54 protein-coding genes, 2 pseudogenes and 2 riboswitches (1 of these 58 only partly in view) are annotated in these 56,757 nt (G+C 66.7%); of the genes and pseudogenes, 35 read left to right on the forward strand and 21 right to left on the reverse strand.

Annotated elements, in window-relative coordinates:
- Positions 1–137 precede the first annotated feature (137 nt).
- Positions 138–251: riboswitch (SAM riboswitch) on the forward strand.
- A 47-nt stretch (positions 252–298) separates the two neighbouring features.
- Positions 299–1,615, forward strand: coding sequence for an aminotransferase class V-fold PLP-dependent enzyme (locus ABEA50_RS07735; protein WP_345494360.1), 1,317 nt, complete (start codon positions 299–301; stop codon positions 1,613–1,615).
- A gap of 257 nt (positions 1,616–1,872) precedes the next feature.
- Here ABEA50_RS07735 and ABEA50_RS07740 read toward each other — a convergent pair whose 3' ends face one another.
- On the reverse strand, positions 1,873–2,424 hold the full coding sequence (locus ABEA50_RS07740) for a flavin reductase family protein (RefSeq protein WP_425577547.1): 552 nt from the start codon (positions 2,422–2,424) through the stop codon (positions 1,873–1,875).
- Positions 2,425–2,474: 50 nt separating this feature from the next.
- Positions 2,475–2,951, reverse strand: coding sequence for a YbaK/EbsC family protein (locus ABEA50_RS07745; RefSeq protein ID WP_345494361.1), 477 nt, complete (start codon positions 2,949–2,951; stop codon positions 2,475–2,477).
- 290 nt (positions 2,952–3,241) lie between these two features.
- Between ABEA50_RS07745 and ABEA50_RS07750 the strand changes: the two genes are divergently transcribed.
- Positions 3,242–4,063: a crotonase/enoyl-CoA hydratase family protein gene (locus tag ABEA50_RS07750; RefSeq protein WP_345494362.1), complete on the forward strand. Its 822-nt coding sequence runs from the start codon at positions 3,242–3,244 to the stop codon at positions 4,061–4,063.
- Positions 4,064–4,148: 85 nt separating this feature from the next.
- Here the strand turns inward: ABEA50_RS07750 and ABEA50_RS07755 are convergent, their stop codons facing one another.
- Positions 4,149–4,637, reverse strand: coding sequence for an inorganic diphosphatase (locus tag ABEA50_RS07755; protein WP_345494363.1), 489 nt, complete (start codon positions 4,635–4,637; stop codon positions 4,149–4,151).
- Positions 4,638–4,819: 182 nt separating this feature from the next.
- On the opposite strand from ABEA50_RS07755, the gene ABEA50_RS07760 reads away from it, so the two are divergent.
- The 5 genes from ABEA50_RS07760 to ABEA50_RS07780 all read left to right on the forward strand — a co-directional run bounded on the left by ABEA50_RS07760 (position 4,820) and on the right by ABEA50_RS07780 (position 11,459).
- Complete coding sequence (locus tag ABEA50_RS07760; RefSeq protein WP_345494709.1) at positions 4,820–6,259, forward strand: D-alanyl-D-alanine carboxypeptidase/D-alanyl-D-alanine-endopeptidase; 1,440 nt, start codon at positions 4,820–4,822, stop codon at positions 6,257–6,259.
- 13 nt (positions 6,260–6,272) lie between these two features.
- Positions 6,273–7,418, forward strand: a complete 1,146-nt coding sequence (locus ABEA50_RS07765) for a zinc-dependent metalloprotease (RefSeq protein WP_345494364.1) — start codon at positions 6,273–6,275, stop codon at positions 7,416–7,418.
- A 755-nt stretch (positions 7,419–8,173) separates the two neighbouring features.
- Positions 8,174–9,343, forward strand: a complete 1,170-nt coding sequence (tilS, locus tag ABEA50_RS07770; protein WP_345494365.1) for a tRNA lysidine(34) synthetase TilS — start codon at positions 8,174–8,176, stop codon at positions 9,341–9,343.
- Positions 9,344–9,402: 59 nt separating this feature from the next.
- Positions 9,403–9,957 (forward strand): hypoxanthine phosphoribosyltransferase, encoded by a 555-nt coding sequence (hpt, locus tag ABEA50_RS07775; protein WP_345494366.1) that lies wholly within the window; start codon positions 9,403–9,405, stop codon positions 9,955–9,957.
- Positions 9,958–10,094: 137 nt separating this feature from the next.
- Positions 10,095–11,459, forward strand: coding sequence for an amidase family protein (locus ABEA50_RS07780; RefSeq protein WP_345494367.1), 1,365 nt, complete (start codon positions 10,095–10,097; stop codon positions 11,457–11,459).
- A 9-nt stretch (positions 11,460–11,468) separates the two neighbouring features.
- Here the strand turns inward: ABEA50_RS07780 and ABEA50_RS07785 are convergent, their stop codons facing one another.
- From ABEA50_RS07785 to ABEA50_RS07800, 4 genes are all read right to left on the reverse strand, one after another.
- Positions 11,469–12,356 (reverse strand): LysR substrate-binding domain-containing protein, encoded by an 888-nt coding sequence (locus ABEA50_RS07785; protein ID WP_345494368.1) that lies wholly within the window; start codon positions 12,354–12,356, stop codon positions 11,469–11,471.
- A 412-nt stretch (positions 12,357–12,768) separates the two neighbouring features.
- Positions 12,769–13,611, reverse strand: a complete 843-nt coding sequence (locus tag ABEA50_RS07790; RefSeq protein WP_345494369.1) for an SDR family oxidoreductase — start codon at positions 13,609–13,611, stop codon at positions 12,769–12,771.
- Entirely contained in the window at positions 13,608–15,185 is a 1,578-nt protein-coding gene (locus tag ABEA50_RS07795) for an aldehyde dehydrogenase family protein (protein ID WP_345494710.1), read from the reverse strand. The genes ABEA50_RS07790 and ABEA50_RS07795 overlap by 4 nt, the downstream gene beginning before the upstream one ends.
- A 187-nt stretch (positions 15,186–15,372) precedes the next feature.
- Positions 15,373–15,651 carry a DUF2277 domain-containing protein gene (locus tag ABEA50_RS07800; RefSeq protein ID WP_345494370.1) on the reverse strand — a complete coding sequence of 93 codons (279 nt, stop codon included), beginning with the start codon at positions 15,649–15,651 and terminating at the stop codon, positions 15,373–15,375.
- Positions 15,652–15,777: 126 nt separating this feature from the next.
- Here ABEA50_RS07800 and ABEA50_RS07805 point away from each other — a divergent pair, with 126 nt between their 5' ends.
- The gene (locus ABEA50_RS07805) at positions 15,778–16,596 is read left to right on the forward strand and encodes a DUF1266 domain-containing protein (protein ID WP_345494371.1); all 819 of its coding nucleotides are present in this window, start codon (positions 15,778–15,780) and stop codon (positions 16,594–16,596) included.
- A gap of 72 nt (positions 16,597–16,668) precedes the next feature.
- Here ABEA50_RS07805 and ABEA50_RS07810 read toward each other — a convergent pair whose 3' ends face one another.
- On the reverse strand, positions 16,669–17,616 hold the full coding sequence (locus ABEA50_RS07810; protein ID WP_345494372.1) for a hypothetical protein: 948 nt from the start codon (positions 17,614–17,616) through the stop codon (positions 16,669–16,671).
- 457 nt (positions 17,617–18,073) lie between these two features.
- On the opposite strand from ABEA50_RS07810, the gene ftsH reads away from it, so the two are divergent.
- The 18 genes from ftsH (at position 18,074) to ABEA50_RS07900 (ending at position 38,516) form a co-directional block, all read left to right on the forward strand.
- Positions 18,074–20,467, forward strand: a complete 2,394-nt coding sequence (gene ftsH, locus ABEA50_RS07815; RefSeq protein WP_345494373.1) for an ATP-dependent zinc metalloprotease FtsH — start codon at positions 18,074–18,076, stop codon at positions 20,465–20,467.
- 171 nt (positions 20,468–20,638) lie between these two features.
- On the forward strand, positions 20,639–21,220 hold the full coding sequence (folE, locus tag ABEA50_RS07820; RefSeq protein ID WP_345494711.1) for a GTP cyclohydrolase I FolE: 582 nt from the start codon (positions 20,639–20,641) through the stop codon (positions 21,218–21,220).
- Positions 21,221–21,242: 22 nt separating this feature from the next.
- Positions 21,243–22,118 carry a dihydropteroate synthase gene (gene folP, locus ABEA50_RS07825; protein ID WP_345494374.1) on the forward strand — a complete coding sequence of 292 codons (876 nt, stop codon included), beginning with the start codon at positions 21,243–21,245 and terminating at the stop codon, positions 22,116–22,118.
- The gene (gene folB, locus ABEA50_RS07830) at positions 22,118–22,555 is read left to right on the forward strand and encodes a dihydroneopterin aldolase (protein ID WP_345494375.1); all 438 of its coding nucleotides are present in this window, start codon (positions 22,118–22,120) and stop codon (positions 22,553–22,555) included. Before folP ends, folB begins: the two co-directional genes overlap by 1 nt.
- Before the next feature lie 13 nt (positions 22,556–22,568).
- Positions 22,569–23,138 (forward strand): 2-amino-4-hydroxy-6-hydroxymethyldihydropteridine diphosphokinase, encoded by a 570-nt coding sequence (gene folK, locus ABEA50_RS07835; RefSeq protein ID WP_345494376.1) that lies wholly within the window; start codon positions 22,569–22,571, stop codon positions 23,136–23,138.
- 2 nt (positions 23,139–23,140) lie between these two features.
- A complete protein-coding gene (locus tag ABEA50_RS07840; protein WP_345494712.1) occupies positions 23,141–23,620 on the forward strand; it encodes a DUF3180 domain-containing protein in 480 nt (159 codons plus the stop codon).
- A gap of 70 nt (positions 23,621–23,690) precedes the next feature.
- Complete coding sequence (locus ABEA50_RS07845) at positions 23,691–26,492, forward strand: DUF6779 domain-containing protein (protein ID WP_345494377.1); 2,802 nt, start codon at positions 23,691–23,693, stop codon at positions 26,490–26,492.
- A 785-nt stretch (positions 26,493–27,277) separates the two neighbouring features.
- Positions 27,278–28,210, forward strand: a complete 933-nt coding sequence (locus ABEA50_RS07850; RefSeq protein WP_345494378.1) for a Rossmann-like and DUF2520 domain-containing protein — start codon at positions 27,278–27,280, stop codon at positions 28,208–28,210.
- Complete coding sequence (gene panC / locus ABEA50_RS07855; RefSeq protein WP_345494379.1) at positions 28,210–29,142, forward strand: pantoate--beta-alanine ligase; 933 nt, start codon at positions 28,210–28,212, stop codon at positions 29,140–29,142. The genes ABEA50_RS07850 and panC overlap by 1 nt, the downstream gene beginning before the upstream one ends.
- Positions 29,143–29,155: 13 nt before the next feature.
- Positions 29,156–29,575, forward strand: a complete 420-nt coding sequence (panD, locus tag ABEA50_RS07860; protein WP_345494381.1) for an aspartate 1-decarboxylase — start codon at positions 29,156–29,158, stop codon at positions 29,573–29,575.
- Between the two features lie 16 nt (positions 29,576–29,591).
- On the forward strand, positions 29,592–30,386 hold the full coding sequence (locus ABEA50_RS07865; protein ID WP_345494382.1) for a type III pantothenate kinase: 795 nt from the start codon (positions 29,592–29,594) through the stop codon (positions 30,384–30,386).
- Between the two features lie 155 nt (positions 30,387–30,541).
- The gene (locus ABEA50_RS07870) at positions 30,542–31,198 is read left to right on the forward strand and encodes a cysteine dioxygenase (RefSeq protein ID WP_345494383.1); all 657 of its coding nucleotides are present in this window, start codon (positions 30,542–30,544) and stop codon (positions 31,196–31,198) included.
- A gap of 8 nt (positions 31,199–31,206) precedes the next feature.
- Complete coding sequence (locus ABEA50_RS07875) at positions 31,207–31,629, forward strand: rhodanese-like domain-containing protein (RefSeq protein ID WP_345494713.1); 423 nt, start codon at positions 31,207–31,209, stop codon at positions 31,627–31,629.
- A gap of 408 nt (positions 31,630–32,037) precedes the next feature.
- Complete coding sequence (gene lysS / locus ABEA50_RS07880) at positions 32,038–33,588, forward strand: lysine--tRNA ligase (protein WP_425577548.1); 1,551 nt, start codon at positions 32,038–32,040, stop codon at positions 33,586–33,588.
- A gap of 115 nt (positions 33,589–33,703) precedes the next feature.
- Positions 33,704–34,063: a histone-like nucleoid-structuring protein Lsr2 gene (locus tag ABEA50_RS07885; RefSeq protein WP_345494385.1), complete on the forward strand. Its 360-nt coding sequence runs from the start codon at positions 33,704–33,706 to the stop codon at positions 34,061–34,063.
- 275 nt (positions 34,064–34,338) lie between these two features.
- Positions 34,339–34,962, forward strand: a complete 624-nt coding sequence (locus ABEA50_RS07890) for an FHA domain-containing protein (protein ID WP_425577549.1) — start codon at positions 34,339–34,341, stop codon at positions 34,960–34,962.
- A gap of 119 nt (positions 34,963–35,081) precedes the next feature.
- Positions 35,082–35,591, forward strand: coding sequence for an anthrone oxygenase family protein (locus tag ABEA50_RS07895; protein ID WP_345494386.1), 510 nt, complete (start codon positions 35,082–35,084; stop codon positions 35,589–35,591).
- A 366-nt stretch (positions 35,592–35,957) separates the two neighbouring features.
- The gene (locus ABEA50_RS07900) at positions 35,958–38,516 is read left to right on the forward strand and encodes an ATP-dependent Clp protease ATP-binding subunit (RefSeq protein ID WP_345494387.1); all 2,559 of its coding nucleotides are present in this window, start codon (positions 35,958–35,960) and stop codon (positions 38,514–38,516) included.
- A 62-nt stretch (positions 38,517–38,578) separates the two neighbouring features.
- Here the strand turns inward: ABEA50_RS07900 and ABEA50_RS07905 are convergent, their stop codons facing one another.
- The 3 genes from ABEA50_RS07905 to ABEA50_RS07915 form a co-directional block, all read right to left on the reverse strand.
- A complete protein-coding gene (locus ABEA50_RS07905) occupies positions 38,579–38,848 on the reverse strand; it encodes an SHOCT domain-containing protein (RefSeq protein ID WP_345494388.1) in 270 nt (89 codons plus the stop codon).
- A gap of 226 nt (positions 38,849–39,074) precedes the next feature.
- On the reverse strand, positions 39,075–39,737 hold the full coding sequence (locus tag ABEA50_RS07910) for a response regulator transcription factor (RefSeq protein ID WP_345494389.1): 663 nt from the start codon (positions 39,735–39,737) through the stop codon (positions 39,075–39,077).
- Complete coding sequence (locus ABEA50_RS07915; RefSeq protein WP_345494391.1) at positions 39,734–41,179, reverse strand: histidine kinase; 1,446 nt, start codon at positions 41,177–41,179, stop codon at positions 39,734–39,736. The genes ABEA50_RS07910 and ABEA50_RS07915 overlap by 4 nt, the downstream gene beginning before the upstream one ends.
- A gap of 275 nt (positions 41,180–41,454) precedes the next feature.
- Between ABEA50_RS07915 and ABEA50_RS07920 the strand changes: the two genes are divergently transcribed.
- Both ABEA50_RS07920 and ABEA50_RS07925 read left to right on the forward strand, forming a co-directional pair.
- On the forward strand, positions 41,455–42,354 hold the full coding sequence (locus tag ABEA50_RS07920; RefSeq protein ID WP_345494392.1) for an ABC transporter ATP-binding protein: 900 nt from the start codon (positions 41,455–41,457) through the stop codon (positions 42,352–42,354).
- Positions 42,351–43,274: an ABC transporter permease gene (locus tag ABEA50_RS07925; protein ID WP_345494394.1), complete on the forward strand. Its 924-nt coding sequence runs from the start codon at positions 42,351–42,353 to the stop codon at positions 43,272–43,274. Before ABEA50_RS07920 ends, ABEA50_RS07925 begins: the two co-directional genes overlap by 4 nt.
- A gap of 30 nt (positions 43,275–43,304) precedes the next feature.
- On the opposite strand, the gene ABEA50_RS07930 is transcribed toward ABEA50_RS07925, so the two are convergent.
- From ABEA50_RS07930 to mhuD, 5 genes are all read right to left on the reverse strand, one after another.
- Positions 43,305–43,742 (reverse strand): OsmC family peroxiredoxin, encoded by a 438-nt coding sequence (locus ABEA50_RS07930; RefSeq protein ID WP_345494395.1) that lies wholly within the window; start codon positions 43,740–43,742, stop codon positions 43,305–43,307.
- A 622-nt stretch (positions 43,743–44,364) separates the two neighbouring features.
- On the reverse strand, positions 44,365–44,814 hold the full coding sequence (locus ABEA50_RS07935; protein ID WP_345494396.1) for a hypothetical protein: 450 nt from the start codon (positions 44,812–44,814) through the stop codon (positions 44,365–44,367).
- 236 nt (positions 44,815–45,050) lie between these two features.
- Entirely contained in the window at positions 45,051–45,857 is an 807-nt protein-coding gene (locus ABEA50_RS07940; protein WP_345494397.1) for a CbtA family protein, read from the reverse strand.
- A complete protein-coding gene (locus ABEA50_RS07945) occupies positions 45,848–46,042 on the reverse strand; it encodes a CbtB domain-containing protein (protein ID WP_345494399.1) in 195 nt (64 codons plus the stop codon). Before ABEA50_RS07945 ends, ABEA50_RS07940 begins: the two co-directional genes overlap by 10 nt.
- Positions 46,043–46,072: 30 nt before the next feature.
- Positions 46,073–46,260, reverse strand: a riboswitch (cobalamin riboswitch).
- Between the two features lie 91 nt (positions 46,261–46,351).
- A complete protein-coding gene (gene mhuD / locus ABEA50_RS07950; protein ID WP_345494400.1) occupies positions 46,352–46,669 on the reverse strand; it encodes a mycobilin-forming heme oxygenase MhuD in 318 nt (105 codons plus the stop codon).
- A 60-nt stretch (positions 46,670–46,729) separates the two neighbouring features.
- Here mhuD and ABEA50_RS07955 point away from each other — a divergent pair, with 60 nt between their 5' ends.
- Positions 46,730–47,509, forward strand: a complete 780-nt coding sequence (locus ABEA50_RS07955; protein ID WP_345494402.1) for an alpha/beta fold hydrolase — start codon at positions 46,730–46,732, stop codon at positions 47,507–47,509.
- A 162-nt stretch (positions 47,510–47,671) separates the two neighbouring features.
- On the opposite strand, the pseudogene ABEA50_RS30915 reads toward ABEA50_RS07955, so the two are convergent.
- From ABEA50_RS30915 to ABEA50_RS07970, 3 genes and pseudogenes are all read right to left on the reverse strand, one after another.
- A pseudogene (locus ABEA50_RS30915) lies at positions 47,672–47,896 on the reverse strand (cupin domain-containing protein); the annotation flags it as partial.
- A pseudogene (locus tag ABEA50_RS07965) lies at positions 47,887–48,074 on the reverse strand (zinc-dependent metalloprotease); the annotation flags it as partial. The pseudogenes ABEA50_RS07965 and ABEA50_RS30915, both read right to left, overlap by 10 nt.
- 366 nt (positions 48,075–48,440) lie before the next feature.
- A complete protein-coding gene (locus ABEA50_RS07970; RefSeq protein ID WP_345494716.1) occupies positions 48,441–49,328 on the reverse strand; it encodes an A/G-specific adenine glycosylase in 888 nt (295 codons plus the stop codon).
- A gap of 220 nt (positions 49,329–49,548) precedes the next feature.
- On the opposite strand from ABEA50_RS07970, the gene ABEA50_RS07975 reads away from it, so the two are divergent.
- Positions 49,549–50,172 carry a carbonic anhydrase gene (locus ABEA50_RS07975; RefSeq protein WP_345494403.1) on the forward strand — a complete coding sequence of 208 codons (624 nt, stop codon included), beginning with the start codon at positions 49,549–49,551 and terminating at the stop codon, positions 50,170–50,172.
- Between the two features lie 122 nt (positions 50,173–50,294).
- Positions 50,295–51,032 carry a hypothetical protein gene (locus ABEA50_RS07980; RefSeq protein ID WP_345494404.1) on the forward strand — a complete coding sequence of 246 codons (738 nt, stop codon included), beginning with the start codon at positions 50,295–50,297 and terminating at the stop codon, positions 51,030–51,032.
- 1,036 nt (positions 51,033–52,068) lie between these two features.
- On the opposite strand, the gene radA is transcribed toward ABEA50_RS07980, so the two are convergent.
- Positions 52,069–53,487: a DNA repair protein RadA gene (gene radA, locus ABEA50_RS07985; protein WP_345494405.1), complete on the reverse strand. Its 1,419-nt coding sequence runs from the start codon at positions 53,485–53,487 to the stop codon at positions 52,069–52,071.
- A 107-nt stretch (positions 53,488–53,594) separates the two neighbouring features.
- Entirely contained in the window at positions 53,595–54,212 is a 618-nt protein-coding gene (locus ABEA50_RS07990) for a hypothetical protein (protein WP_345494406.1), read from the reverse strand.
- 473 nt (positions 54,213–54,685) lie between these two features.
- Here ABEA50_RS07990 and carD point away from each other — a divergent pair, with 473 nt between their 5' ends.
- The 4 genes from carD to cysS all read left to right on the forward strand — a co-directional run.
- The gene (gene carD, locus ABEA50_RS07995) at positions 54,686–55,174 is read left to right on the forward strand and encodes an RNA polymerase-binding transcription factor CarD (protein WP_058853337.1); all 489 of its coding nucleotides are present in this window, start codon (positions 54,686–54,688) and stop codon (positions 55,172–55,174) included.
- Between the two features lie 2 nt (positions 55,175–55,176).
- Positions 55,177–55,902, forward strand: coding sequence for a 2-C-methyl-D-erythritol 4-phosphate cytidylyltransferase (gene ispD, locus ABEA50_RS08000; protein ID WP_345494407.1), 726 nt, complete (start codon positions 55,177–55,179; stop codon positions 55,900–55,902).
- Positions 55,903–55,916: 14 nt separating this feature from the next.
- A complete protein-coding gene (gene ispF / locus ABEA50_RS08005) occupies positions 55,917–56,384 on the forward strand; it encodes a 2-C-methyl-D-erythritol 2,4-cyclodiphosphate synthase (protein ID WP_345494722.1) in 468 nt (155 codons plus the stop codon).
- Between the two features lie 87 nt (positions 56,385–56,471).
- Positions 56,472–56,757, forward strand: partial view of a cysteine--tRNA ligase gene (cysS, locus tag ABEA50_RS08010; protein ID WP_345494408.1) — the start only. 1,130 nt of this gene lie beyond the right edge of the window; only the first 286 of its 1,416 coding nucleotides appear in the window; it begins with the start codon at positions 56,472–56,474; its stop codon lies off the right edge, out of view.

Here is a 56,757-nt window from a genome sequence, read left to right on the forward strand (position 1 = left end):
ATCGCTGCGACGCTCGGGAGGCGCCGGTGTGATTCGGCTCATCGTCCGGCGTCGGTGCGGCTCAGTGGAATCGGGCGCGGTGGGCGGGCGCGCGAAGGTGTTGACACCGTGGGGGGGCTTCTGTCAATCTCGGATGAGGTCATGAGTACCAGCGTTCAGCCCCGGCTTGCTGGTCGGCAACCCTCCTCCGCGGTGGGGTGCTCCGGGTGACGACCAGGCCGCCGTTCACCCGAACGCGGCAAGCGCGGACTCGCACGATCCCCTGATCACGGGTCCCCGGAGCCGATGGGATTACCTGATGACCACCGCTGTAGACCAGTCCTGTGCCGCCCTCGCCGAAGTGTCCGGCCGTGACCTCGAGGTGCCGCTCGTGCAAGGCGGAACCACGCGATACGCCAACTTCGACTACGCCGCGAGCGCACCCGCGTTGACGCAGGTGACCGACCGGATCCAACAGCTGCTCCCGTATTACGCCAGCGTGCATCGCGGCGCCGGTTACGCCTCGCGGATCTCCACCGAGTGTTACGAGGCGGCCCGAGGGTCGGTGCGTGAGTTCCTCGACGCCGACACCGATCAGGTCGTGGTGTTCACCCGCAACACCACCGATTCGCTGAACCTGCTCGCCGCCTGCGTTCCCGGTGACACCGTCGTGCTCGACGTGGAACATCACGCCAATTTCCTGCCGTGGGCCCAGCACGGCCGCCGCGTGGTCCGTGCCGCCGACACCGTCGAAGAAACCATCGAACGCCTGGTCGCCGAACTGTGCGCCAAGCCGGCCGCGTTGCTCGCGGTGACCGGTGCCTCGAACGTGACCGGTGAGGTGCTGCCGCTGCGCCGGTTGGCGACCATCGCACACGAATGCGGCGCGCGGATTCTGGTCGATGCCGCCCAGCTCGTGGCACATCGGCGAATCAGCCTGCGCGACAACGACATCGATTACCTGGCTTTTTCCGGTCACAAGCTGTACGCGCCGTTCGGTGCCGGTGTGCTCGTCGGCCGCCGCGACTGGTTGGAAGACGCCGAGCCGTACCTGGCCGGTGGCGGCGCCGTGCGTGAGGTCACCACCACCGAGGCCAAGTGGGCGGCGGCACCGCAGCGGCACGAGGCGGGTTCACCGAATGTGCTCGGTGCCGCGGCATTGGCCGCCGCCTGCGAGGCGATCGCCGCGATCGACACCGAAACCCTTGTCGCGCAGGAACGACGACTCACCGACCAGTTGCGCGCCGGACTGTCGGCGATCCCCGGCGTGCGGCTGTTGCGCATCTGGGACGACAGCGCCGACGCCGTCGGTATCGTCGCGTTCACCCTGGACGGTTTCGTCCCCGGCCACGTCGCCGCCTACCTTTCGGCCGAGCACGGCATCGGTGTGCGCGACGGTCGCTTCTGCGCGCACCCGCTGCTGGCTCGCCTCGGCATCGACGGCGCGCTGCGCGCGAGCGTCGGGCTCGGCACCACCGACACCGATGTGGATCGTTTGGTCACCGCCGTCCGCATGCTCGTCGAGCAGGGCGCGACGTGGGATTATGCGGCTACCGACGGCCTGTGGAGCCCCACTCCCGAAACCCGTCCCCTCGGACCGGGCGCCCCCGATGCGGCCCCTTGCCTCGTGGACTAGGAGTGTTTCGCGAATTGCGAGGTGGGGTGACACCGCGGAGTGGTCCCACCCCACCGCTGTTTAACGAAATTAGTTGGCCGTGTTGGCATTTGAGCGATATCTCCGGTAGATCGGTCTAGTGAACAAGCAACCGGAGACCTCGTGACCCGCGTAGCGGTGGCGGGGCGGACGGATCTGACCGACGCTCAATGGGCGCGGTGAGGTCGGTGTCCTTTTGTTCGTCGGAGCCGGACAACGATGGCAGCGACGGCCGATGTTCATTGCTCCAGCGCGGTCGGCCGGTGGTAGCGGCCGTTGTAATAGAGCAGTGGCGCCGGGGCGGGTTGATGGCCCGTTTCGTCGTTCACCTCGATGACCAGCCCGATGACGAGGGTGTGGTCGCCGATCGGGATCAGGCGATGGATTCTGGTGTGTAACCAGAGCGGGGTGCCGTGCAGTACCGGTTCGCCGGTGTCGAGCGTCGCCCAGAGCGCGCGGTCGCTGAATCGATGCTGCGCCGGGCGAGAGAAGCGTTGCGCCAACTCGTGCTGGTGCGCACCGAGAAAGTGGATTACCACCGAATCCGCGTCCAGCAGCGCCGACAAGCTGGAAGACGTGTCGGAGATATTGAACGACACCAACGGTGGGGTCATCGAGAGCGAGGCGAAGGAGGTCGCGGTGAAACCCACCGGGCCGTCGCCCGAACGCAGGGTGACGATGGTGACGCCAGCAGGGTAGTGGCGCATCGACGTACGGAACCGCGCTGCGCCGATCCCGCCGGAAATGTCGAGCGACCCCTCGGCGCCCTGCGGATGTTCTGCTTCGCTCACCCCTCGAAGCTACTGGCTTTTCCGCGCGCGACGCGGGGGTTGGCGCAGGTTCAGTCCACCTCCAGTGGAAGTCCTGCGGTGATGCGAAGCAGTTCCTGGTAGGTGCTGCGGAACAGGGTCGTCGGGTGGCCACCCGCTGCCCAGAGCTCGCTGTGCTGGGATAACGCGGTGTCGACCCAGGTGGGCAGATTCGTCGGATGGCCGAGTGGGGCGATGCCACCGATCGGTTGTCCTGTCGCCTGCGTCACGGTGTCGGCGGGCGCGATGGTGAGTTTTCCCTCCAGTCGCGCGCCCGTGCGCTTGCGGTGGACCTGATGCGCGCCGGAGACCAGCAGCAGGATCGGATCGTCATCGAGCAGAAACACCAGCGATTTGACGATGGCGCCCACCTCGATCCCCAGTGCTCGCGCCGCTTCGTCGGCGGTATGCGTCGTCGCTTGTTGGGTGAGGATGACTCCGTGGTGGCCACGTGCGATCAGCGTCTCGGAGACGCGGCTCGCGACCGGCGGTAAAGCTGGCTTGGGCATACCTCAGGGTAGAGGGGTTCGTGGCGCCGGACGATCGGATCGAGGTACCAGTGCGGGACTGTTTCGGCACCGAGTAGTGCGGAAGGCGGTGTGGCGCACAGTTTCACGCACCGCATCGACGCTGGTGCGGGAAGTATGTCCGCTACCTTTCGGTCTACTTCGTACTGGCGCAGCCAACTGACCTCGTTCGATACGGTGACTCCCCGGATCCCGACGACCGGCGCCGCGGGTCTCGTGGCACTCGCCGGTCCGCAAGATTCCGGCGAGGCGCCACCACTTACGCTGTACGAATGACTGAATGGCAGGCTTTCACCGTAGAGACGAAGGACCATGTCGCCCAGGTGACATTGACCGGTCCAGGCAAGGGCAATGCGATGGGCCCGGATTTCTGGCGGGAACTGCCCGAAGTCTTCGGCCAACTCGACGCCGACCCGCAGGTGCGTGCGATCGTGCTCACCGGCTCGGGCCATCACTTCTCCTACGGGCTCGACCTGCCCGCGATGAGCTCGACCTTCGGGCCGCTCATGGCAGACCGCGCCCTCGCCGCACCGCGTACCGACTTCCTGCACGACGTACGCGGCATGCAGGCGGCGGTCACCGCCGTGGCCGACAGCCGCAAGCCGGTGATCGCCGCGATCTCCGGCTGGTGCATCGGTGGCGGGCTCGATCTCATCGCCGCCGTCGGTATCCGTTATGCCAGTGCCGACGCCAAGTTCAGCCTGCGTGAGGCGAAGGTCGCCATCGTCGCCGACATCGGCTCGCTGCACCGACTGCCCGCCATCATCGGCGACGGCCATTTGCGTGAACTCGCTTACACCGCAAAGGATATCGACGCCGCCCGCGCGGAGAAGATCGGCCTTGTCAACGATGTGTTCGACGACAAGGAAGCCGCACTCGCCGCCGCGCACGCCACCGCCCGCGAGATCGCGGCCAACCCACCGCTGGTGGTGCAGGGCGTGAAAGACGTGCTCGACCAACGCAATAAGGACGAGGTCGCGGCGGGCCTGCGCTATGTGTCCGCGTGGAACGCCGCGTTCCTGCCGTCGGAGGACCTGACGGAGGCGATCAAGGCCGTGTTCGAGAAGCGGGCGCCGGAGTTCGACGGGCGCTGAATTCGTCGCGGCAGGAAACGAAAACGGGAAGCCCGGCCGACGGACTTCCCGTTTCTCGTTGTGCGGTAGCGATTTTCGCCGAGGGTCAGTGGCCCTGGTCGGCGAGCCGCTTGATCGAGGCGGTCACCTCGGCCTCGGCCTCGGCGCGCCCGACCCATTCCGAGCCCTTCACGAACTTGCCCGGCTCGAGATCCTTGTAGTGCTCGAAGAAGTGCTTGATCTCGGCCAACTCGGCCTCCGGCACATCCTTCAGGTCCTGAATGTGCTCCCACCGCGGGTCGCCCGCGGGCACGCACAGCACCTTGTCGTCGCCGCCGGCCTCATCGGTCATCCGGTACATCGCGACCGGGCGGACCTCGATGAGCACGCCGGGGAACACCGACGCCGGCAGCAGGACCAGCGCGTCGAGCGGGTCGCCGTCTTCGCCGAGGGTGTTCTCGATGTAGCCGTAATCGGCCGGGTAGGCCATCGGCGTGAAGAGGAATCGGTCGAGCCGGACGCGGCCGGTCTCGTGGTCGACCTCGTACTTGTTGCGGGAACCCTTGGGGATCTCGATGGTGACGTCGAACTCCACGCCATCTCCTTACAGTGTTGCGGCTTTCGGTAGGGATTCTCCGAGTCAGCCGACTCGCCAGGTTGTTCCGGGGAACGGTTTGCGCACCGAGGATAGTGTGGTCCGAGGGGACATGGGTGCGGCAGGCTGCCGCGAACTTCTGGCAGGAGAACGGCAGGCACGTGTTTGGTCGCAACAAGAACATCGGTGACTTGGCTGCGCGGCGGCGGCGCAGGGTCTGGATCGGGTGCGGTGGCGCCCTGGTCGTCCTGCTGGTCGGTGCCACGGCGGCCGCCCTCGTGGTGAAGCCGTGGACTCCGGAATTTCGGCACGGCGGACTCACCGTCGCCGCGCCTCCGCCGCCGGTCACCGCGGTGCCCGAGGTGGTGCCCGCGCGTTCGAACGCGATGGCGCCCACCGAGGACGGCGTCACCGACGCGTTGTCGAAGGTGATCGGGAATCCCGACCTGGGGGCGTTCGCGGGACAGGTGACCGATGCGGGCAGCTCGACGGTGCTGTGGAGCGGCGACGAGGACAAGCCCATGATCCCGTCGTCGACCGCGAAGATCATGGTGACTGCCGCGGCACTGCTCACGCTGCCCGCCGACGAGCGGGTGAGTACGAAGGTCGTTGCGGGGCAAGCACCGAACGAACTGGTGCTGGTCGGTAGCGGTGACCCGACGCTCACCGCGCAGCCCGACGGCAAGGGGTACTACACCGATGCCGGTCGGCTGTCGGATCTGGTGGATCAGATCAAGAAATCGGGCAGGCCCATCGACACGATTCTGGTCGACAACTCCGCGTACGCGGGCCCGACCATGGCGCAGGGCTGGGACCCGATCGACATCGAGGGTGGTTCGATCCTGCCGATGGAGTCGGTGATGGTCGACGGCGGACGGCTCGAACCATTGGTCGAATACTCGCCGCGCACGACGACGCCCGCGCTCGATGCCGGTCGACGCCTCGCCAGCGACCTCGGCCTCGACCCCGGTGCGGTGCGTGAGGCGCAGGCACAACCCGGTGCCGCGGAGGTCGCGAGCGTGCGTTCGGCGACGCTGCGCGACCGGATGCACGACATGATGGTGCACTCCGACAATGTGCTCGCCGAGGCCATCGGCAGGGAGGTCGCCACCGCGACCGGTGGTGAGGCGTCGTTCACCGGCGCGGTCGATGCGGTGCACGCGGTGTTGAGTAATGCCGGATTCGACATGTCCGGGGTGCAGATGCACGATTGCAGCGGTCTGTCGGTCGACGACCGTGTTCCGGCGGTCGTGCTGAACAAGATCATCGCGACTGCGGCGGAGCCGAACGGAACGACCGCGGTACAGCCGGCCGGAACCAAAGCCAAGCCGGAAACCGACACTTTGGCGGTAACCCTTTCACCGATTCTGGACGACCTGCCCATCGCGGGTGCGACCGGCTCGCTGACCGAGCGCTACGTCACCGACAACCATCAGGGCGCGGGATGGGTGCGCGCCAAGACCGGAACTCTGTCGGTGTCGAGCGCGTTGGTCGGATATGTACTCGACGCCGATGGACGGGTGCTGACCTTCGCGTTGATGTCGAACGATCGGCCGCCGGAGGTGAGCAGGCCGGCATTGGACGCGATCGCCGGCACGCTGCGTAACTGTGGATGCTCATGACGGGTGGATGACTATGGGCCGAAATGAATCCGATCGGGTCGGTGGCGAAACCGGTTCCGTGACCGCCGAGGTCGACACGTCGTCGGGCGCCGAGGTGGCCGAGCATGGCAAGGAGCGATCGGTCTTCACCGGTGTCGTCGACTGGCGTTTGGCGGCGAAGACCGGTGCCGCGCTCGTGCCGTCGGGTCCGCGTACCTCCCGGTACACGGCCGAACAAGCCGTCGCCGAGCTCGCGGATGCCTCCGTGCGCGCCGAGGGACCGGTCAGGGAAGTCAGCGGGCTCCTCGACGACCAGCCCATCCCCACCGCGCGCATCGTCGACCGTCGCGGCTGGATCGATGCCGCCGCCGGTTCGATGGCCCAACTCACCGGCACCGACGGCGATCGTGGCGAAGGCAAGTTGCTCGCCGGCAAACCGGCGGGCATGCAGGCGGGCGCGATGCTCGCGTTCCTTTCCACCGCGATCCTCGGTCAGTACGACCCGTTCACCGGCGACGACGGCGAATTGCTTTTGGTCGCGCCGAATATCGTGGCGGTCGAGCGCGCGCTCGGCGTTTCGCCCAGCGATTTCCGATTGTGGGTGTGCCTGCACGAGGTCACCCACCGCGTGCAGTTCTCCTCGGCGCCGTGGTTGGCCGATTACATGCGCGGCAATGTCGAGGTTCTCGGCGAGGTGGGTGAAGAGCCGATGCACGAGATGCTCACCCGGTTGGTCGAGGAGGTCCGCGACCGCCGCCGAGGCACCGGCGCCGACGACCCGTCCACGCGCGGCATCGTCGGATTGTTGCGTGCCAGTCAGCCACCGCAGCAGCGCGAGGCCCTCGATCGCCTCCTGATGCTCGGCACACTGCTGGAGGGCCACGCCGACCACGTCATGGACGCCGTCGGCCCCGCGGTAGTCCCCACCGTCGAGCAGATCCGCGCCGCCTTCGATCAACGCCGCAAACGCCCCACCAACCCTGTCCAACGCATCCTGCGCGCGCTGCTGGGCGTCGACGCGAAGATGGCCCAGTACGTCCGAGGCAAAGCCTTCGTAGACGAGGTGGTCACCCAGGTGGGAATCGCCAACTTCAACACCGTCTGGCGCGACCCGGAAACCCTCCCGCGCACAGACGAAATCGAAACCCCCTCCCGCTGGATATCCCGAGTCCTGGGCTGACCCACCACCTTCACCACGACACACCCCGAACCCCACCACCCGGCTAGTCGGCTACCCGGTAGACCCTCACCACCCCAAAAACCCAGCCACCCCCACGAGCCGCCCAAACACCTGTTCCGAGCGCAGCGAGACCGCCACAGCACATTCGCGATCACCACAGCACCTTCACATCCCGGCACCTGGTGAAACCCTCACCACCCGAACTCAACTCGGCCCTCCGCACGAGCCGCTGAAACACGTGTTCCGAGCGCAGCGAGACGGCCACAGCACATTCACGATCGCCCGAAGATCACCACAGCACCTTCAATTCCGGGTATCCGGTGAAACCCTCACCACCCGAACTCAACTCAACCCTCCCTACGAGCCGCCCAAACACGTGTTCCGAGCGCAGCGAGACCGGCACGGTAAGTTCGCGGCCGTCTCGCTGTTGAGTGCCCGTTTCGTAGGCGACGCAGGAGCAAGAAACGGGTACTCAACAGCGAGACTCAGGGCCGCGAACCACGCGGCGCCAGCCGCCAAAAAACACAGCGAGGAGATCCTCGCCCCCGCGTATCACCCCGCCTGCCGCCTGCCGCCTGCCGCCTGCCGCCTGCCGCCTGCCGCCTGCCGCCTGCCGCCTGCCCTGCCGCCTGCCCTGCCGCCTGCACCGCCGCCTACCGCGCAGCTCCACACGTTGGGGCCACCCCCGCAAGCCCCCACTCACCCTGGCGTCGCCTCTACGCGAACCCACCTCCACCCCTCGGTACGCTCCCAGCATGGACGGCGCGCCACACACCCCGCCCCAAACCCACTCCCCAGGCGCACTGCCGGAGACCTCAGCCGCATTGCTGATGCGCAGGGCTGTCCGAGACTGGCTGAACCTGCATACTCGCGCCGATACGCGACGAGTAGCAGTGGCCTTGTCCGGCGGCGCCGATTCCCTGGCACTGACCGCCGCCGCGGTGGCCGAGGCCGACACGGTGGACGCGCTCGTCGTGGACCACGGTTTGCAACCTGGTTCGGATGCCGTCGCCGCGACGGCGGCCGCGACGGCGATGCGGCTCGGCTGTCGCTGCGCGCGGGTACTGACCGTACGCGTCGGCACCGACGGTGGACTGGAGGCGGCGGCACGGCAGGCGCGCTACGCGGCACTCGACGTAGCGCGTTCGGGCTTGCCGGTCCTACTCGGCCATACCCTGGATGATCAGGCCGAGACCGTGCTACTCGGCCTCGCACGCGGTTCCGGCGGCCGTTCGATCCACGGGATGGCGGTGTTCGTGCCGCCGTGGGGTCGTCCGTTGCTCGATGTTCGTCGGGACACGACCCGACAGTTCTGCGTCGATCTCGGTATTCGACCGTACGAAGATCCGCACAATGCCTCGCCGGAGTTCACCAGGGTGCGGCTGCGCACCGAAGTGCTGCCGCTGCTGGAGGAAGCGCTGGGCGGTGGTGTGGCCGCAGCGCTCGCACGCACCGCCGAACACCTGCGCGAGGACGCTTCGGTGCTCGACGCATTGGCGCAAGAGCTGCTGGTGGCGGCTGTCGTAGACAGCGCCCGCACGTCGGCAGCCGAGTCGCCGGAATCGAAGGTCACCACCGGCGCGGTGCCGTCGGTCGGGCCGGACGCCGCGGACGCCAACGCGTGCCTGCGGGACCCGGCTTCTCCGCAAGAGCCAGCGCACGGTGCGGCACACACCCATAACGCGACGTTGTCGATCGAGATATTGCGCACCGCACCCACCGCGCTTCGTCGCAGGGCGATCCGGTCGTGGCTGCTGCGTGGTGGTGCGAAAGCGCTGACCGACAAGCATTTACGCGCGGTCGACGCGCTGGTCACCGATTGGCGTGGCCAGGGTGGGGTCGCCGTCGGCGGCGGAACCGCGGAGGCGAGGTTGGTCGCCGCGCGGGAGCATGGCAGGCTGACCCTACGTTTGCGCACCGGCTGATGGCACAAACCGTGTTCGGTCGCTCGGGAGCGAAGCCACGCGAAGGGAAACCAGCTGACGTGTACGGGGACGACATCGCTTCGGTACTGATCACCGCGGAGGAGATCGCGGCCAAGACCAACGAGCTGGCCGAAATCATCGCCAAGCGCTATCCCGCCGGCTCACCCGAGGGCGACCTGCTGCTGGTCGGCGTGCTCAAAGGTGCGATCTTCTTCATGACCGACCTGGCGAAGGCGCTCCCGATTCCGACGCAGATGGAGTTCATGGCCGTCTCGTCCTACGGGTCGTCCACCTCGTCGTCCGGGGTGGTGCGGATCATGAAGGATCTGGACAAGGACATCGCCGGGCGCAATGTGCTGATCGTCGAGGACATCATCGACTCGGGTCTCACCCTCTCGTGGTTGCAGCGCAACCTATCCACCCGCAACCCCGCCTCGTTGGAGGTGGTGACGTTGCTGCGCAAGCCGGACGCGTTGCGCACTCAGGTCGAGGTCTCGCACGTGGGTTTCGACATTCCGAACGAGTTCGTCGTCGGCTACGGCCTCGATTACGCGGAGCGCTACCGCGACCTGCCCTACATCGGCACCCTCGACCCCAAGGTCTATGGCGGCTGAGTCTCGCGGGGTCTCGCGGGTAATTCCGGCGACACCCGTTGTACTCGCCGGTCGGTATCGGTTCGAGTGATAGCTTGCGCCTCAGCAGCTTCGATCACCCGCTTTCGACAACCGACGCGACGGGGGACGACCAGCATATGCCCGACGAGGACACGGCGTTCGTACACGGTTCGGCCGAAACGAGATTCACCGCACACCGGCCGCGCGCCACGACAGCATCAGGATCCGCGCTCGAGTCGAACCCTGGACTGCCAGCGGGTGAGTCCGAAACGCCGACTTGCGATGCGGCAGCCGCCGAGCACACCCGTGGTCCCGTCGCGTCGATCGCCGCGGGGGTACGCGATGGCACCTCCGATCCGGTGCGGGTGTTGGAGCGAACTCTTGCCGCAGTCGCCGAAGACGGTCGTAAACCGCACGGGCTCGGCGTTGTTCGCGTCAACCGGGCTCGGGCGGCAGCGACGGAGACCGCTCTGCGTCCCGATCTCGACGCATTGCCGCTGGCGGGGGTGCCGATAGCGGTCGAACCGAAGGCCGAACCCGGTGGCTCGGTGTTCGATGACGTGGCGTCGCAGGTATTGCGGGCGGCGGGCGCGGTGCTGGTCGAGGTCGCGACTGTTCCCGAAGCGGACGATGGCATCGGCGTACGGACCGCTCGTAGGTCGGTGGCGCGGGGGTTGTTCCCGGTCGCCTACGGCGATCCTGGCCTGGATTCTTATCGAACCGGCATGGTCGGCGGCGTTTTCGCGATGACGCCGGGCGCTGATCTCGTGTCGCGGTACGCGGGAGCGGCCCGTGGCCACAGCGTGCTGTCGGCCACGGTCGGTGATGCCGCGATGGTGCTTTCGGTGCTCGCGGGAAAGGCGAACCTGGCCGAGGTCGATCCGCCCGGCCGACTACGTATCGGTCTCGCCGTCAACCCGCCGTCCCGCTTCTTTCGCGTCGACCGGCGTTGGACGAGCGCGGCTTACGCGGCGGGCGCTGCGTCCGCGGCGGCGGGCCACCGGGTCGAACGAGTCGACCTACCGGCCGATGATGCCCTGCTGCCGGTGCTGGTGCGCTGGACAGGACTATCGAGCTCCGAAGTCGAGGCAGCCGACGAGGACGCGGGGTCCTTCCGAAACTTTGCCGAACGGCTCGAGCTGCGTGTGCGGTGCCGACGCGTGGTCGACGATTTTCTCCGGCACGCGACGGACGCCCCACCGGGCGGGGTCGATCGCGCCGAGGCGCGACTGTTCGAACTCTTCGAGCGCTACGACGTGGTGATAGCCCCCGTGTCGGCGCCGGTACGTGCGGAAATCCCGTTGTCGCACAGTACTTTCCGATTCACACCCGAGGCGCCGATGTGGCGGGCGGCCGGCTGGCCTTCGGCGACGGTCCCGATGCGTGATTCGCGGGGCGCCGCGTTCCCGATCGCGACCCACGCGCAGCTCGCGGGGCCGCCGGGCAGCGAATCCACCGTCCTCCGGTTGGCCGCGCAGTTGGCGGCGCCGGTGCGGTCGTGACCGCCGCCGTCAGGCGCTGATCGCGGGCTCGATGACGGCGAATCCGCCGTCGGTCGCCCGCCCGGCGAATTCGAGGATTGTCGGTCGCGAATCGTCGGCACGCCATGCGACGGCCAGCTCGCAGGGTGCGAGGCCGGTGAGGGGGCGCGCGGTGAGGCCGGGCCACCGGTACATCGGCACGTTGTTCTCCGCGAGCAGGCAGACGCCGAGTCCGAGGCTGACCGCCTCCAGCTTGTCTTCCGGGGTCGCGGCTTCGGCGCCGATCTTCGGGGCGCGTCCGTTGCGTGCGTCGTTGCCGAGCCAGAAGTCGCGTACCGCACCGGCTTCCGCGGGGAGTGCGACGAATTGTTCGTCGAGCAGGTCGCTGAAGTCGATGGTCTCTGCGGCGGCGAGCGGGTGGGTTTCGGGGAGCAGCACCCAGCGCTGTTCGGTGCGCAGGACTTGCCAGCGGTAGCGGTTCTGGTCCGGCAGTGGCAGCCAGACCAGCGCGAGGTCGGCTTGGCGTCCGGCGAGGCCGCTGGAGGCGTCGTTCCATGACGCGGGGTGCAGCGCGAGGCGGTGGCCGCTGGCGCTTTCCAGGTCGTTGAGCAGACCGCGACCGATGGCGGATTGGATGCCGACGCGTAGTACCTCGCCGGCTTCCTGGAGCGAGGAGTTGGTGACGGCCCAGAGGTCGAGGATCCTGCGTGCGCCGTCGAGCAGTTCCTTGCCGGCGACGGTCAGTGCGACGCTGCGTTGGTTGCGATCGAACAGCACGACATCGAGCTGGCGTTCGAGCTGACGGATCTGTCGGGAGAGCGTGGGTTGGGCAATGTGCAGCCGCTGGGCGGCGTTGGTGAAGTGCAGTTCCTCAGCGACGGCGACGAAATACCGCAGGTCGCGCAAATGCGGGTCCATAGCCCCTTGCTATCAGAATCAGTCCGGAATTTCCAGCCATTTCAGACCGGAAGGTTCGGATACGAGCATAAAAACATTCAGCAGGTTTGTTAAGCAACAGCATATTGCCTGTCATGGTGGTGCGCACCATCGATCGGTCAAAGACCCGGCGCGTGTGCTGGATTCTGTGCCGAGGTTTGTTACCCGCTGGTCGGTCGGTGTGTGCCGTGACTTCGCCGTTATCGATGCGCCGATCATGGCCGCGACCTCGCGATTGCCGATCGGGGCGGAATCGGGCCTTGACGGCGGCGATCGATAGCAAAAATCCATGCGGTGAGGTTGGTCACAAAATCGTTTGTCACGACCCATAATTGGGCTCGAACGACACTGTCAAGGGGCACTGCGCGCGGACGGTCTCGATGTCCACACGGTGTCAGTCGGCCCGCTCGCCGCGCGCTCGCCGCTCGTACTTCTTGCGCTCTTCGGCGTCGACGTCGCCGAGGAACGCCTGCCCGGATCCCAGCGCGCGCCCCAGCGCGTCACCCGCCGACTGCGGCAGCAACCCGACCGCCTGCGAGATGAACCCCGCCAGCTTGGTCACCCGCACCTTTGCTCTGGGTTTGGCGATCAACCCGATGACGGCGGCGGCGATGTCCTCGGGCTCGGCCGCCCGCATCACCCCCTTGGACTGCACGCCCGACAGCAGTTCGGTGTTGGTCAGCGTCGGCAGCACCGAGGAGAACCGCACACCGGTGCCTCGATACTCCTCGCCGAGGGTGTCGGTGAAGCCGAGCACGGCGTGCTTGCTGGCGTTGTAGGTGGCCAAGCCGGGCAGATGCGTCTCACCGGCCAGCGACGCGATATTGATGATGTGGCCACTCCCGCGCGGCAGCATCCTGGCCACACCGAGCTTGGTACCGAGGATCACGCCGTAGACATTGATGTCCAGAATGCGGCGGGTCACCTGGTCCGGTTCGTCGACCAGTTTTCCGGTCGGCATGATGCCCGCGTTGTTGATCAGCACGTCGATCGGCCCGATCGTGCGCTCCACCTCGTCGAGGAACTGCTCGAACGAGGCGGCGTCGGTGACGTCGAGGTGCCCGTACACCTCGAAATCGTGTGCGGTGCCGGTCTCTTTCACCGTCGTCTCGTCCACGTCGCCGATCGCGATGCGCGCGCCGAGCGCCGCCAGCGCGGTCGCGGTGGCCAGCCCGATCCCGCGCGCACCGCCGGTGATCACGACGACCTTGCCGTTGACCGCCGTGTGTCCGTTCATTTGGCGACTCCCTGGGTGGTGGCGGTCCCCGATATCCCGACGCGGCGCAGCCCGCGCGCTCCCGCCGCGCGCATCGCGCCGAAGGCCAAGCGCAGCTTCGAAGGGTCGTAGGGGAACCAGATCAGTTCTCGCTGCTGGGTCGGCAGGATCGGCACGGTAATCGCCTGACGGCGACAGTATTTGCGCACCCCGTCCGCACCGCCCCAGCGCGCGCCGACTCCCGATTCGCCCCAACCGCCCATGGGGAGTGCGAAATTGAACAGATTGCTGAACACGTCATTGACGTTGACCGCGCCCGCCTCCAGCGCGCGTGCCACCCGCTCGCCGCGTTTCTTGTCGCCGGTCCACACCGACGCCGACAGTCCGTAGCGCGAATCATTTGCCAGCCGAACGGCTTGCGCCTCGTCGGCGACCTTGATCACCGGCAAGGTGGGGCCGAAGGTCTCCTCGGTGACGCACGACATCGTGTGGTCGACGTCGACGAGCACGGTCGGCTCGAACAGGGTGCCGACGCCGGTGCGTTTGCCGCCGGTGAGCACGGTGGCTCCGGCGGCAACGGCTTCGTCCACGTGGCGTTGCACGATCTCGACCTGGCTCTCGTTGGCCAGCGCGCCCACGTCGTGTGCGCCCTCGGGGCCGTCGAGGCCCTGGCGCAGAGCCTTGACGTTCGCGGTCAATTTCGCCACGAACTCGTCGTAGACCGGCGCCTCGACGTACACGCGTTCCACCGAGATGCACACCTGGCCGGAGTTGAACAGCCCGCCGAAGGTGATGCCGTGTGCGGCCCGGTCGATATCGGCGTCCGCGAGCACGATCGCGGGGTCTTTACCGCCGAGTTCGAGGCTGTAGGGGACCAGTCGCTCGGCGCAGGCGGCGGCGATCTTGCGCCCGGTCGCGGTCGAGCCGGTGAACTGCACATAGTCGCTCACCGCGACGACGGCGGATCCGGTCGCGCCGCCGCCGGTGATCACCTCGAAGATCGGTGGCGCGCCGATTTCGGCCCAGCCCCTTGCCAATTCGAGCGCCGAGAGCGGCGTCACCTCCGAGGGCTTGAGCAGTACCGCTGCGCCAGCGGCGAGCGCGGGGATCACGTCGAGGGCGGGCATGGCCAGCGGGAAGTTCCACGGTGTGATGATGCCGACCACCGGGTAGGGCCGATATACCGTCGTCAGTTTCTTGACCCGGCCGAGTGGGCTGTGTGGTGCGGGGTGGTCGTCGGCGAGGAACTTCTCCGCCCTGCGCGCGTAATAGCCGATCAGGTCGATGGAGAAGCGCGGGTCGATGAGCGCGTCGACGCGAGGCTTGCCGGTCTCGCTCTGCACCACGTCACCGAGGGTCTGGGTGTTGTCGATGAGCCAGTCCTGCAGCTTCAGCAACCATTCCTTGCGGCCCGCAGGGCCGATCGCTTCCCAGTCTCGCTGGTGCTCGCGCAGTCGGCGGGCGGCGGCGGTCACCGCGTCGGCGTCCGAATCCGGTACCGCGCCGACGATTTCGCCGGTGCCGGGGTTGCGCACCTCGATCACGGGGCCGTCCGGTCGCGCGGTCGAGGCTGTGACCGAACCCTTCTGCGTGATGTTGATCGTGGTTTCGGCTTCGGCCACTGCTGTTCTCCCACTGACGTTGTGTGCTGCGACGTCCAAACCCAGCTGGAATGGGCCACGTCGCCATGATCGTGACACAGTCAGATGAGATTTGTCTCGCCGATTCAGTGGTCGTTATGTGAATGCCTATTCCGTCCGGTTGGGCCGGAACGGGCACCCGTCAGTTGAGCTGTTCGGTGGTTTCCCCGGTATCGGTGGCCGCGATCCTGCGTAGTGGCGGCTCGGACTTCGGCGGCACCCTTCGATCGGGTAATTCCGCCAGTAATTCGGTGGTCGCCTCCGCGATGGTGGCGACGGCCTTGTCGACGGCGGCCTTGGTCGTTGAGCTCAGGCCCGACACGCCACCGACCTTGCGCACGTATTGCAGTGCGGCGGCATAGATTTCCTGCTCGGTTGCGGCAGGTTCCAGACCACGCAAGACGGTGATGTTTCTACACATGGACAAACACTAGCCCCACATCCCCGCCCCCGGCAGGGCAAACGAATCCACGATGCGCCGCCCACAGCCTGTGTCCATGCCGGAGAAACACCGGCCATACCGGGGTCTATGAGGAACAATCGTGGCATGGCTGCGCGCGGTGTACCCACGTTGACGACCTTTCCCTACGACGAGCTGGACAAGCGAGAAGAAGATCACTGGTCCGGGGCGGCGGCCACGGACCAAGAGTTACGCGCACTGGGACTCGGTGCGTTCTACTCGGCGCGCTGGGATGCCTTCCACGACGCGCTGCTGCTCGGCCCCGAGCGTGAACATCCGCTCGGCGATCGCCGCGAACTGGCCATCGACACGCTCACCGGCGCGTGGGGAATCACCGACGGCACCGAGGCACGCGCCTCGATGGAACAACTACTCGAAGGCATGCACGCCCCGCTCTACGCCCTGGTCCACCCGTTGGTGATGGCCTCGATCAACGCCAGTGAACGAGACCGCTTCGGTGAGCGCGCCGATCGCCAGCGCGCGTTCCTACGCCAGGTCGGGTCGTTTCGGGGGATGGACAATCCGGAGTCGTTGGTCCGCGATTACGACATCTGGTCGCAGGCGATCAAGATCGGTTTCACCGACCACCTCGCGCGGCCGTTGCCCACCGATATTCACGCGTGGGACCTCGCGCGGGTGGTCGCCGTGGCGCGCATGTCCTTCACCGCGGGGTACGTCGACGCCGAGGTCGCATGGACCTACCTGGCACGGGCGCTGCCGATCGCACAGGCCAAATACCGGAACTGGCGGCAGTTCGGCGACGCCTACCTCACCGGATGGACCTACTGGCAGGCGTGCGAAGACCTCGCGGAACTGAAGAACGGCGGCGTCGACCGTCGGATGGAGCTGCTGCGGCTGTGGATGCGGCCGACCAGCCCGTGGCGAAGGGTCCCGCTCAACCACTGACGCGCCCGACCACCGCGAAAGACCCGAAATCCCGACGGGCGTGTGCCCGTCGGGATCATGGTGGGCTCGAAGTCAGTTGCCGTCGGGCAGGGAGCGAAGGATGCCCCTGCCATAGCGCTGGAACTGCGCGTCGTCGACCATGCCGAGCGAGTGCCGCTCGACCAGCAATTCCCACTCCGAATACAGCTGGGCCACACCGGGATCGGCCGAGCCAGCGGCGCCGTCGGCGGAATCACGGCGCACCGCGAAGTTCACCGCGCAGGTCACGCGCTCGGTGTCGGCACGATCCGTACCGGTGAACCGCAGTGTGGTGTTGCCGTCGTGCACATCCATGCCCGGTTCGCCACGCCCCGTGTCGACCTCGCCGGGCGCACGCCCGCCACCGTTGGTGCTGCGCGCCCACAGGACGGTGGGTATGGGCAGTTCGTGTGCGTAGCGGTCGTCGTCATCGATCGAGATGAACAACAGTCGCCCCGTGGTCGCGGCCAGCAGGCCCGGTCCGCTGCCCGCGGGCGGGCGCGCCCGAGCGACGGCCGTCTCCAGCACGTATTCCTCGGGCGTCACGTACCGATGCAACGCGGTGACGGCGGATTTGGCCGCGCGATTACTCGTCATCCTGCGCACGGCACGGTCGACGTCGGCTCTCGTCGGCCCGTTCTTGCCCCAGGACGGGTCGGGCGGTTCCAGATCGGGCGCCGCGACATCGAGGCGTTGGGTCGCCAAGATCTGGCCGTTGATCCGGTTGACGATTTTCGTCGCCGCGGGAACATCGGTCTCGTCGATCAGCACCGGTAACGGGGTGCGGTCGGCCGGGACGCCGGTGAGTACGGGGGTGGGGTAGCGCAGGTAGATCTCGATCACGACGGCGTCGTCGGCGCGGCGGTGCAGCCGAACCTTGAGTAGATCGGTCACCGGCACGTCCAGTACGCGCTCTCCGTCCGAACCCGGTCGCAGCACGATCAATCGCCCTTGACCGTGTCGCACGATGGCTGTGGGTGTTCGTAGCTCGACTATGTCCATACCCCCTGCGCTCTGAGTGGATGTGCGGTCTATCCGGGGTCCTGCGGGGTCTTGCCGTGGCCACCAAATTACGGGGCTACGGCTACGCAAGCTACCGCGCTGCGGGTTATTGCTCGCACCGCGGTGTTGTGTCGTCGCTCACGATAGGCCGTGCATGCCATGATTGTGCCTACTTGAGGTAAGCCGGGTCGATGAGTTCGCGCAAGGGTTCGGGAACCACCGGGGCTCGTCGGCCGTTTACTTCTTTAACTGCACCAGCAGTTGAACTGCGCGATGTATCGAACAGACCGTAGGCGGTAACGTTGCATATCCGCGTCCGAGCCGCTCGAACCAGGGTGAGACAGTGGTGAGAAAAGACGTCGAACCACGTGGCATCGAGCCTGATCACCGTTGCCCGACGCATCGCTAGGCAAGACCCGGAGACACCGGAAAGGACTGGCCGACCGGCCGACGCTCTATGAACCGCAAGACTGTGTTTCGCACCCTGGCCATAGTCGCGACCATTTTGGTCGTGATCTATGCGTTCAGCTACTTCGGCAATGACACGCGCGGATGGAAAAGCGTTGACACGTCGGTCGCCCTGAGTCAGCTGGACGACAAGGCCAACGTCAAGAACGTCCAGATCGATGATCGCGAGCAGCAGCTGCGCATCGAGCTGAACGCCGGCAACGACGCGACCGGTGGTCAGGACAAGATCATCGCGAAGTATCCCGGCGGCAGCGAGACCTCGGGACAGGTCTTCGACGCCGTCAAGAACTCGGGCGCGCAGTACAACACGGTGGTCAAACAGGAGAGCTGGTTCACCCAGATCTTGCTGTTCGTGCTGCCGATGGTGATCCTGCTCGGCCTGTTCATCTTCGTGATGGCCCGCATGCAGGGCGGTGGTCGCGGCGGCATGATGGGCTTCGGTAAGTCCAAGGCCAAGCAGCTGTCCAAGGACATGCCCAAGACCACGTTCGCCGACGTCGCCGGCGCCGACGAGGCGGTCGAAGAGCTCTACGAAATCAAAGACTTCCTGCAGAACCCGGTGCGCTACCAAGCACTCGGCGCCAAGATTCCGAAGGGTGTTCTGCTCTACGGCCCGCCGGGAACCGGTAAGACCCTGCTCGCCCGCGCGGTGGCCGGCGAGGCCGGCGTTCCGTTCTTCACCATCTCCGGCTCGGACTTCGTCGAGATGTTCGTCGGTGTCGGTGCTTCCCGCGTGCGTGACCTGTTCGAGCAGGCCAAGCAGAACAGTCCCTGCATCATCTTCGTCGACGAGATCGACGCGGTCGGTCGTCAGCGCGGCGCAGGGCTCGGTGGCGGACACGACGAGCGTGAGCAGACGCTGAACCAGTTGCTCGTCGAAATGGACGGGTTCGGTGACCGCACCGGCGTCATCTTGATCGCCGCGACCAACCGCCCCGACATCCTCGACCCCGCGCTGCTGCGTCCCGGCCGCTTCGACCGGCAGATCCCGGTGAGCAACCCCGACCTGGCCGGTCGTCGTTCCATCCTGCGGGTGCACTCGCAGGGCAAGCCGATCGCACCCGAGGCCGACCTCGAAGGACTGGCCAAGCGCACCGTCGGTATGTCCGGCGCCGATCTTGCCAACGTCATCAACGAGGCGGCGCTGCTCACCGCGCGCGAGAACGGCGCGGTAATCACCAGCGAGCAACTGGAGGAGTCGGTCGATCGCGTGATCGGCGGCCCGCGTCGCAAGAGCAGGATCATCAGCGAACACGAGAAGAAGATCACCGCCTACCACGAGGGTGGGCACACACTCGCCGCATGGGCGATGCCCGATATCGAGCCGGTCTACAAGGTGACGATCTTGGCCCGTGGCCGCACCGGCGGTCACGCCATGACGGTGCCCGAGGACGACAAGGGTCTGATGACCCGCTCGGAGATGATCGCCCGACTGGTGATGGCGATGGGCGGCCGTGCGGCCGAGGAACTGGTGTTCCACGAGCCGACCACCGGTGCGTCCTCGGATATCGACCAGGCCACCAAGATCGCGCGCGCGATGGTGACCGAATACGGCATGAGCGCGCGCCTCGGCGCGGTGCGTTACGGCCAGGAGCAGGGCGACCCGTTCCTCGGCAGGTCGATGGGTCAGAGTTCGGACTACTCGCACGAGGTCGCCGGCGCGATCGATGTGGAGGTGCGCAACCTCATCGAGGCCGCGCACACCGAGGCATGGGCGATCCTCAACGAGTACCGCGACGTGCTCGACACCCTGGCGACCGCGTTGTTGGAACGCGAGACCTTGCACCGCAGGGACCTGGAGGAGCTGTTCGCTTCGGTGGACAAGCGGCCGAGGATCACCGCGTTCAACGACTTCGGCGACCGCGTGCCTTCGGACAAGCCGCCGGTCAAGACTCCGGGTGAGCTCGCGGCCGAACGCGGTGAGCCGTGGCCGCCGGAACCGGTCGACGTCACCAAGCGTGTGGGGGCGCGAGAGTCCGTGCCCGCCAACGGCTATCCGCAGGACGGCGGTTACGACGCGCCGCCACAGTACGGGTACCCGCCCGCCGCGCAACCCGGCCAGCAGGTGCCGCCCGCACCCGCGTACCCGCAGGGTGGAACGCACGGCTCCCGACCGGATTACGGCGCTCCCGCCGGTTGGTCGGCGCCGGGCTGGCCGCCGCGTGAGGAACGTCAACAGCAGCCACCACCGCCACCGCGGCACGGATACCAGCAGCCGAGGGGTCCGCAGGACGGTGGCTACGATCGCGGCGGCTACGGCGGTGGGGGCCGTGGGTACGACGCCCCCGGATACGACGAGCACGGTCGCCCGTTGCGCAACGGTGCCGACCAGCGCGGTGACGGCGAAGGCGACGAGTGGGACGGTCCGAACGGTCGACACTGATCGGCGACGATTACGCTCGACCATCTGGGTGCGGAGAGAGTGCGGCGCCCTGGATTTTGGAGGTGTCCTCGATTGTCGACCAACCATCACCTCGGCGGCGACACGCTCGCCGATTCGGGCGTCGCTGAACGAGACGATCCCACGCCGGACCGGGTCAACGAGCCCGTCGCGCTGGAGACGGGCGCCGCGTTCGATCAGGCCCGCGCCGAAGCGGCCGTGCGTGAGCTGCTGATCGCGGTCGGTGAAGACCCCGACCGTCCTGGCCTGCTCGACACCCCGGCGCGGGTCGCCCGCGCGTACCGGGAAATGTTCGCCGGGCTCTACGTCGAACCGGACGCGGTGCTGAACACCACTTTCGACGAAGGCCATCAGGAGCTGGTTCTGGTGCGCGACATTCCGCTGTACTCGACCTGTGAGCATCACCTGGTGTCGTTTCACGGTGTCGCCCACGTCGGCTACATCCCCGGTCGGCACGGCAGGGTGACGGGACTGTCGAAGTTGGCGCGCGTCGTCGACCTGTACGCCAAGCGTCCGCAGGTGCAGGAACGGTTGACCAGCCAGATCGCCGACGCGCTCATGCGCAAGTTGGAGCCGCGCGGCGCCATCGTGGTGGTCGAGGCCGAGCACCTGTGCATGGCGATGCGCGGGATCAGGAAGCCGGGCGCGAGCACCACCACATCCGCGGTGCGTGGGATTCTGCAATCGAGCCCGTCCTCGCGCGCCGAAGCCCTCGATCTCATTCTGCGGAAGTGAGTCGACCTGTGAGCGAGACCGCGTGACCGGAAACGGAGGTGTGACCGCACGCGGCGGTCGTTCCTGCGTCGTGTTCGGGGTGGTGAACGTCACCGCTGATTCGTTCTCCGACGGTGGCCGCTATCTCGATACCGAGCGCGCGGTCGCGCACGGGGTCGAGCTCCACGCGCAGGGCGCCGACATCATCGACGTCGGTGGCGAGTCGACCAGGCCGGGTGCGGCACGGGTCGACCCGGGCACGGAGGCGGCTCGGGTAGCGCCGGTGATTCGCGGGCTGGTCGCCGAGGGTGTGCCGACCAGCGTGGACACCATGCGCGCCGCCGTCGCCGAGGCCGCGCTCTCGGCGGGCGCCTCGGTGGTGAACGACGTCTCGGGTGGCCGTGCCGATCCGCATATGGTGAAAGTCGTTGCGACGGCGGGCGTTCCGTGGATCCTCATGCATTGGCGCGCGGACGCGGACTATCGGCACGTCGGCCCGGCCGAGCACTATGACGATGTGGTGGCCGAAGTGCTCGCCGAGCTGACCGCTCAGGTGGAGCTGGCGGTCGCCGCGGGCGTCGACCGCGACAAGCTGATCCTCGACCCCGGTCTGGGATTCGCGAAGAACGCGGCACACAACTGGGAATTGCTCGGCGCCCTCCCGGAATTGGTGGCCAACGGCCTGCCGATTCTTATCGGAGCTTCCAGGAAACGGTTCCTCGGCGGGTTGCTCGCCGACGACGCGGGCCCGCGCCCACCCGATGGCCGCGAAGTGGCGACCGCTACCGTCTCGGCGCTTGCCGCCGCGCACGGCGCGTGGGGGGTGCGGGTGCACGATGTGCGTGCCTCGCTGGACGCCATTTCCGTCACCGACGCGTGGCGGCGCGCTGGTCGGCGCCGCAGGCGAGGAGATTGTTGATGAGTGACGCTGGGAATTCTGTCGACCACGATGTGCGACAGGATGTTTCGCCGGAGACCTCGCGGCTCGATCGGATCGAGCTGCGTGGCTTGCGCGTGTTCGGCTACCACGGCGTCTTCGAGCACGAGCGTCGCGACGGTCAGGAATTCGTCGTCGACCTGACGGTCTGGGTGGATTTTCGTCCCGCCGCCGCCTCCGACGACTTGGCCGCGACCGTGGACTACGGGCAGTTGGCCGAACGCGCGGTATCGATCGTCGCCGGACCGCCGCGCGACCTCATCGAGACCGTGGTCAGCGAGATCGCCGATGCGGTGCTGGGAGATCCGAGGATCGCCGAAACCGAAGTGGTTTTACACAAGCCGTCGGCGCCCATTCCGCACACCTTCGCCGACGTGCGGGTGGTTACCAGGCGTCGCAGGGCACAGGTGCGCGCGTGAGCGGGGTGGCCTCGTGAGCAGGGCGGTACTGTCGATCGGCGCCAACCTTGGGGACCGGCTCGCGCACCTGCGCGGGGTGGTCGAGGGTTTCGCGGACCGGGTTGTCGCGGTGTCTTCGGTGTATTCGACCGCGCCGTGGGGCGGCGTCGAACAGGATGATTTCCTGAACGCCATTGTCGTGGTGGATGATCCGGGTTTCAGCGGCCTCGACTGGTTGCGTGCCGGTCAACGGATGGAGCAACGGGCCGGGCGCGTGCGCGAGGTTCGCTGGGGTGCGCGCACGCTCGATGTGGATGTGGTGTGGTGTGCCGACCTGCGGGCGGGCACGCTGGTCGCGGCGCGCAGCAGCGACCAGGAACTGACCCTGCCGCACCCGCAGGCGCACCGTCGAGCGTTTGTCCTGGTGCCGTGGCTGGAGGTGGAGCGCGACGCGACCTTGGAGGTCGACGGTGTCTCGCACACGGTGCGCGCCTTGCTCGACGGGCTGGACGCCGAGGAACGCGATGGCGTGCACCTGACCGACCTCACTCTGCTGCCGAACACCGCGCACGCGAGCGCGGACCCACGGAGGTCGACGCCGTGAAGTTGAAGCCGACCCGTGTGCTGGATCTCGTGGCGAATGTGGTGATCGCCGCGGTGGCCGCGTGGATAGCCACGCGGCTGACCTACAGCAACTTCCCGCCCATCTCGGTGTACGCGGGCGCCTCGCTGTATCCCGTCGCCGCGATCGAGGTGGTGCTCGGATTCCTGATCAGGGCGCGGGTCAACGACCGTGAGATCGGTGCTGGTCGCCGTCAGTTGCATCCGATCACCGCGGCACGGGCCATGGCGTTGGCGAAGGCGTCGTTGCAGGTCGGTTCGATCGCGGCCGGTGTGTGGCTGGGCTTTCTGTGCTGGGTGTTCCCGCAGCGATCCACGCTGAACGCGGCTTCGGCGGACAGTCCAGGGGCGATCGTGGGATTGCTGGCGGGTGTCGCATTGGTTGCTGCGGCCCTATGGTTGGAGTACTGCTGCCGGGCCCCCGAGGACCCCACCGACGATCCCGCGGATCCCGCAACCACATAGCGTATCCACGAGAGCGGAGCGGGACGGCTGAATCTGGGCGGAACGCGCTGATCACGCTACCCTGGCGTCCATGGTTTCACCCGCCCGTAGCAGCACTTCCCGTCGCCGACGGGAAGAAGCGGGAAAAGTATTCGTCGGCGCGCTGATCCTGCTCGGTTTGGTTGCCAGCTTTTTCCTGGTTTTCAGCGACAGACTCCAGTTCGTACGGATCGGTCTCGTCGCGGCATTGTGGGCCGCGGTCCTCGGCGCCCTGGCCGCGACCAAGTACCGCAAGGACGCGTCGATCGATAAGGCCAAGGTCCGAGACCTGCAAACCGTGTACGAGTTGCAGTTGGAGCGCGAGGTCACGGCCCGGCGGGAATACGAACTCGGCCTCGAAGCACGGGTGCGTCGAGAAGTCGGGGCCGACGCGAGCGAGATCGCCGCATTGCGCGACGATCTGATGGTGCTGCGGCAGAGCTTGCAGCGGCTGTTCGACGGCGATCTTCCGGTGGATCGGCCAGCGTTGCGGGCCGAAGCGCGCCGAATTCATGAGCTGACGAGTTCTACCGGCGAGCCGGCGAACGTTAGCTCGGCGGATGCTGACGAGTTCGTCGGCCCGCCGACCCAGCAATCGCACAGCACCGACGCGCCGGTCTACGACGCCGATCATCCGAAGCGCCCGCTGTTCGCGAGTCCCTCCGACGACCCGGTTACCGCCGAGACCGCGGTGGTGTCGACCGAAGATCTCGATGCGCACGAAGCGAAGTTGGTCGCCGAGAAGCGGGCCGCCGAGCAAGGGGGAGACGAGCAGCAGGGTGCCGGTGTGGTGTCGGCGTCGTCGAAGGGGGACCGATCCGGTGGGCTGGAGAAGTCCGTGACGCCGGAATCCGATAAGTCGAACAACGCCGCTTCCGGCAGTGCTGACCGCGACAGTGCCGAGCCCGATGCCGACTCCGACAGTGCTGGGATCAGCACCTCTGCGTCGAGGACCGCTGCGTCGGGCAAAGCCGCGTCAAGCTACGTCACGTCCAGCGATGTCGCGTCGGGCGAGGCTGTGTCGAGCGATGTCGCGTCGGGCGAGGCTGTGTCGAGCGATGTCGCGTCCGGCGAGGCGGCGTCGGGCGAGGCGGCGTCGGGCAGGGCAGCGTCGGGCAGGGCAGCGTCAGGCAAGACGGCGTCAGGCAAGGCTGCGCCGGTCGATGTCGCGTCGGGCGAAGCTGCGCTGCGACGGACCACCGAGTTGGTCGCGAATGCGCCCGCCGACGCGCAGGATTCGACGGAGACCGGCGACGTGCGCGCCGACCCCGACGGTCTGGTTTCAGGCAGGGCCGCGTCGGGCGAGGCTGTGTCGAGCGATGTCGTGTCCGGTGAGGTCGCGTCGGGTACGGCTAAGACTGCGTTTGGCAAAACCACGTCGGGCAAAACCACGTCGGGCAAGACCGCGTCCGGCAAGACCGCGTCGAGCAACCTCACGTCTGGCGAGGCCGCTTCCGAGGGCGCCGGCGAAAGTTCCGCGTACGCCGCAGCCACAACGAAGACAACCGGTTCGGCCGCGTCGGTAAATGCCGCGTCGTCCGGCAACGCTGCGTCCGGGAACGCTGCGTCCGGGAACGCCGGTCCCGGCAACCCAGCGTCCGGCGATGTCGCGTCCGCCGCGGACGCGCAGGCGATCGATACCACCGCCCCCACGGATTCGGCTGTTGCCGAGTCGGTTTCGGCTGAGCGGGGTGTCGAACCGCCGGTGCGGCGCGGTGTGGCCTCCGATGCGTCCGCGCGACCTGATTCCAAGAGCGGCGGTGAAGCTCAGAGCAGCGAAGTGACCGAGACGTCGAAACCATCCTCTTCGGAGCGGGGCGAGTCCGTTACCGGTCGCCCGGATTCCGCTGTGGCCAAGCCGGTTTCGAAGAACTCGCCGACAGAGTCCGCGTCGAAGGCCGAGGTCCGCACCGCGTCTTCAGTGCAGGGTTCCGCGGACGGCGGGCCCCGATCCGAGTCGTCTGCCGACGAGTCCGGCTCCGGCAAGGCCGCACCGACGGAAGCGTCCACGCAGGCTGTGGGGTCGTCCCGAGTCGTGCGCGCCGCGAACTCCGCCGCCGACAGCACCGACGCACGCGGCGTCTCGGCCGGTGCGAACACACCGGCACCGACCGCCGAGCAAGCGTCTGCGGACACCTCGTCCGCACCCCTCGGGGCCGAGCAGGCGACGCCTGCCGAGCAGTCGGGATCCGCGGCTTCGGCTAGGGCGAATGCGAAAGCCGTTTCCGCCGAGACTGTTTCGGAAGCAGACGGGGCGACCGAAGGTTCGCCCGCGGCGGCGTCGAGCGATGACGAGCAGCCGAAGACCACCTCGGCAGCGGTAGCCGAAGGTCACGAGGCAGGCGCGACCCAGTACAAGTCTGTCGCACGCAAGATCACCGGCCGACGACTCGGTTGGCGCAAGGCGAGCGCGGCGACGAGTGGCGCGAAGGGCGCCGCGGCCAATGCCGACGGCAAGTCGAAGCGAGCTCCCGCGAAGCCAGCGCAGACCGAAGCCACCGAGACGGCGCCAGCACCAGCGAGCGAGTCCGGGCGTTCCCCTGCGCCGGCCCCGTCCGCATCGGAGCCGACGCCGACGAGCTGGGACGGGTTCGCGGAGACACCGCCCGAGGCGCATGCCGACGCACCACCGGCTCGGCGGCGCCCCACGTCCATTCCGCCGGTTCCTCGGGCTCGGCCACCGCAGCCGCAGTCTGTCAGTGCCAGTGGGTCGCGCAGGCGGCGCAGGGCCGACGACGACGGCGATTCTCCGACCCGGCGGCTGTCGGTCGCCGAGATCATGGCCAATCTTCAGTCGGAGAAAAACGACCAGCCCGAGCAGGATCACAACCAGGAGAACGTCAACAACAACTGAGGCCCTTCGAGTTTCGGCGACCGGTTGAATGCTGGGCGACCAGTTCCCCGAACCGTGGCATTCGCGTATGCGTTCTCCGCGCTGCGGTCGAGCGGGTTCGCCCCGAACCCGGTCATCACGGTCCGGAACGAGGCGGGAATCTGCCACTCGGAGGCGCCTGTCCACGACTTTCTCGCAAATACCCTCGTCTCAGGACCGGCTGCCCCTGACAAGCCGGATCGCGTTCGACATCATCGCGGTTTGCGGGGTACCCGAATGCCACCACCGTGGGACGCGTCACCAGCGGCCCCACCCGATGAGGGCATTGATGGCCAATGCGCTGAAACCAGCGACCAGGTTGCCTGGGGGAAGCGCTCGGAGGGTTGGCCGAATCGCATCGGGGAGGCGGCTTCAGGCACTCTCGGTGTGTTCGGTCTCGAATGGCGGGTCGACCATGAGCCCAGTTCGGATTATCGGGCCACCAATATCGCCCACCTCTATATCCGGCCGGCGTACGAAGACCGATTCCGAGGTCCTCGACCAGATCGGCCCGAGACCGCCCGATCGCAGCCCGTCGGTGCCGGTGCGCTGCGCGGCGCCCCCTGCCGAGGAGAAGGTTTTCGCCGAACTCACCGCTCGTCGGCCCATTCTTGTCGATCGGCTTCCTCGATCGATGCGGCGCAGATCACCGATGGCCCCCGTGGCGCCGTGCGCGGCCGGGCCGATATCCTCGGCTTATATAACGTCCGGTACCCGCGGCGCGGGACTGGAACGACATCGAGAGGACAACGTTGACCTCGAGAAGCGTGGATTCTTCTGCTGACGCGACTTCGGGATTCGACCCGGCGCCCGCACGCCTGACGGTAGGAATCGTCTCGGCGGGACGCGTGGGTTCGGCCTTGGGTGCCGCACTCGAGCGCGCCGGGCATGTGGTGTTCGGTGTCGCCGCCATTTCCGATGCCTCGGTACGCCGTGCCGGTAATCGGCTGCCCGATTCGGAGATCTTGCCGGTCGAACAGGTGGCGCTGCGCAGTGAGCTGTTGGTGCTCGCGGTGCCCGACACCGAGTTGGCCGGGCTGGCTCGTGGTCTCGCCGGCGCGGGCGTGGTTCGGCCGGGCACGATCGTGATGCACACCTCGGGCGCCAACGGTATCGGCGTGCTCGCGCCGTTGACCGAGATCGGTGCCATGCCGTTGGCGGTCCATCCGGCGATGACGTTCACCGGCCACGACGAGGATGTGGCACGACTGGCGAACTCCTGCTTCGGGGTGACCGCCGCCGACGAGGTGGGGTACGCGATCGCGCAGTCGTTGGTGATCGAGATGGGCGGCGAGCCCGTGCGGGTGTCCGAGGAGCACAGGGTGCTCTATCACGCCGCACTCGCGCACGGGAGCAACCACCTGGTGACGGTGATCGTCGACGCGGTTGCCGCACTGCGCGCCGCGTTGGCGGGACCCGGTCTGCTGGGGCAGCAGCTCGTCGACGATCAGCCCAATGGTCTCGCTGAACGATTGTTGGCGCCGCTGGCTTCCGCGGCATTGGATAATGCGCTGCGCCGTGGCCGATCCGCGTTGACCGGGCCGGTGGCCAGGGGCGATGCCGAGGCGGTCGCCGCACATCTGGCCGCGTTGGGTTCGGTCGAGCAGGGGTCGGCGGCGGCATATCGCGCGATGGCCTTGCGCACCGCGCAGCGCGCGGGCACCGCACCCGAGGTAATCGACCTTTTGGAAGGACGCTGATGTTCGACGCGACCCAGGGGCAGGCCTATCGTCCCGGGGAGCTGACCGTGCACCATGACCCAGCGACGATCGGCGCGGTGTCCAAGGCGCTGCGCGGCGTCGGCCGCACGGTGGGCTTGGTGCCCACGATGGGCGCATTGCACGAAGGTCATCTCGAGTTGGTGCGGGAGGCCAAGCGCACCAATCAGGTGGTGATCGTCTCGATCTTCGTGAACCCTTTGCAGTTCGGCGCACACGAGGATCTGGGCAAATATCCGCGCACGCTGGAGGCGGATGTCGATTTATTGCGCGCCAACGGTGTCGACCTGGTTTTCGCGCCGAGTGCCGCGCAGATGTATCCCGACGGCAGCCGAACCACGGTGCAGCCGGGTCCGCTCGGTGCCGAATTGGAGGGTGCGAGCAGGCCAACGCATTTCGCGGGCATGTTGACGGTGGTCGCCAAGTTGTTTCAGATCACGCGTCCGAACGAGGCGTTCTTCGGTGAGAAGGATTATCAGCAGCTGACATTGATTCGGCAGATGGTGCGTGACTTGAATTTCGATGTATCGATCAGGCCGGTGCCTACGGTGCGGGAATCGGATGGTTTGGCGCTTTCCTCACGTAACCGTTTTCTCGATGCGCCGCACCGCGATTCGGCGGCGGCGTTGTCGGCGGCGCTCACCGCGGGTGCGTACGCGGGCGGTCTCGGGCCGGACGCCGTAGTGGCCGCGGCGCGCGCGGTACTCGACGCGTCGAGCGGTGTCGACGTGGATTACCTCGAATTACGTTCGGCGACACTGGGTCCGGCCCCCGAATTGGGCAATGCTCGGCTATTGATCGCGGCGAAGGTCGGAGGCACGAGGCTTATCGACAATGTCCCGGTGACGCTGGGCGCACCGGTCGACGATCGGCACGCCGCCGAACATCCGGCCGCGGCTCCTGTAGTGAATTAGAGAGGGCGACACTATGTTTCGCACCATGATGAAGTCCAAGATCCATCGGGCCACGGTGACCATGGCCGATCTGCATTACGTCGGCTCGGTGACCGTGGATCAGGACTTGCTCGATGCCGCGGATTTGTTGGAGGGTGAGCAGGTCTGCATCGTCGATATCGACAACGGCGCCCGCTTGGAGACCTACATCATCGCGGGCGAGCGCGGTAGCGGAGTGATCGGAATCAACGGTGCCGCAGCACATCTCGTACACCCAGGCGATCTGGTGATCTTGATCGCCTACGGTCAGATGGACGAGAGCGAGTTGGCGAGTTACGCCCCGAAGGTGGTTTTCGTCGACGATCACAATCGCGTCGTCGAGTCGGGTTCGGACCCCGCGCACGCGCCCGAGGGCTCGGGGCTGACCTCGCCGCGTTCGTTGACGCACGCGTGAGGGCGGCGGTGACCACATGCTGTTGACCATCGATGTCCGTAATACGAGCATCGAGCTCGGTCTTTTCTCCGGTTCCGGCGACCACGCCGAATTGGTGCGCAAATGGCGGTTGCACACCAACCCGTTGCTGACCGCCGACGAGTTCGCGATGCAGGTGCGCGGCCTGATCGGCGAACGCTCGGAGCAGGTGGTCGGCGTGGCGGCGCTGTCGACGGTGCCGCCGGTCTCGCGGGAATTGCGTGCCATGCTCGCCGAGTATTGGGCGCACGTTCCGCATGTGGTGGTGGAACCCGGTGTGCGGACCGGTATTCCGTTGCTGGTGGACAATCCGAAGGAAGTCGGCGCCGACCGGATCGTGAATTGCCTTGCTGCCTACCAGCATTACGGCACACCCGTGATCGTGGTCGATTTCGGTACCGCGATCTGTGTGGATCTGGTCTCGGCCAAGGGAGAGTTCCTCGGCGGGATCATCGCGCCCGGCGTCGAGGTCTCGACCGAGGCGTTGGTGGCGCGTAGCGCGCTGCGCAGGACCGAGTTGGTAAGGCCGCGTTCGGTATTGGGCAAGAACAGCATGGAGTGCATTCAGTCCGGCGCCGTGTTCGGCTTCGCTGGCATGGTGGACGGCTTGATCGACCGGATTCGCGATGAGTTCGACGAGTTCTCCGGTCGGTCGGTCGGCATCGTCGCGACCGGGGCGAGCGCACCGCTGATCGTGCCGGAGTCGGAGACCATCGACGACCATGATCCGCACCTGACCTCGACCGGTCTGCGGCTGGTGTATGAGCGCAACCAGCGCCGCCGCGGCGCGTGAGGATGCTCGCATTGGCGATTCGATGACCTGCTGCTAAAGTTTGCTTTGTGAATTTCCGCGTGCGCACTCCGGAGTGTTGTCGAGGCTGACCTGGCCTCGATCGATCGAGGCTGCCGACAGTCCTCGACCGTTCACACCCTTACGGAGATTCGCTCATGCGTTCCCCAGTTCTCTCCCTGTCTTCCGCTCGCGGCTCGTACTCGACCGCACGGCCGGCGGCGCGGTTCCCCGATCCGCGCATCGACCGCCCTGTAGCCCCGGCATTACCTACTCGATTACGGCCGCCCGATCTACTGCGGCTGACCGATGAGGGTGCCGAGGACGTGCTCGACGGCCGCTATGACCACCTCCTTCCGGCCAATGGCGAGTGGCCGACCGAGCAGCGATGGGCGACTCGGCTGCTGTCCGATGACGAGGTGGATGTCTGGCTGATCAGCTGGACCCCGGGCAAGTCGACCGAGCTGCACGACCATGCCGGGTCGTTGGGCGCGCTGACGGTGCTCAGCGGCGCGTTGTCCGAATACCGTTGGAATGGAACGGAATTGCGTCATCGCACGCTGACAGCGGGCGACCAGGCGGCGTTCCCGATCGGTTGGGTGCACGACGTGATGCGCGCCCCGTCGGCCGAGGCGGCCACGCCGTCGAGGTTCGCTGACCCGGCTCAGGCGACGACGGGCCCGCTCGATCCGACTCTGAGCGTGCACGCCTATTCACCGCCGCTTTCGGCGATGTCGTATTACGAGGTCACCGGCCACGGCATCTTGCGGCGCACCCGTACCGTCCTCACCGACGAGCCCGAAGGCGATATGTGATGACCGCCATGACCATCGATCAGATGTTGGCGAACGCGCGCTCGACCCTGGATCGGATATTCGCCTTCGAGGTGCCTGAGGCATTGTCACGCGGAGCGATACTGGTCGATATCCGGCCACAGGCGCAGCGGCTGCGTGAGGGCACACTGCCCGGCGCCTTGGTGATCGAGCGCAATGTTTTGGAATGGCGCCTCGACCCCACCAGTTCGGCGCGCCTGGCATTGGCGACCGACCACGATGTGGAATGGATTGTGGTCTGCTCGGAGGGGTATACCTCCAGTCTCGCCGCCGCGTCGCTGCGGCAACTCGGTTTGCACAGGGCGACCGACCTGGTCGGCGGCTATCAGGCGGTCCGTGCCGCGGGGTTGGTCACCGTCGCGGTCGGCACCGCGCACTTCGCCCGCGAGACCGAGGTTCTGTCGGCGCTGTAATTGCCGCTGCCCGCGTCGGCCGGCGAAATATTCGGGACGACAGGAGATTTCATCGATGAATCGATGCACGCTCGCTATTTCCGTGCTGCGGCGAAGCGAATAATCCTCCCCACCGCCGAAAAGTGTGAGGTGTCTTTCATCTCGTCACTTTGTCGGCGGGACACACTGTCTGAGTCTGTGGTCGCCCGCGGATTCTGTCTGTCTCCGTACCGGATTCCGCGGCGCGACAATCGCGTTCCAGTGCTGCTGCCCGCCCCGAGGCTTCACGTGGATCGGTTCGGCTCTCCCACGCTGCGTGGGCGCAGCCTGGACGGGGTGATCGGCGGATGTGAACAAGCGGCGTCCGTGTCCGTGTGAAAACGCGGTGGCCCGTAGGTCGGAAAATACTGCCCGCTAAGGTTGTCGGATGTGAGCACTCGCAACTCCGCAACCTCCCCGGCGTCGGCCTCGGATTCGGCTGCCGCCACATCGGCCGATGACGCTCCCGAGCAGATTCGGATTCGTCGGGACAAGCGTGAGCGGCTGCTCGCCGCGGGCGGCGACGCCTATCCGGTCGCGGTCCCTCGCACGCATACCCTCGCCGGAATTCGGGCGGCTTATCCGGAGCTGACCGCCGATACCAACACCGGTGAGCAGGTGGGTGTCGCAGGTCGCGTCATATTCGTTCGTAATACCGGCAAGCTGTGTTTTGCGATGTTGCAGGAGGGCGACGGCACCAAGTTGCAGGCGATGATCAGCCTGAACGGGGTGGGTGCCGAGGCGTTGGCGGCATGGAAGGCCGATGTCGACCTCGGTGATTTCGTTTTCGTGCACGGCGAGGTCATCGTCTCGCGCACCGGGGAATTGAGCGTGCTCGCCGATTCTTGGTCGATGGCGTCGAAGTCCTTGCGGCCCTTGCCGGTCGCGCACAAGGAGATGAACGAGGAGTCGCGGGTCAGGCAGCGTTATGTGGACCTGATCGTGCGCCCTGAGGCGCGACAGGTGGCACGAACCAGGGTCGCTGTGGTGCGCGCATTGCGAAATGCGTTGGAGCGCCGCGGTTTTCTCGAGGTGGAGACGCCGATGCTGCAGACGGTGCACGGCGGGGCCGCCGCGCGCCCGTTCGTCACGCGTTCGAACGCGCTCGATATGGAACTTTTCCTGCGTATCGCGCCGGAGCTGTTCCTCAAGCGCTGCGTTGTCGGTGGATTGGAACAGGTCTTCGAGATCAACCGAAACTTCCGCAACGAGGGCGCCGACTCCACGCATTCTCCGGAGTTCGCGATGCTGGAGACATACGAGGCATACGGCACCTACGACGACTCGGCACGCATGATCCGAGAATTGGTGCAGGAGGTGTCCCAGGAGGTCTTCGGCACGTTGATCGTGACGTTGCCGGACGGTAGCGAATACGACCTCGGCGGCGAGTGGACGACGGTGGAGATGTACCCCTCGTTGTCCGAAGCGGTGGGGGTATCGGTCACCCCGGAAACATCGGTCGCCGAGTTGCTCGCGCTCGCCGAACGGATCGGTCTGGAAATTCCAGCCGACCAAGGCTATGGCCACGGGAAACTGGTCGAGGAACTGTGGGAACATCAGTACGGCGACAAGCTCTACACACCGACTTTCGTTCGTGACTTCCCGGTGGAGACCTCACCACTGACCCGGCAACACCGGTCTGTTGCCGGCGTGACCGAGAAGTGGGATCTGTATGTTCGTGGCTTCGAACTGGCTACCGGCTATTCGGAGTTGGTTGATCCGGTGATCCAGCGGGAACGGTTCGTCGATCAAGCACGGTTGGCCGCGGAAGGTGACGACGAGGCCATGGTGTTGGATGAAGACTTCCTTGCCGCTATGGAGCACGGCATGCCGCCGACTACCGGCACCGGTATGGGAATCGATCGGTTGTTGATGGCACTGACGGGTTTGGGAATCCGAGAAACGATACTGTTCCCAATTGTGCGACCAGTTGGTCACTGACTGCTGGATTGCAAAATCACAGCCCCGTCTTGGAATTTTTGGAATTCGAGGTATTCTTGCCTCGGGTAATCGGCCTAGTATGCGGGTCGCACGATTTCGAGAGGACGTTCATCTCATGGCAAAGAAGGTCACCGTTAGCCTGATCGACGATGTCGATGGTGAGTCTATCGCGGACGAGACCATCGAGTTTGCGATCGACGGTGTGTCGTACGAGATCGACCTGTCGTCGGCAAATGCCGCGAAGCTGCGCGACGGGCTCGAAGAGTGGGTGACGAGCGCGCGTCGAGTGAGTGGCAGGCGCCGCGTGAAGGCCGCAGCGGCCGCGACGGGCAACACCAAGAGCCGGGTCTCGATCGACCGGGAACAAAGCGCGGCAATTCGCGAATGGGCACGTCGTAATGGGCACAAGGTGTCGCAGCGGGGGCGTATCTCCGCCGACATCACCGACGCGTACAACAAGGCCGCGAAGGGTTAGTTCGCTATTTCGGCCGCCGTCCCGGCGAATCGTGCGACGCAGGGGCGGCGGTCTTGTTTTGTTTTCTGGGTTCTTCGTGGTTCTTCGTGGGGTCCTCGATTGCTTTCGTGCGGTGTTGCGGACAACGCGGCGATGTCGTAGTCCGAAGTTGTCCGGACGTCCGAAGTGCGCTGTTGGTGCCCGGTTGATCTGTCTTGCTTCGTGGTTGTCGAAAGCGGCACCATGGAATCCGTGCGAGGATCACCGGCGGTATGGAGAGATGAGGTATCGGCGCGGTGACGGCATTCGTTGGTTCATCGCTGCGATTCACCGATAACACGGGGCAGGCGCAGGAGATCATGCTGACCCCCGAGCGGGAGCGCGTCACCATCGGTAGGTCTCCGCAAGCCGATCTCGCTCTGAGCTGGGATGCCGAGGTTTCCCGATTGCACGCGGCGATCGAATATCTCGGCACGCAGTGGACCATCGTCGACGACGGGCTTTCGCGCAACGGAACTTTCGTCAACGGCGACCGACTGGTCGGGCGCCGCAGGCTGATCGCGGGCGATCGGATTCGAGTCGGTACCTCGATCGTCTCGTTTCACGACTTCGGCGCCACCACCGACGCGATCACGCGCACTTCGACCAGCACCACGCCGAGCATGCGCTCGCTCACCGATACTCAGCGTGCCGTGCTGATCGCGTTGTGTCGGCCGTACAAGCACGGTGCCGGTTTCGCCACCCCGGCCGCTAATCAGCAGATCGCCGACGAATTGTTTCTCAGCGTCGATGCGGTCAAGACCCATCTGCGGACGCTGTTCGCGAAATTCGGCGTCGAGGATCTTCCGCAGAATCAGAAGCGGGTTCGGCTGGCGGGTCTGGCGATGCAGACTGGTCTGATTTCCGATCGGGACCTGTAGACGCTCGCGCAACGTCCTGAGTGTCTCGGCTATGTCCCTCGGCGGGTCACCACGGCTTGACTGGAAACACGAATCGGAGCGGTGAAGTCTCCGGTCGGGTTCCCAGCAGGAGGAAGTCGATGACTGTCGCACGCATCGCGAGCATGGTCGCTGCCACGCTCGCCACCGGGTTGATCGCGGGTGTTTTTTACGCGTACGCGATATCGGTGATGCCGGCGTTGGGTCGCGCCGACGATCGCACCCTGGTCGAGGTGATGCAGAAGATCAACGTGGCCATCATGAATCCGTGGTTCCTCACCGGTTTCGTCGGCACCGTAGCCTTCGGCGTGCTCGCCGCGCTCACGCATCTGGATCGCGCGCATCGTGGCGTGCTGGTCTGGATTGTGGCGGCACTGGTGCTCAATGTGCTCGCGTTTCTGGTCACGTCCGCGCTGAACGTGCCGTTGAACGATCAACTTGCCGCGGCGGGCGCGGCCGCGCGCATCGGGGAACTTGCCTCGGTGCGCGCGGATTTCGAATCAGCGTGGGTGCGTTGGAATATGGTGCGCGCGGTGCTGCACGCACTGGCCTTCGTCGCGCTGTGCGGCGTATTGTTCGTCGCGGGGGTGCAGCAGGGGAGGGGGCGGTAGGGGTAGGGCACCCCACGGGTCTTCGCTGTGCGGGGTGGGGTGAACCGCCGGTTGCCCGCAGGTCGCCGATCCGCCGGGTGCACCGTCGCGCTGGCCGACACGCGATGGGTGCCCGGTCATCACGCCGTTCGCTCAGGGCAAAACCGGGTGGGAAACGATCCACGCCGCGCCTACGTTGTGAGTGAATGGCGTCGTAGTCACCGGCCCGCAATAGGGTGGACCGGCGGCGGCGACATCACCCGCCAACTAGAGTAGAGGCGGGGACCGCAACACCCGGGCTTCATGGCAGGCTGACGCCCACGGTTGTAACACCAGCACACTGCGGCGTCTGTTGCCAGAATGTCGGAGCAGGAGAGTGAGGGAGCGATGTTCGAGAGGTTCACCGACCGCGCGAGGCGTGTCGTTGTCCTGGCCCAAGAAGAGGCCAGGATGCTCAACCACAACTACATCGGCACCGAGCACATCCTGCTTGGGCTGATTCACGAGGGTGAAGGCGTCGCGGCCAAGTCGCTCGAGTCGCTCGGTATCTCGCTGGAAGGCGTGCGCAGCCAGGTCGAGGAGATCATCGGCCAGGGGCAGCAGGCTCCTTCCGGTCACATCCCGTTCACCCCGCGCGCCAAGAAGGTACTCGAGCTGAGTCTGCGCGAGGCGCTACAGCTCGGCCACAACTACATCGGCACCGAGCACATCCTGCTCGGCCTCATCCGCGAGGGTGAGGGCGTGGCGGCCCAGGTGCTGGTCAAGCTGGGTGCCGACCTGAATCGCGTGCGCCAGCAGGTAATTCAGCTGCTGTCCGGATACCAGGGCAAGGAGCCGGTGGAGTCGGGCTCGCGCAGCGAGTCGGGCACGCCGTCCACCTCGCTGGTGCTCGACCAGTTCGGCCGCAACCTGACCCAGGCCGCGCTCGAAGGCAAGCTCGACCCGGTGATCGGGCGCTCGAAGGAAATCGAGCGCGTGATGCAGGTGTTGAGCCGCCGCACCAAGAACAACCCGGTGCTGATCGGCGAGCCCGGTGTCGGTAAGACCGCGGTGGTCGAGGGCCTGGCGCAAGCCATCGTCAACGGCGAGGTCCCCGAGACGCTGAAAGACAAGCAGCTCTACACCCTCGACCTGGGATCCCTGGTCGCGGGCAGCCGCTACCGCGGTGATTTCGAAGAGCGGCTCAAGAAGGTGCTCAAGGAGATCAACACCCGCGGCGACATCATCCTGTTCATCGACGAGCTGCACACGCTGGTCGGTGCGGGCGCCGCCGAGGGCGCGATCGACGCGGCATCGATCCTCAAGCCGAAGCTGGCTCGCGGTGAATTGCAGACCATCGGTGCGACCACCCTCGACGAGTACCGCAAGTACATCGAGAAGGACGCCGCCCTCGAACGCCGGTTCCAGCCGGTTCAGGTCGGCGAGCCGACGGTCGAGCACACTATCGACATCCTGAAGGGCCTGCGCGACCGCTACGAGGCTCACCACCGGGTTTCGATCACCGACGGCGCCTTGGTGGCCGCGGCGACACTGGCCGACCGCTACATCAACGACAGGTTCCTGCCGGACAAGGCGATCGACCTGATCGACGAGGCCGGTGCCAGGATGCGTATCCGTCGCATGACGGCTCCGCCGGACCTGCGCGAATTCGACGACAAGATCGCCGACGCGCGCAGGGAGAAGGAGTCCGCGATCGACGCGCAGGACTTCGAGAAGGCCGCGCGGTTGCGTGACAAGGAGAAGCAGCTCGTCGCCAAGCGGGCCGAACGCGAGAAGCAGTGGCGTTCCGGCGATCTGGACGTTGTCGCGGAAGTCGACGACGAGCAGATCGCGGAGGTGCTCGCCAACTGGACCGGTATCCCCGTCTTCAAGCTCACCGAGGAGGAGACCACGCGTCTGCTCCGCATGGAGGACGAGCTGCACAAGCGGATCATCGGCCAGGAGGACGCGGTCAAGGCCGTTTCCAAGGCGATCCGTCGCACCAGGGCAGGCCTGAAGGATCCGAAGCGTCCGTCCGGTTCGTTCATCTTCGCCGGTCCGTCCGGTGTCGGTAAGACCGAGCTGTCCAAGGCGCTGGCGAACTTCCTGTTCGGCGACGACGACGCGCTCATCCAGATCGACATGGGCGAGTTCCACGACCGCTTCACCGCTTCGCGGCTGTTCGGTGCCCCTCCCGGGTACGTCGGCTACGAAGAGGGCGGCCAGCTCACCGAGAAGGTGCGCCGCAAGCCGTTCTCCGTGGTTCTGTTCGACGAGATCGAAAAGGCGCACCAGGAGATCTACAACACCCTGTTGCAGGTGTTGGAGGACGGCCGTCTCACCGACGGTCAGGGTCGCACGGTCGACTTCAAGAACACCGTGCTGATCTTCACCTCCAACCTCGGCACCTCGGATATCTCCAAGGCGGTCGGGCTCGGGTTCGCGCAGAGCAACAGCGAGGGTTCGAACTACGAGCGGATGAAGCTCAAGGTCAACGATGAGCTGAAGAAGCATTTCCGGCCCGAGTTCCTCAACCGTATCGATGACGTCATCGTCTTCCACCAGCTCACGACCGAACAGATCGTGGAAATGGTGGACCTGATGATCGCCCGTGTCGAGACGCAGCTGCGGAACAAGGACATGGCGATGGAGATCTCCGAGCAGGGCAAGGCACTGCTGGCCAAGCGCGGCTTCGACCCCGTGCTCGGTGCTCGGCCGCTGCGCAGGACCATCCAGCGCGAGATCGAGGACCAGCTGTCGGAGAAGATCCTCTTCGGCGAGATCGGCCCCGGTCAGACCGTGTCGGTCGATGTCGAGGGCTGGGATGGCGAAGGCTCCGGCGAGGATGCCAAGTTCACCTTCGTCGGCAAGGCGAAGCTGACCAAGGATTCCGCGAAGGACGCCAAGCCTGAAGTCGTGCTGACCGGCGCGACCGAGGGTGGCGCGACCGAGGCTGCCAGCGAGTAGTTCCCTTCCATCGACGAGTCCGGCCCCGCACCGTATCGGTGTGGGGCCGGACTTTTCGCTAGCTATCGCTGTTTTCCCCGCTTGGGCTCACGGAGGACGGCGAGGCGGCTGCGGTACTGCTCCTCGGTGATCTCGCCTCGGGCGAATGCCGAGCGCAGTGCGCCGATACCGCTTTCGTGTCGGTGGAATCGGCGTCGGACGAGGAACACCGTGGTGAGGACGATGATCCAGAACAGCATGGGGAAGATCCAGAACAGCGGCCATGGCTGCCAGCCGTCGGAGTAGTGGTCGGCGAGAAAGGTCAGGGCTTCGGGGTGCGCGGAAATGTTCATACCGAAAGCGTGCCGTCATGGGCGATGTGTGGCATCGGCCTGCTGTCCTCGCCCGGGCTACGCGTATGCGCGTACCCGCAAAATGGTTACCGGTTAATTGCCAGGACTGCTGACAGCGCCGCGAAATGAGTTCGCTATAAAGTTGCCACAGGTCAGTTTCTCGTGCGTTTTCCTCGAATTGCGGGTGTGTACGCAGGTGATGGCGCCGAAGAAACACACCGGTCGGTTATTGCCAGCCCGGTCGCACCAGACCCGATTCATAGGCGAGCACCACGAGTTGGGTGCGGTCGCGCGCGCCGAGTTTCATCAGAATTCGACTCACGTGCGTGCGTGCCGTCGCGGGACTCATAAAGAGTCGCTCGGCGATCTCGGCGTTGGTCAGTCCTTCCGCGACGAGCGCCATTACCTCGCGCTCACGGTCGGTGAGCTCGGAAAGCTCCGCGGGCGGAGGAATTTTCGCGTGTGCGGAGAATTCGGCGATCAGGCGACGGGTCGCACCGGGCGAAAGGAGCGCTTCGCCGTCGGCGACCACCCGTACCGCACGCACGAGGTCGGCAGGCTCGGTGTGTTTGACCAGGAAGCCGGTGGCCCCGGCGCGCATCGCCTCGAAGACGTACTCGTCGAGCTCGAAAGTGGTCAGCACCACGACCTTGACCGCACCGAGCGCGGGGTCCTCGACAATTTTCCTGGTCGCGGCGAGGCCGTCGAGAATCGGCATGCGGATATCCATCAGCACCACGTCGGGGGCATGGCTGCGGGTCATTCGTACGGCCTGCTCACCGTTGTCGGCTTCGCCGACCACCTCGATATCGTCCTGCGCCGCGAGTAACGCCGCGAAGCCGCCACGCACCAACGCTTGGTCATCGGCGATCAGCACGCGTACGGTCATCGGTCCGCCTGTCTCGATCCGTGGGTGCCACCGGCTGAGACGGCGCCCTCGGGCGAGCTCGCCTCGCGGCCCTGCCCGGGGTTCTGCGCTCGAGGCTCGACGTCGGCCGCGTCGAGTGCCGGTGCACGGGGCTCCTCGGTCTCGGCGAGGTCGTCCTGCGCGGGGGCGGAGTCGTCGCTCGGTTCCTGAAGCTGCGCTGGAAGTCTGGCCGCGACCCGAAAACCACCGCTGGGACGTGGTCCGGCGGTAAGCGCGCCACCGAGCGCGTGCGCGCGTTCGCGCATACCGACGATGCCGTTGCCGCCGGACATCGCTCGCGGCGGCGTCGCGGTCGCGCGGGTGTTGTCGACGGTGAGGTCAACCGAGCCCTTGGCGTAACGCACGGTCACCATCGCGTCGGCGCCGGGCGCGTGCCTGGCCACATTGGTCAGCGACTCCTGGATGATGCGTGCCGAGGCCACATCGATCACGGCGGGCAGCGGTGCGGGTGTCCCGATAATCCTGGTTTCCACGCGCATCCCCGCCGCCCTGCTGTGCTGCAGCAGCGCGTCCAGATCCTCGATGCTCGGCACCGGAGCTCGCGGTGCGCTCGACCCTTGTTGGCGCGGCGGTGGATCCGTCGGATCGGGTTCGGCCGCAGGAAGATCGGAGTCCGGGTCGGATTCGGCGTCCTCGGGTTCTGCGGGGGCCGCGACCCCCGCGGTGCCACCGGTGCGGATCGAATGCAGCAGCGAGTGCACCTCGGTGAGCGCGTCACGGCTGGCGGTCTTGATCGCGGCCAGGGCCGATTCGGCCTGCTCGGGTTGTTTGGCGAACAATTCCAGTGCCACCGAGGACTGCACATTGATCATCGAAAGGCTGTGTGCCAGAACATCATGCAATTCACGGGCAATGGCGAGACGTTCCTCGGTCGTCCTGCGCGCGCGCAGGTTCTGCTCCTCGCGGCGCGCGGCCTCGGCGCGGTGTCGGCGTTCATCGAGTGCGGCCCTGCGCTGACGCAGGCCCTCGGCGATCGACACCAGTACCGCCAGCCATGCCAGCAGTGCGAACACCTGCCACAGGTTGGCGGGGCGGCCCAGCAGCGTGGGCAATGGCCAGACCAATACGAGGTATCCCAGCGGCACCAAGGGGTAGGTCAGCCAGCGTGAACCGGTAGTTCCCGCAGTGAGGAACGCGATCAGCAGTGCGAGGAAAATCGGCCCGTATCCGTATCCGACCAGCAGATACGCGACGCAGGCCGACAGTGCCACCACGAGCGCCGGTAGCGGTTTGGCGCGTCGCCAGACCAGCGCGCACGGCCCGATCAGTAACAACAGATAACCGAGCACGTCGAGAGAACGGTCGCCGGTGGCTCGGTTCGCGAAGGTCCCGCCGACAAGCTGGATGGCCGCGACTACCAACGCCAACGCCGCGTCTCGTCCGACCGAACCTCGATTCGTCATCCCTGGCACCCCTCGAGCCTATTGGTTTCGGCGGCCGTGCGCGTCCGCCTCTCGACGTAAAGCCCACGGCTCGACCGGTCCGTGCCTCACGACAACTTGGCCGCGGCGGATTCGGCGTTCGCGGCTGAGCCGAAACCGGCGGGACAGATCAGGACGGGCCCCGACCGCGTTGCCGCCGATGGTCCTCGTCCGCGGTGGCATACCGCCGCGTACGTATGTGCGGCTTGGTCGCGGGACGGATGTGGCGCGACCGTCGTGCGCGGGATTCTTCGACTATGACAGATTCGATAGTGGTCACCGAAGGGTTGACCAAACGCTATGGCACACACGTCGCCGTCGACGCCGTCGACATGCGCGTCGCAACCGGGGAGATCTACGGTTTTCTCGGCCCCAACGGCGCGGGCAAGACCACCACGCTGCGCATGCTGGTCGGGCTTATTCGTCCCAGCGCCGGCGCGGCGACGATCGCGGGGCGCACCCCCGGCGATCCCTCGGTGGTGCGCAAACTCGGTGTACTGATCGAGGGTCCCGGTTTCTACCCGTACCTCTCCGGTCGCGACAACCTCCGTGTCCTCGCCAGATATCGGCGTCTCAGCGGTCGCGAGGTGGACGAGGCACTGGCGCGAGTGGGGTTGCGCGAGCGGGCCGACGACAAGTTCCGCACTTACTCGCTCGGGATGAAGCAGCGTCTCGGGGTGGGTGCGGCACTACTGGGGCACCCGGACCTGCTCGTGCTCGATGAGCCGACCAATGGCCTCGATCCGCAGGGCATGGCCGAAATGCGGGAACTGATCACCGATCTCGCGGCCGACGGTCACACGGTGCTCTTGTCGAGCCACATGCTCAGTGAGGTGCAGGAGATCTGTGATCGGGTCGGGGTGATCGCGCAGGGCAGATTGCTGGCCGAGTCCACCGTCGCGCAATTGCGTGGCGCCTCTTCGCTCTTGGTGCGCGCCGAGCCACGCGCGCAGGCGCTGGACGCGATCCGCGCGGTGGTGGACGCCGCCGCCGTCACGACCGTCTCGGACGGCATCAGGATCGCGGCGGGCAGTGGGTCGGCGCCCCTGGTGGCGCGCGCGGTGGTCGAGAGCGGCGCGGAGCTCTCGGAATTGCGAATCGAAGAGAAATCGCTCGAAGAGGTGTTCTTCGAGATGACCAAAGGGGTGACGGCATGATGAACGCGGTAGCGATCGAGAAAACGATGCACCGGCAGGGTGTGCGCAGCAGGAATACCGGCGGTGGCCTGCTGCGCGGGCTGCTGGCCAGCACGCGGGCCGAGGCGTTGCGGCTGCGAAAATGGCCCGCCTTCTGGGTTCTGCTCGGCACCTGGATTCTGTTGAACCTCGCCTTCACCTACCTGTTCAACTACCTCGCCTACACCACCGGCGAGTCCGGGAGAATGTCGAATGGATTACCGAAAGACGCACTGCTGCAACAGATGCTGCCCGCTGCGGTGCCGGAAGTATTCACCCAGGGGATGGCGATGTTCGGTGGCGCGCTCATGTTGATTCTCGGCGCGCTCGCCACCGGTAGCGGATTCGGTTGGGGGACATGGAAAACCGGGTTCACCCAGGGGCCGTCGCGAACCTCGGCGATCGGTGCCACCATGGTCGCTCTGCTCGTGGTGGTGGGCGGCCTGGTATGTGTGGCGTTTCTGATCGATACCGGGGTCGCCGCCGTGATCGGCGCCAGTCGTTCGCAAGAACTCGTTCTGCCGTCGCTTGGCCGGGTGGCACTCGGAATCGGTGTCGGCACGGCGATTCTGGGAATGTGGACGCTCGCGGGTGCGTTCATCGGCGCGATCGCACGTGGTCCAGCCCTGGCCGTCGGCCTCGGCCTGGTGTGGGTATTGGTGGTGGAGAACCTGCTGCGCGGGGTAGCGGGCATCTTCGCCGCCGTCGCCGCGATCACCGACCACCTGCCCGGCACCGCGGCGGGCTCGTTGGCGGGCTCGATGCGGACGACCGACGGGCAGGCGGTACCGGGGGTGCTCGACATCCTGTCGCGGACCGAATCCCTGATAGTGCTGGGTATCTACGCGGTGCTGTTCGTCGCGGGCACGATCGTGCTGATGCGCCGCCGCGACCTGATCTGACCCGCGCGGCAGGTTCGATGTCCGGTGGAGTTACGCCAGGGCGGCGTCGAGGGTGATGTCGGCACCCGAGAGCGCCTTGCTGACGGGGCAACCGGCCTTGGCGGTCGCCGCGGCGGTGGCGAACGCGGCGGCGTCGAGGCCGGAGACCTTGCCGCGCACCGTGAGCTTGATGCCGGTGATCTTGAACCCTCCCGCTGGATCGGGTCCGAGCGATACATCGGCGTGCACGTCCAGGGCCTCGACCGTGCCGCCCGCGCCGCCGATCTCACCGGAAAGAGCCATCGCGTAGCAGGACGAGTGCGCGGCGGCGATCAGCTCTTCAGGGCTGGTGGTGCCGTCGGCGTTGTCGGCGGCACGCTTCGGGAACGACACGTCGTACTTGCCGATCCCTGAGCTGGCCAGTTCCACCTGGCCCGAGCCTGCTTCCAGGGAACCGGTCCACGAGGTGCGCGCGCTACGTGTGGGCATCGAGAGTCCTTTCGGTGTTGATCATCGGGGTTCGCCTCGAACGTACTCCGATCGATCAGTCGAGGACGTCGGTTCGCCGATCGAGCTGATCGAGCAGCAGCGCCCAGGCCCCGCGATGCCGAGCGCGGGCGGCAGTTTCGGCAAAACCGTTCTAGGACAGCTGAATTCGAAGAACCCGTCGAAGCAGCGGCGAAGCGCACCGTCAGTACGGTTTCAGCACCTGCGGTCCCACCTGCGCCGGTGGTCCAGGTGAGCTCGAACAGTTCGTCGGGGACCAACCGCCAGATACCGGCCCGTAGTGCGGGCTACGTATGTCGTGGTGCTCGGTCTCGAAGCAGGCGGGGTCGTTCACCGCTCCGCCCATCAGCACCGAACCCGGCGTCGCGAACCACACGTCGAACTGATCGGTCCATGTTCGATACAGCGTGGCCGGCGGCAAAGCCGTCATGACTCGGTCGACAGCGAGTTCGTACGGCCGTGCGGACAAGTCAGAGGATGCGCATGGTCGAAAGTGCCGCGCGGGTCCGCCATCTCAGCGGCCGAGCGTGCGGCGGGGAGGTTTCGACACCGCTGCCGGTGTCTGGCGATCGCGGGCGGTGGGAGCTTTCCGGTTGATGGTATGTCAGCTCCGAGCACTCGTTCGAAAGTATGCCCGAGTGCGGTAATACATCGCGGGGACGGCGACCAGAACCGCGAGGACGTGGATCGTCCGTAGCACGAAGATGAGCACGAATTCGGTGGTGACGTCGGTGAACAGATCGCCGAGCTGGTCGGCGGACAACGCTTGTGCCAGCGGCTCGATGAGCAACGAGGCCAGTCCGACGATGCCGATACCGACAGCGAGTACTCGGCGCGCCCACCGGCTGCCGTAGGTCATACGCAACGCGGCGGCGAACACCACAAGGTAGATCGTCAGTCGGACGGTGAGGGCGGTCGCGAGGCTGCCGGGGTGGGTATCGCCTGCCGCGAGCGCCGTTTGCGCGATCGCCTCGACGACACCCGCCAACAGGGCGACGACGAAGCCGACGAACGCGACGCGGATTGCCCGCGGCGTCGGATTCGGATCGTTCACCTGCGGTGTTCCGGTGTGCGGCCGGATGGTTCGGGACCGGCGGTGCGCCCCGGTGGTCGGTGTTTCTACCGTATTCGGGGTTGTACCACCGTCCTGGGCGGGCAGTTCGTCGGCCGCCGGTGTGCCGGCGCGCCGGCGGGATTTTCCACGACCGGCTGCGCGCAGCGGGGCGGGCCACAAGGAAAGGGCAGAGTCGATCATGCGATCCACACTGCCGTTTCCCCACCGCGCGGGGATCAACCCGAAGTGGTGACCTGCTCTCGTACCGGAGTATCAGTGCGCGAGGCGAATTCGGTGAGCGCGGCGAACCCGAGGGCGAGGCTCGCCCACAGCGTCGCGGTCTCGGCCAGCGACGACACCCGGAAACGCCACAGCAGATCGGCGGGGAAGTCCGCGGGCACCTCGTTCACGCCCGGCAGCAAAACGTAGCCGAGAATCACCACGACGACGAAGGCCGCGACCCCGCCGAGTAACCGCGCCGCGGCCAGCTTCCGCAGCAGCGCATACACATACACCCCGGCACCTACCGCGACGGCACCGAGGAGAACCGCGGCCAACCAGAGCAGGGTGCGGTCATTGATGGTGTCGGGATCGCCGACGGCGGGCGGGTTGGCCGGATATTTGAAGAACGGCACCGCGACGATCGCCGCCCAGCCCGCGAGTCCGAGCCCGAGCGCCAGGCGCGGGCCGGCGACGCCGGTGAACCGACGCGCGAAATGGGCGACGGTGGCGAAGATCGCGCCCAACGCCAGTCCGGCGAGGCCGAGTGCGAGGAACTGGCCGAACTTTTGTCCGGCGCGGCTCACCAGTGGGTCTTCCTCGTCGCCGTGCGAATGTCCCTCGGGTGAACCGGCTTGCGGGGCGCCGTGCTCGTCCGTCCCCGGCGTGCCGTCCCCGGCGGAGTGTGCTTCCTCGATGGCGATGGCGGCATCCACCTGGGGTTCGCCGACGAAGTACCCGACGGTGGCGGCGAGCAGACCGGCGACCAGGCCGGCCAACAGACCGCGCAGCAGCAGTGTGGTGAACGAACCGGTCAGTGGCACGGTAGCCCCAGCAGGTGGCGTCCATCGTGCATCAGCTCATGCATGTACATCCCGCTACGCGAGAGAGCACCCTGGTCGAAACCCACCAGGTACAGCGTGAGGAGTGCGAGAAGTACGACACCTACTGTGACCAGTACGGCGGCGAGTGAGTCGGCTGCCCGGCTCGGGGTGTGCGCGATGGCCATGCGAGTCCTCCTTGGGATGCGCGTCCCGTGAATGGTGGACGCGGGGGTGCCGGTATCTGGCTTTCCCGGCACCCGAGGAATCGTCGCGGTGTATGGAACACCCTCGGTGCATGGAACACAGTGGCGCGACCGCTCCGGATTCACACCGGAATTCCCGCATCACCCTCGCGTTTGTCTCCTGCACTGTGGCACCCGGTGCCACTCGCCGTCAATACTTTCGCGCGCGCCGCACACCACCGTCGACACGAGTCGCGGTGCAGGTCGACGCGGTATAGAGCCCGCGCCCGCGTCGCGGACGAACGCCGGACGCTACTTCGCGGCCGACTCGTTCGTGACGTCGAGAACGACTTCGAATTCCAGCAACGAGGCACCCGTCGACACCGGCTTCGCCCGCTCGCCCGCATGCGCCTCGCGCGCGGGTCCGTCGCGCCATGCCGCGAACGACTCTTCGGTATCCCATTGGGTGACAACGAAGTACCGGTTCTCGCCAGCCACGGGACGGAGCAACTGGAAGCCGAGGAAGCCCGGCGACCCCTCCACCGCGTGCGCCCGGTGGGCGAAGCGCTTCTCCAGCTCGGGGCCGGCACCCTCGGGAACCTCGATCGCATTGATCTTCACAACAGCCATACCAACCAAGCTAGCGCCTGCCGCCCTGGCAACGCGCGGTGCCTCGTATTGTTGAAGCCGATGCTGGAGAACCTGGAGAACCCAGCCCGGCCAGCCGAGTGGTTGTACGACGAAGGCGGCACCGGGGCACCGATCCTGCTACTGCACGGACTGATGGGCAGCGCGCGCACCTGGCATGCGCAGCTGCCGTGGGTACGCGAGTTCGGTCATGTCCACACCTTCGACGCGGCGGGGCATGGACGGCCCGCGCCAAAGGAGTTGACGACAGAAGCCTTCGTCGGCGACCTCGCCGCCGCGACCGCGTCGATTACCGAACCGATGGTGGTGATCGGACACTCGATGGGCGGCCTGCACGGGTGGGTCTTCGCCGCGACGCACCCCGATCGGGTGCGCGCGCTGGTGGTCGAGGACATCGCCCCCGATTTCACCGGAAGAACCGCCGCGAACTGGGCGGCCATGATCCATGCGTGGCCGCAACCGTTCCCGGACGCGGAAGCCGTGCTCTCGTATTTCGGCCCCGTGGCGGGGGAGTACTTCCTGAACTCGTTCACCCGCGACGCGGACGGCTACCGACTGCACGGCTCGGTCGAGACCTTCCGCGATATTTCCGAGGAATGGGGCACCCGCGATTTCTGGCCACAGTGGCGTGCGCTGCGCGTTCCCACCCTGTTGTTCGAGGGCGAGCACACGATTACCCCGCCCGGCCAGATGCGCGAGATGGCGCGCACACATCCCGACGCCGAATACGTGCTCGTCCCCGACGCGGGGCATCTTGTGCACGACGATCAGCCGGGGCGGTATCGGGCCGAGGTGGAAAGGTTTCTGCGCGAGGTGCTTTGAGCCCGGAGCCCCTGAGCCGCTACCTACAGTCGCGCAGGGGAACGCCGAATCAGTTCGAGTCGGCGAGGTCCTCGCGCTTGTCGAACCGCTGACGCGGCCGCACGTTCGTTCGTTCAGCGTCCGGGACAACAAGACCGGGGATGATTTCCAGCACCGAATGACCACGGTGTAATGGTCAGGACCACCGAAGATCGCGATGTCGCCGGCGCACAGCTGCCGCGCGGGCGCAGTGTCGGTGACGATCCACGCACCGCCGCGCACCATCGCCACCACGGTGAGCGGCGCTTCGTCCTCGACGCGCAGCGACCACGGCGGCTCGAGCAGAGAACACATCACGAACGCACCGCGCGCACGCGGACCTTCGAGCAAACTTGCCAGAGCGTCCACGCCATCTCGGTTGCTCCGGTGGCCAACCACGACGCCGAAGAGAATCGCACTCGGCCGGTCACTTCGTGCGGGCAAAGCCACGGGCGGAAATCGATGGGCAAACGCGGAGCGCGCGCTCGACGGCCACGATATTCGGTGCGACCAGAAGCAATTCGCCCTCGTCGCCGCGGAACGGGTCCTACTTTCGAGTCCAGGCGGGAGAACCTGGCCGTCGCGCCTACCGAGGTGGCCTCGACCGGTTTGCCGCGATTCTCGAATGGTTCACCGGTTGGCCTGTGGCTTCCTTCGACCTTGTTGTCAGTCGTCGGGCGGTGACTCCAAGCGCGTACCTCGGACTCAAGGCCGGCCTGGTGCGCCTGATCGTCGTCTGTGTCGCGGGTTACATCGCCGGAATCGGCGACACGCTCTACGGCAGCACGGTCCAGTACGCCGCACTAGGGGAGGGTGCGCCCATGAACCGGACCCGCGATGACCCGTCGCCACGTTCGCGGTCGCGTGACGCGCGCATCGCGTCGGGCAGGGTGCGGTGGTGTTCATCGATCCGCTACGCGCTTGCCCCACCCTCGCCAGCCAGGGCGAACAAGCCGTCGTCCGTTTGCTCGATGAGTCCGTCCACCAGCAACGAATCCAGCGCGCGGTTGCGTTGGCCGGTGTCCCTGGTCCAGGCCATATCGAGGCGGACGCGTTCGACCGGGCCGCTGGCGGTGCGCAACACATCGAGCAATCTGCCGCGTGCTTGTCGGTCGGTGCCCTCGTATTTCTGCGCGCGTCGTACCACGTCGGCGGCGGGTCGGCCCGCACGTACCCAGGCGCACTCCGGCAGGGGGCAGCGCTCGCAGTCCGGTCTGCGTGCCGTGCACACGGTCGCGCCCAGCTCCATCAGTGCCGCCGAGAACGTCGCGGCACGGCCGATGTGCGTCGGGAGCAGGGCCTCGGCTTCGGCGAGATCGCGCGTGGACGGATTGCCCGCGTCGCCACGGCCGTGGACGGCACGCGCGATCACCCGGCGAACGTTGGTGTCCACCACGGGAACCCGCTGCCCGTAGGCGAAGCACGCGACCGCGCGCGCGGTGTAGGCGCCGATGCCGGGCAGTCCGAGCAATACCTCGACGTCCTCGGGAACCTCGTCACCGTGCTGCTCTGTCAGCACCCGCGCGCACTCGTGCAGGCGCAGCGCACGCCGCGGGTAGCCGAGCTTGCCCCAGGCGCGCAGCACCTCGGCCTGGCTGGAGGACGCCATCGCCGAGGGCACCGGCCACCGAGCCACCCATTCACGCCAGATCGGCTCGACCCGGACCACCGGGGTCTGTTGGAGCATGATCTCGCTCATCAGGATCTGCCACGCGGTCACACCCCGGTGTCGCCACGGGAGATCGCGCGCCGTTTCCCCGTACCAATCCAGCAGTGCGTCGACGTCGACTCGGCGCTCGATATCGTTCGTTTCGGCGCCGCGCTGACGGCGTCGGTGCTGGTCAGTGCGTTGTCCACGGTCGTTGTGCTGGCCGTTGTCGCGGTCGTCGTCCGACCGCGTCGCCGTACTGCTGCGCACTGCCCTCACTATCTCGTATCTCCGCACCGCCACCGGTGTTCGTTTGCTCGTTTGTAACCAACAGAACTCGCTGGCAACGCATGCGTTGTGCACAATGGTCGTTATGCCCAATTCGAACCCGACCAGTGCCTGGAAGTCTTTGCGAGACGGCAACAATCGTTTCGTCAGTGATGCGCTGCTTCATCCTAGTCAAGGTGCCGCCGACCGGGCCAAGCTCGTCGGCGGTCAGTCCCCGACGGCAGTGCTGTTCGGCTGCGGTGACTCCCGTGTGGCCGCGGAGCTGATTTTCGACCAAGGTCTCGGCGACATGTTCGTGGTGCGCACCGCGGGCCACGTCATCGACAGTTCGGTGCTCGGTTCGATCGAATACGCGGTCGAGGTACTGAACGTGCCGCTGATCGCCGTGCTCGGTCACGACAGTTGCGGTGCGGTCCGCGCCACCCTCGACGCCCTCGACGGCGGCGCCGTGCCGGGTGGATTCATCCGCAGCATCGTCGAGCGGGTGACGCCGTCGATTCTGCTCGGCCGGCGCGAAGGGCTCTCCACCGTCGACGAGTTGGAGGCCAGGCACGTCGTCGAGACGAGCCAGCTCCTGCTCGAGCGTTCGAGCATCATCTCGCAGAAGGTGGAAGCGGGTGATTTGGCGATCGCGTCGGTGACCTACCGATTGTCCGAGGGTAAAGCCCAGTTGCACCGGGTCGCCGGCGATATCGGCGAGCTGCCCTGAGCGACAGTTTCGGTTATTTCCCCAGCGTGCGCGCGGTCACGTGCGCGTGACCGCGACGCGGCCGGGCTCGACACGCCGAGGTCCTGAGTCACCGCGCGCGACCGTGCGCTTACCGTTGAGGTGTGCTGGAACCGAACGGACCGCTCCCACCGGAGATCTATTGGCGTCGTCGCGCATTCGCTATCGCGGCACTGGTCGTCGCGCTGGTGTTGGTGATCTGGCTCGTATTGACCGCGACCCGCGGCGGGGGAACACCCGACGATGCGGCGGCGGCCGCGTCGAGTTCGTCGTCCTCGGCGCCGCCGGTGACCTCGCAAGGTAATCCGGGCAGCTCCGGTGGTGGGCAGTCCGCGACGTCCACTTCCGCGGCAGGCGGTGCGGCTGCTGGCAACGCCACACCCGACAACGCGGTACCCGGCGGCGCCGGTTCGGGCGCACCTGCGGCTCCCGGTGGCGCTCCGGTGGCGAATCAGTGCCCGGATCAGTCGTTGGCCGTGAAGGTGACGGTCGAGCAGCCCACCTATAACGTCGGCGATCAACCCATCTTCGGGATCGTGATCACCAATATCTCCTCGGGCGCGTGCGCGCGTGACATGGGTTCCGGCCTCCAGCGGGTGTCGGTGTCCTCGCTCGACGGTCAGCGTCAGCTGTGGTCGAGCAACGACTGCTACCCCGACGGCCAACCCGATATCCGCACGCTCAACGGGGGCGAGCAGGCCGCGTTCACTGTCACGTGGTCCGGTGCTACCTCACAGGCGAAGTGTGCGGGCGAGCGAGTCCAGGTCCCCGCGGGCGCCTACAGCGTTGTGGCGCAACTGGGTTCGGTCCGCAGCTCCGCAGAGCCGTTCAACATCGCCTGAGCCGAGTCGAACCAGCGGCGCCGACCAAACACCCCGAAACTGCTCCTGAGCTCCTGAGCTCCTGAGCTCCTGAGCTCCTGAGCTCCCGGGCTGTCGTGCTGTCGGGCTGGACCAGCCGGACAGGTCAAGTTGGTTAATAGCCTGGGCGAGTCGACCAGCCCGACGAGCCGACCGGCCGAACTGGCCGGACTCAGCCGGTGGACTGCCGGGCAGGCCAGGCGGGCGGGGCTGAGCTGACGAGTTGGATGAGCCGACCGGCTAGACGAGCCGACCAGTCGGACGAGCCGACCGGCCGAACTGGCCGGACTGGCCGGACTCAGCCGGTGGACTGCCGGGCAGGCCAGGCGGGCGGGGCTGAGCTGACGAGCTGGATGAGCCGTCCGGCTGGATGAGCCGACCAGTCGGACGGGCCGGGCCAGCCGGGCGGACCGGGCCAGCCGAGCGGACCGGGCCAGCCGGTGGACTGCCGGGCAGGCCAGGCGGGCGAGGCTGAGCTGACGAGCTGGATGAGTCGACCGGCTGGATGAGCCGACCAGTCGGACGGGCCGGGCCAGTCGGACGGGCCGGGCCAGTCGGACGGGGCGGGCCAGCCGGACGGGCCGGACTCAGCCGGTGGACTGCCGGGCAGGCCAGGCGGGTGGGGCTGAGCTGACGAGCTGGATGAGCCGACCGGCTAGACGAGCCGACCAGTCGGACGGGCCGGGCCAGCCGGACGGACCGGGCCAGCCGGGCGGACCGCCGGGTAGGCGACCGGGGTGGGCTGACGAGCCGGATGAGCGGGGCGAGCCGGACCAGCCGATGAGACGGGCCGGTCAGCAGGGGGCATCTCACGAGCAGGTGCCTGCTGACGAGCGGGAGAATCCGGGCTAGCCGATCAGCCGGGTTACCGTGCGCGAGCGCCGACTCCGACGCACATACCGCTGTATCGATCGTCAGTTGCCGACCGGCGAACGCGGAAAGGCCGTGGACCACCCGCCGCACGCGCACTGATCGGCAGGTGCGGCAAGCGCAGGTCGCTCGTTGTCGAGCGCATTGTTCACTCCGCGAATGCGGGGTCGGGTGCTGCGGTATCGCTCGACACGGCGCGCAGGCGCCGCAGTCCGGCGATGCGCAGGGCGGAACGTAGGTCGGTGACCTCGTGGACCTTCATCGTGCTCCGCGTGGGCTTCAGGTCCGGCGGCACCAGTGCGGTGGTGAAGCCGAGCCGTTCGGCTTCGGCCAGTCGGCGCGAAAGCCCGGTCACCTTGCGCACTTCCCCGGCCAGGCCCACCTCGCCGATGATTACCCACCCGGCCGGAATCGGCACCTCGGATTCGGCGCTGGCGATGGCCAACGCGATGGCGAGGTCGGCAGAGGGCTCCAGCAGGCGCATGCCGCCGACGGTCGCGGCGTACACATCGTGCTTGCCGAGAAATACTCTGCCCCGGCTCTGTAATACCGCGAGCACCATGGAGACGCGGTTGTAGTCGAGTCCGCTCACGGCCCTGCGTGGTTGTGGGATCTCGGTTTTCACCGTCAGCCCCTGCACCTCGCTGACCAGCGGACGCTTGCCGTCCATCGCGACGGTCACCGCGGTACCCGGTGGCGCGTCGGTGCGGTGGTGCAGGAACAGGCCCGAGGGATCATCGACGCAGGCGATGCCGTCCTCGTGCAGCTCGAAACAGCCGACCTCGTCGGCACTACCGAAGCGGTTCTTGATGCCGCGCACCATTCGTAGCGTGGAGTTCTTGTCTCCTTCGAATTGCAAGACCACGTCGACCAGGTGCTCGAGCGTGCGCGGCCCCGCGACGTGGCCGTCCTTGGTGACGTGCCCGACCAGCAGCACCGCGATGCCGGTGGTCTTGGCGAGCGTGGTGAGCGCCGAGGTGACCGCCCGCACCTGGGTGACGCCGCCGGTGACTCCGTCGACGTCGGGGGCGAGCATGGTCTGCACCGAGTCGACCACCAGCAGGGTTGGGCGGACCTGCTCGACGTGGCCGAGCACGATGGACAGATCGGATTCGGCGGCGAGGTACACCCGGTCGTGTACCGCCGAGGTGCGGTCGGCGCGCAGGCGGACCTGACCAGCGGATTCCTCCGCGGTGACGTAGAGCGAGCGCTCGTCCCGTTTGGCGGCCCACTGGTGGGCGACCTCGAGCAACAGCGTCGACTTGCCGACGCCCGGCTCCCCGGACAGCAGGACGACCGAACCCGCGACGATGCCGCCACCGAGTACCCGGTCGAGCTCGCTGACGCCGGTCGACTTCGCCTGGGTGACACGGGAATCGACGGCGGAGATGGGCGCGGCGGCGGTACTGGGCAACATCGCCCGTCGCGCGGGCGTGCCCGCGGGCGTCGCGGCGACGACTACTTCGTCGACCGTGCCCCATTCGCCGCAGTCGGGACATTTACCCACCCACTTGGCGACCTCGTGGGAGCAGGCGGAACAGCGGAAGACAGGCTTGGACTTGGCCACAGGCGCACCCTACGTGCGTGGTCCGACACGAGCGCGGACGCGGCGGGCTCGTGGCGCGGGAACGCCCGCGAGCCAACAGCTCTCGCGGGCGTCGACTGCGCGTGGGGTCAGTGCCCGCTTCCGTGCTCGGCTTCGACTGCCGAGCCGACGCGTGCCGGCGCGGTGCCCGCGTCCACCGGGACCTCGACCTGGCCGGTGCCGTTCTGCTTGAAATTGAACGTCAGTCGGTAGGTGAGCCCCGGTGTGATGTCCTTGCTGAGGTCGTTGATCTCGATCAGTGCCGGCTTCGCCTCCGGTGCTGTGACCTCTTCGCCTTCGGCGGCCTGCGCGGTGGTCGGCGCGGATTGCCCGGCCGAACCCGCCTTGGCGGCATCGTTCGTCGCGACCACGGTCTGCTGCGGTGCGAGTTCCAGCGTGGACTTGCCGCTCGCCGGGGTGATCTTCACGGTGCCGAGTTCGGTGGTGACGCTGGTGAGTTCGTCCGACACCGAGGGGCTGTCGTTGATGATCGAGAGCGCGATGAGTGCCTTACCGCCCTTGGCGTTGGTGTACTCCGCACCGGCGGCCGGGTACACGATGTGCAGGTTGCGCAGCGCGATCTGGCCGATGGTGGACTCGTTGCCGTTGACCGCGGGAACCTGGTCGGCGGTCTGCGCGATCTGGCCGGCGCTGCATCCGGTCAGCGCGAGTGCCGCTCCGGCGGCGAGAGCGGCAACCGTCAGCATGTGACGTCGCGCCCTCCTCGGGGCGGTCACGGCGTTCAAGGCAGTCACGGGTTGTCCCTCCATGTCGACCGGGCTCTTCGCTCGGGAGCGTAGTAACTAGGCAGCGTAGTAGTTCCCGGTGGCGGACGTGCGCCGGGGAGGTGAATTGGGGGCGGCCTGTGCGCGGGTTAGGCGGTGTCTAGTACTTTGCCGTGAGATTGTCATCGAGACGTCCGGCCGTGCTGTGGCCGACACCACTTGGTTGATAACATTTTGGTCGAGCTTTACGGAGGTCGAGTACGCTTGCCGCGCCCGAAGAGTGGCTGTCAGGAGCTGCGTGCCGGGTGATTACCCGTTTCTGGGCCCATCAATGCACATCAAACCCGTTCTGTCAAGCCCCAGGGTGCCCTCGTTGTGGCCCTGACCTGCATAGTTGATCGCGCCGTTATCGAGTCGCATGTTAAACTGTGAACATCGAAAGGGGCACGGGACACATGATTTTTAAGGTCGGAGACACCGTCGTTTACCCCCACCACGGAGCGGCGCTGATCGAAGCAATCGAGACTCGCACCATCAAGGGCGAGCAGAAAGAGTATCTGGTCCTGAAGGTCGCCCAGGGCGATCTGACTGTTCGGGTTCCCGCTGAGAACGCCGAATACGTCGGTGTTCGTGACGTCGTCGGTCAGGAAGGCCTCGATAAAGTCTTCCAGGTTCTTCGTGCGCCGCACACGGAGGAGCCGACCAACTGGTCCCGCCGCTACAAGGCCAACCTCGAGAAGCTCGCCTCCGGCGATGTGAACAAGGTGGCCGAGGTCGTTCGTGACCTCTGGCGTCGTGAGCAGGATCGCGGCCTTTCCGCCGGTGAGAAGCGGATGTTGGCCAAGGCTCGGCAGATTTTGGTCGGTGAACTCGCCCTCGCCGAGGGCACGGATGATGGAAAGGCCGAGACGCTCCTCGATGAGGTTCTCGCCGCGGCTTCCTAATTGTGAACACATTCGACAACGGCGTCCGTAGTACGCGCGGACCCGTCGTTGCCTTGGTACCTGCCGCCGGTCGCGGCGTCCGTCTTGGTGCGAACATGCCCAAGGCGTTCGTCCCGGTCGGCGGCAGTCCTATGGTTCGACTAGCTGTAGAAGGCCTCCTCGCCTCCGGCGTAGTCGATCGCATTCTCGTGATGGTCCCCGCGGAGCTGGTCGAGGGCGCCGGTTCGGTGTTGCCGCGCTCGGACGCGGTGCGCGTGATCGTCGGCGGGATCGAACGCACGGACTCGGTGCGCGCCGGATTGGTTGCCGCCCCCGATGCCGCCTACTTCCTTGTGCACGACGCCGCACGTGCACTCACCCCACCCGAGCTGATCGTGCGCGTCGCCGCCGAGCTCGAGGCGGGGCATTCGGCGGTCGTCCCCGCCGTCGCCGTCGCCGACACCATCAAATCGGTGGACGCGGCGGGTGTGGTGACCGGAACGCCGGATCGCTCGGGCCTGCGCGCGATCCAGACCCCGCAGGGTTTCACGGCCGACGTGCTGCGCGCCGCGTACGCCAGCGCGGGTGTCGCGGCCACCGACGACGCCGGCCTTGTCGAGCGCCTCGGTGTCGCGGTGCGCACGATCGCGGGCGATCCGCTGGCCTTCAAGATCACGACTCCGCTGGATCTGCGCCTGGCCGAGGCCGTACTCGCCGGCTCCGATCTGACCGGGACGGTGGCGCGATGAGCGCGGTTACCGCCATGCGGGTCGGCATCGGCAGCGATGTGCATCCGATCGAGCCCGGTCGGCCCTGCTGGATGGCCGGGCTGCTGTTCGACGACGCCGACGGTTGCTCGGGACACTCCGACGGTGATGTCGCCGCACACGCGCTGTGCGATGCGCTGCTGTCGGCGGCGGGACTCGGTGACGTGGGCGCGGTGTTCGGCGTCGGTCGCCCGGAATGGGAAGGTGTCTCGGGCGGCGATATGCTGCGCGAGGTCCGCCGACTGCTGCTCGACGCCGGTTTCGAGGTGGTCAACGCGGCGGTTCAGGTGATCGGCAATCGGCCGAAAATCGGGCCGCGTCGCGATGAGGCGCAGCGGGTGCTCGGCGAATTATTGGCTGCTCCGGTCGCGGTCTCCGGTACCACGACCGACGGACTCGGGCTCACCGGACGTGGTGAGGGTGTCGCCGCCGTGGCGACGGCGTTGCTGCACGACTGTCGTTGATCCAGCTGACCCCAGGCCCTTGCCGGACTCGATCGTAACTCGATCCGGTCCGAGAACCCCCTTATCTACCAGCTAGGATCGACTGCCGTGACGCTGCGCCTCTTTGACACCGACACCCGGACCATGCGCGATTTCGCGCCCCTGGTTCCCGGCTGTGCGTCGGTGTACCTGTGTGGTGCCACCGTGCAAGGTGAACCGCATATCGGACATGTGCGTAGCGGTGTCGCCTTCGATGTGCTGCGGCGTTGGCTGCTCGCGCACGACTACGACGTGCGTTTCATCCGCAACGTCACCGATATCGAGGACAAGATCCTGACCAAGGCCGCCGACGCGGGCAGGCCGTGGTGGGAGTGGGCGGCTACCCACGAGCGTG

Origin of the sequence: Nocardia callitridis (genome assembly GCF_039543305.1) — a bacterium.
Classification (GTDB): Bacteria; Actinomycetota; Actinomycetes; order Mycobacteriales; family Mycobacteriaceae; genus Nocardia; species Nocardia callitridis.

Coding starts and splice junctions, on each gene's coding strand:
- ABEA50_RS07735 (WP_345494360.1), top strand. CDS start 299: ATGACCACCGCTGTAGACCAGTCCTGTGCCGCCCTCGCCGAAGTGTCC.
- ABEA50_RS07745 (WP_345494361.1), bottom strand. CDS start 2,951: ATGCCCAAGCCAGCTTTACCGCCGGTCGCGAGCCGCGTCTCCGAGACG.
- ABEA50_RS07750 (WP_345494362.1), top strand. CDS start 3,242: ATGACTGAATGGCAGGCTTTCACCGTAGAGACGAAGGACCATGTCGCC.
- ABEA50_RS07765 (WP_345494364.1), top strand. CDS start 6,273: ATGGGCCGAAATGAATCCGATCGGGTCGGTGGCGAAACCGGTTCCGTG.
- tilS (WP_345494365.1), top strand. CDS start 8,174: ATGGACGGCGCGCCACACACCCCGCCCCAAACCCACTCCCCAGGCGCA.
- ABEA50_RS07780 (WP_345494367.1), top strand. CDS start 10,095: ATGCCCGACGAGGACACGGCGTTCGTACACGGTTCGGCCGAAACGAGA.
- ABEA50_RS07785 (WP_345494368.1), bottom strand. CDS start 12,356: ATGGACCCGCATTTGCGCGACCTGCGGTATTTCGTCGCCGTCGCTGAG.
- ABEA50_RS07790 (WP_345494369.1), bottom strand. CDS start 13,611: ATGAACGGACACACGGCGGTCAACGGCAAGGTCGTCGTGATCACCGGC.
- ABEA50_RS07800 (WP_345494370.1), bottom strand. CDS start 15,651: ATGTGTAGAAACATCACCGTCTTGCGTGGTCTGGAACCTGCCGCAACC.
- ABEA50_RS07805 (WP_345494371.1), top strand. CDS start 15,778: ATGGCTGCGCGCGGTGTACCCACGTTGACGACCTTTCCCTACGACGAG.
- ABEA50_RS07810 (WP_345494372.1), bottom strand. CDS start 17,616: ATGGACATAGTCGAGCTACGAACACCCACAGCCATCGTGCGACACGGT.
- ftsH (WP_345494373.1), top strand. CDS start 18,074: ATGAACCGCAAGACTGTGTTTCGCACCCTGGCCATAGTCGCGACCATT.
- folB (WP_345494375.1), top strand. CDS start 22,118: ATGAGTGACGCTGGGAATTCTGTCGACCACGATGTGCGACAGGATGTT.
- ABEA50_RS07845 (WP_345494377.1), top strand. CDS start 23,691: ATGGTTTCACCCGCCCGTAGCAGCACTTCCCGTCGCCGACGGGAAGAA.
- panC (WP_345494379.1), top strand. CDS start 28,210: ATGTTCGACGCGACCCAGGGGCAGGCCTATCGTCCCGGGGAGCTGACC.
- panD (WP_345494381.1), top strand. CDS start 29,156: ATGTTTCGCACCATGATGAAGTCCAAGATCCATCGGGCCACGGTGACC.
- ABEA50_RS07865 (WP_345494382.1), top strand. CDS start 29,592: ATGCTGTTGACCATCGATGTCCGTAATACGAGCATCGAGCTCGGTCTT.
- ABEA50_RS07870 (WP_345494383.1), top strand. CDS start 30,542: ATGCGTTCCCCAGTTCTCTCCCTGTCTTCCGCTCGCGGCTCGTACTCG.
- ABEA50_RS07875 (WP_345494713.1), top strand. CDS start 31,207: ATGACCATCGATCAGATGTTGGCGAACGCGCGCTCGACCCTGGATCGG.
- ABEA50_RS07885 (WP_345494385.1), top strand. CDS start 33,704: ATGGCAAAGAAGGTCACCGTTAGCCTGATCGACGATGTCGATGGTGAG.
- ABEA50_RS07895 (WP_345494386.1), top strand. CDS start 35,082: ATGACTGTCGCACGCATCGCGAGCATGGTCGCTGCCACGCTCGCCACC.
- ABEA50_RS07900 (WP_345494387.1), top strand. CDS start 35,958: ATGTTCGAGAGGTTCACCGACCGCGCGAGGCGTGTCGTTGTCCTGGCC.
- ABEA50_RS07905 (WP_345494388.1), bottom strand. CDS start 38,848: ATGAACATTTCCGCGCACCCCGAAGCCCTGACCTTTCTCGCCGACCAC.
- ABEA50_RS07910 (WP_345494389.1), bottom strand. CDS start 39,737: ATGACCGTACGCGTGCTGATCGCCGATGACCAAGCGTTGGTGCGTGGC.
- ABEA50_RS07915 (WP_345494391.1), bottom strand. CDS start 41,179: ATGACGAATCGAGGTTCGGTCGGACGAGACGCGGCGTTGGCGTTGGTA.
- ABEA50_RS07920 (WP_345494392.1), top strand. CDS start 41,455: ATGACAGATTCGATAGTGGTCACCGAAGGGTTGACCAAACGCTATGGC.
- ABEA50_RS07925 (WP_345494394.1), top strand. CDS start 42,351: ATGATGAACGCGGTAGCGATCGAGAAAACGATGCACCGGCAGGGTGTG.
- ABEA50_RS07930 (WP_345494395.1), bottom strand. CDS start 43,742: ATGCCCACACGTAGCGCGCGCACCTCGTGGACCGGTTCCCTGGAAGCA.
- ABEA50_RS07945 (WP_345494399.1), bottom strand. CDS start 46,042: ATGGCCATCGCGCACACCCCGAGCCGGGCAGCCGACTCACTCGCCGCC.
- mhuD (WP_345494400.1), bottom strand. CDS start 46,669: ATGGCTGTTGTGAAGATCAATGCGATCGAGGTTCCCGAGGGTGCCGGC.
- ABEA50_RS07955 (WP_345494402.1), top strand. CDS start 46,730: ATGCTGGAGAACCTGGAGAACCCAGCCCGGCCAGCCGAGTGGTTGTAC.
- ABEA50_RS07975 (WP_345494403.1), top strand. CDS start 49,549: ATGCCCAATTCGAACCCGACCAGTGCCTGGAAGTCTTTGCGAGACGGC.
- ABEA50_RS07990 (WP_345494406.1), bottom strand. CDS start 54,212: ATGCTGACGGTTGCCGCTCTCGCCGCCGGAGCGGCACTCGCGCTGACC.
- carD (WP_058853337.1), top strand. CDS start 54,686: ATGATTTTTAAGGTCGGAGACACCGTCGTTTACCCCCACCACGGAGCG.
- ispF (WP_345494722.1), top strand. CDS start 55,917: ATGCGGGTCGGCATCGGCAGCGATGTGCATCCGATCGAGCCCGGTCGG.